Source organism: Paraburkholderia bryophila (genome assembly GCF_013409255.1).
In the GTDB taxonomy this organism is placed as follows: domain Bacteria; phylum Pseudomonadota; class Gammaproteobacteria; order Burkholderiales; family Burkholderiaceae; genus Paraburkholderia.
Map to the genome: position 1 here is coordinate 2127995 of NZ_JACCAS010000001.1, position 56298 is coordinate 2184292.

At 61.0% G+C, this 56298-nt stretch carries 56 protein-coding genes, 1 tRNA gene, 1 pseudogene and 1 riboswitch (2 of these 59 only partly in view); of the genes and pseudogenes, 36 read left to right on the forward strand and 22 right to left on the reverse strand.

The features are described 5' to 3' along the window. From GGD40_RS09430 to aspT (GGD40_RS09445), 4 genes are all read right to left on the reverse strand, one after another. A protein-coding gene (locus tag GGD40_RS09430; RefSeq protein WP_179743465.1) for a pyridoxal-phosphate-dependent aminotransferase family protein crosses the window boundary here: on the reverse strand, positions 1 to 248 show its beginning. It extends 991 nt beyond the left edge of the window; the window shows 248 of its 1239 coding nt (coding positions 1-248); its start codon is at positions 246 to 248; its stop codon lies beyond the left edge, outside the window. Positions 249 to 434: 186 nt separating this feature from the next. After that, positions 435 to 2099: a bifunctional aspartate transaminase/aspartate 4-decarboxylase gene (locus GGD40_RS09435; protein WP_179706711.1), complete on the reverse strand. Its 1665-nt coding sequence runs from the start codon at positions 2097 to 2099 to the stop codon at positions 435 to 437. A gap of 107 nt (positions 2100 to 2206) precedes the next feature. Then, positions 2207 to 3892, reverse strand: a complete 1686-nt coding sequence (aspT, locus tag GGD40_RS09440) for an aspartate-alanine antiporter (protein WP_179744915.1) — start codon at positions 3890 to 3892, stop codon at positions 2207 to 2209. 123 nt (positions 3893 to 4015) lie between these two features. After that, positions 4016 to 5698, reverse strand: a complete 1683-nt coding sequence (gene aspT, locus GGD40_RS09445; RefSeq protein WP_179743466.1) for an aspartate-alanine antiporter — start codon at positions 5696 to 5698, stop codon at positions 4016 to 4018. A gap of 551 nt (positions 5699 to 6249) precedes the next feature. Between aspT (GGD40_RS09445) and GGD40_RS09450 the strand changes: the two genes are divergently transcribed. Continuing rightward, positions 6250 to 7248, forward strand: a complete 999-nt coding sequence (locus GGD40_RS09450; RefSeq protein WP_179743467.1) for a 2-hydroxyacid dehydrogenase — start codon at positions 6250 to 6252, stop codon at positions 7246 to 7248. On the opposite strand, the gene GGD40_RS09455 is transcribed toward GGD40_RS09450, so the two are convergent. After that, positions 7245 to 7886: a plasmid fertility inhibition factor family protein gene (locus tag GGD40_RS09455; protein WP_179743468.1), complete on the reverse strand. Its 642-nt coding sequence runs from the start codon at positions 7884 to 7886 to the stop codon at positions 7245 to 7247. The genes GGD40_RS09450 and GGD40_RS09455 overlap by 4 nt on opposite strands. 373 nt (positions 7887 to 8259) lie before the next feature. On the opposite strand from GGD40_RS09455, the gene GGD40_RS09460 reads away from it, so the two are divergent. Next, complete coding sequence (locus GGD40_RS09460) at positions 8260 to 9426, forward strand: MFS transporter (protein ID WP_179706716.1); 1167 nt, start codon at positions 8260 to 8262, stop codon at positions 9424 to 9426. A 119-nt stretch (positions 9427 to 9545) separates the two neighbouring features. Next, positions 9546 to 10706, forward strand: a complete 1161-nt coding sequence (locus tag GGD40_RS09465; RefSeq protein WP_179743469.1) for an MFS transporter — start codon at positions 9546 to 9548, stop codon at positions 10704 to 10706. A gap of 98 nt (positions 10707 to 10804) precedes the next feature. Here GGD40_RS09465 and fahA read toward each other — a convergent pair whose 3' ends face one another. From fahA to GGD40_RS09480, 3 genes are read right to left on the reverse strand one after another with little or no spacing between them, the layout of a single operon-like run. Next, positions 10805 to 12115, reverse strand: coding sequence for a fumarylacetoacetase (fahA, locus tag GGD40_RS09470; RefSeq protein WP_179743470.1), 1311 nt, complete (start codon positions 12113 to 12115; stop codon positions 10805 to 10807). Continuing rightward, positions 12112 to 13458, reverse strand: a complete 1347-nt coding sequence (gene hmgA, locus GGD40_RS09475) for a homogentisate 1,2-dioxygenase (RefSeq protein WP_179743471.1) — start codon at positions 13456 to 13458, stop codon at positions 12112 to 12114. The genes fahA and hmgA overlap by 4 nt, the downstream gene beginning before the upstream one ends. A 34-nt stretch (positions 13459 to 13492) precedes the next feature. After that, positions 13493 to 14857: an MFS transporter gene (locus GGD40_RS09480; RefSeq protein WP_179743472.1), complete on the reverse strand. Its 1365-nt coding sequence runs from the start codon at positions 14855 to 14857 to the stop codon at positions 13493 to 13495. A 323-nt stretch (positions 14858 to 15180) separates the two neighbouring features. Between GGD40_RS09480 and GGD40_RS09485 the strand changes: the two genes are divergently transcribed. Beyond that, complete coding sequence (locus GGD40_RS09485) at positions 15181 to 16014, forward strand: EAL domain-containing protein (RefSeq protein WP_179743473.1); 834 nt, start codon at positions 15181 to 15183, stop codon at positions 16012 to 16014. A gap of 36 nt (positions 16015 to 16050) precedes the next feature. On the opposite strand, the gene GGD40_RS09490 is transcribed toward GGD40_RS09485, so the two are convergent. Continuing rightward, complete coding sequence (locus tag GGD40_RS09490; protein ID WP_179743474.1) at positions 16051 to 16836, reverse strand: IclR family transcriptional regulator; 786 nt, start codon at positions 16834 to 16836, stop codon at positions 16051 to 16053. Between the two features lie 114 nt (positions 16837 to 16950). Here GGD40_RS09490 and GGD40_RS09495 point away from each other — a divergent pair, with 114 nt between their 5' ends. Beyond that, positions 16951 to 18141, forward strand: a complete 1191-nt coding sequence (locus GGD40_RS09495) for an acyl-CoA dehydrogenase (RefSeq protein WP_035552889.1) — start codon at positions 16951 to 16953, stop codon at positions 18139 to 18141. A gap of 133 nt (positions 18142 to 18274) precedes the next feature. On the opposite strand, the gene GGD40_RS09500 is transcribed toward GGD40_RS09495, so the two are convergent. Then, positions 18275 to 18913: a peroxiredoxin gene (locus tag GGD40_RS09500; protein WP_179706728.1), complete on the reverse strand. Its 639-nt coding sequence runs from the start codon at positions 18911 to 18913 to the stop codon at positions 18275 to 18277. A gap of 340 nt (positions 18914 to 19253) precedes the next feature. Between GGD40_RS09500 and GGD40_RS09505 the strand changes: the two genes are divergently transcribed. The 3 genes from GGD40_RS09505 (at position 19254) to GGD40_RS09515 (ending at position 20736) form a co-directional block, all read left to right on the forward strand. Then, positions 19254 to 19556: a DUF883 family protein gene (locus tag GGD40_RS09505; RefSeq protein WP_028198798.1), complete on the forward strand. Its 303-nt coding sequence runs from the start codon at positions 19254 to 19256 to the stop codon at positions 19554 to 19556. A gap of 151 nt (positions 19557 to 19707) precedes the next feature. Further along, complete coding sequence (locus GGD40_RS09510) at positions 19708 to 20094, forward strand: phage holin family protein (protein WP_179706730.1); 387 nt, start codon at positions 19708 to 19710, stop codon at positions 20092 to 20094. Between the two features lie 156 nt (positions 20095 to 20250). Then, entirely contained in the window at positions 20251 to 20736 is a 486-nt protein-coding gene (locus GGD40_RS09515) for a DUF3318 domain-containing protein (protein ID WP_179706733.1), read from the forward strand. A 92-nt stretch (positions 20737 to 20828) separates the two neighbouring features. On the opposite strand, the gene GGD40_RS09520 is transcribed toward GGD40_RS09515, so the two are convergent. From GGD40_RS09520 to glyA, 7 genes are all read right to left on the reverse strand, one after another. Then, a complete protein-coding gene (locus GGD40_RS09520; RefSeq protein WP_179743475.1) occupies positions 20829 to 21269 on the reverse strand; it encodes a type IV pilin protein in 441 nt (146 codons plus the stop codon). A gap of 10 nt (positions 21270 to 21279) precedes the next feature. After that, the gene (locus tag GGD40_RS09525; protein ID WP_257030497.1) at positions 21280 to 21798 is read right to left on the reverse strand and encodes a pilus assembly PilX family protein; all 519 of its coding nucleotides are present in this window, start codon (positions 21796 to 21798) and stop codon (positions 21280 to 21282) included. A 17-nt stretch (positions 21799 to 21815) separates the two neighbouring features. Next, positions 21816 to 22628, reverse strand: coding sequence for a PilW family protein (locus GGD40_RS09530; protein WP_179743476.1), 813 nt, complete (start codon positions 22626 to 22628; stop codon positions 21816 to 21818). Beyond that, positions 22625 to 22996, reverse strand: coding sequence for a hypothetical protein (locus tag GGD40_RS09535; protein ID WP_218901077.1), 372 nt, complete (start codon positions 22994 to 22996; stop codon positions 22625 to 22627). The genes GGD40_RS09530 and GGD40_RS09535 overlap by 4 nt, the downstream gene beginning before the upstream one ends. 71 nt (positions 22997 to 23067) lie before the next feature. Continuing rightward, a complete protein-coding gene (locus GGD40_RS09540) occupies positions 23068 to 23628 on the reverse strand; it encodes a GspH/FimT family pseudopilin (protein ID WP_179743478.1) in 561 nt (186 codons plus the stop codon). Positions 23629 to 23831: 203 nt separating this feature from the next. After that, complete coding sequence (gene nrdR / locus GGD40_RS09545; RefSeq protein ID WP_027799387.1) at positions 23832 to 24314, reverse strand: transcriptional regulator NrdR; 483 nt, start codon at positions 24312 to 24314, stop codon at positions 23832 to 23834. Positions 24315 to 24320: 6 nt separating this feature from the next. After that, entirely contained in the window at positions 24321 to 25568 is a 1248-nt protein-coding gene (gene glyA, locus GGD40_RS09550; RefSeq protein WP_179706743.1) for a serine hydroxymethyltransferase, read from the reverse strand. A 166-nt stretch (positions 25569 to 25734) separates the two neighbouring features. Continuing rightward, a riboswitch (ZMP/ZTP riboswitch) is annotated at positions 25735 to 25851 on the reverse strand. A gap of 238 nt (positions 25852 to 26089) precedes the next feature. Between glyA and ydfG the strand changes: the two genes are divergently transcribed. From ydfG to GGD40_RS09600, 10 genes are all read left to right on the forward strand, one after another. After that, positions 26090 to 26836 (forward strand): bifunctional NADP-dependent 3-hydroxy acid dehydrogenase/3-hydroxypropionate dehydrogenase YdfG, encoded by a 747-nt coding sequence (gene ydfG, locus GGD40_RS09555; protein ID WP_179706745.1) that lies wholly within the window; start codon positions 26090 to 26092, stop codon positions 26834 to 26836. A gap of 58 nt (positions 26837 to 26894) precedes the next feature. After that, on the forward strand, positions 26895 to 27374 hold the full coding sequence (gene ybgC, locus GGD40_RS09560) for a tol-pal system-associated acyl-CoA thioesterase (RefSeq protein WP_179744917.1): 480 nt from the start codon (positions 26895 to 26897) through the stop codon (positions 27372 to 27374). Positions 27375 to 27529: 155 nt separating this feature from the next. Beyond that, on the forward strand, positions 27530 to 28207 hold the full coding sequence (gene tolQ / locus GGD40_RS09565; protein ID WP_012431821.1) for a protein TolQ: 678 nt from the start codon (positions 27530 to 27532) through the stop codon (positions 28205 to 28207). A gap of 10 nt (positions 28208 to 28217) precedes the next feature. After that, positions 28218 to 28664, forward strand: coding sequence for a protein TolR (gene tolR / locus GGD40_RS09570; RefSeq protein WP_105507336.1), 447 nt, complete (start codon positions 28218 to 28220; stop codon positions 28662 to 28664). Next, positions 28661 to 29677, forward strand: a complete 1017-nt coding sequence (gene tolA / locus GGD40_RS09575; RefSeq protein WP_179743479.1) for a cell envelope integrity protein TolA — start codon at positions 28661 to 28663, stop codon at positions 29675 to 29677. Before tolR ends, tolA begins: the two co-directional genes overlap by 4 nt. A 140-nt stretch (positions 29678 to 29817) precedes the next feature. Next, on the forward strand, positions 29818 to 31110 hold the full coding sequence (tolB, locus tag GGD40_RS09580; protein WP_179706749.1) for a Tol-Pal system beta propeller repeat protein TolB: 1293 nt from the start codon (positions 29818 to 29820) through the stop codon (positions 31108 to 31110). A 32-nt stretch (positions 31111 to 31142) separates the two neighbouring features. Further along, positions 31143 to 31652, forward strand: a complete 510-nt coding sequence (gene pal, locus GGD40_RS09585) for a peptidoglycan-associated lipoprotein Pal (protein WP_179706751.1) — start codon at positions 31143 to 31145, stop codon at positions 31650 to 31652. 19 nt (positions 31653 to 31671) lie between these two features. After that, a complete protein-coding gene (gene ybgF / locus GGD40_RS09590) occupies positions 31672 to 32421 on the forward strand; it encodes a tol-pal system protein YbgF (protein WP_179706753.1) in 750 nt (249 codons plus the stop codon). A 199-nt stretch (positions 32422 to 32620) separates the two neighbouring features. Continuing rightward, positions 32621 to 32696: transfer RNA gene (locus GGD40_RS09595), tRNA-Lys, on the forward strand. A 357-nt stretch (positions 32697 to 33053) separates the two neighbouring features. Continuing rightward, positions 33054 to 34511: an Eco57I restriction-modification methylase domain-containing protein gene (locus GGD40_RS09600; RefSeq protein ID WP_179743480.1), complete on the forward strand. Its 1458-nt coding sequence runs from the start codon at positions 33054 to 33056 to the stop codon at positions 34509 to 34511. Here GGD40_RS09600 and GGD40_RS09605 read toward each other — a convergent pair. Beyond that, positions 34506 to 35516, reverse strand: a complete 1011-nt coding sequence (locus GGD40_RS09605) for a BsuBI/PstI family type II restriction endonuclease (RefSeq protein ID WP_179743481.1) — start codon at positions 35514 to 35516, stop codon at positions 34506 to 34508. The two genes, GGD40_RS09600 and GGD40_RS09605, sit on opposite strands and share 6 nt — an antisense overlap. Before the next feature lie 805 nt (positions 35517 to 36321). On the opposite strand from GGD40_RS09605, the gene GGD40_RS09610 reads away from it, so the two are divergent. The 9 genes from GGD40_RS09610 (at position 36322) to GGD40_RS09650 (ending at position 44778) form a co-directional block, all read left to right on the forward strand. After that, the gene (locus GGD40_RS09610) at positions 36322 to 37071 is read left to right on the forward strand and encodes a hypothetical protein (protein ID WP_179743482.1); all 750 of its coding nucleotides are present in this window, start codon (positions 36322 to 36324) and stop codon (positions 37069 to 37071) included. A gap of 3 nt (positions 37072 to 37074) precedes the next feature. After that, on the forward strand, positions 37075 to 37833 hold the full coding sequence (locus GGD40_RS09615; protein WP_179743483.1) for a DeoR family transcriptional regulator: 759 nt from the start codon (positions 37075 to 37077) through the stop codon (positions 37831 to 37833). A gap of 30 nt (positions 37834 to 37863) precedes the next feature. Further along, positions 37864 to 38178, forward strand: coding sequence for a hypothetical protein (locus GGD40_RS09620; RefSeq protein ID WP_179743484.1), 315 nt, complete (start codon positions 37864 to 37866; stop codon positions 38176 to 38178). Positions 38179 to 38454: 276 nt separating this feature from the next. After that, on the forward strand, positions 38455 to 38595 hold the full coding sequence (locus GGD40_RS09625) for a hypothetical protein (RefSeq protein ID WP_179743485.1): 141 nt from the start codon (positions 38455 to 38457) through the stop codon (positions 38593 to 38595). 890 nt (positions 38596 to 39485) lie between these two features. Then, positions 39486 to 40034: a hypothetical protein gene (locus tag GGD40_RS09630; protein ID WP_179743486.1), complete on the forward strand. Its 549-nt coding sequence runs from the start codon at positions 39486 to 39488 to the stop codon at positions 40032 to 40034. Positions 40035 to 40046: 12 nt separating this feature from the next. Further along, on the forward strand, positions 40047 to 40625 hold the full coding sequence (locus GGD40_RS09635) for a hypothetical protein (protein ID WP_179743487.1): 579 nt from the start codon (positions 40047 to 40049) through the stop codon (positions 40623 to 40625). A gap of 38 nt (positions 40626 to 40663) precedes the next feature. Beyond that, positions 40664 to 40855, forward strand: a complete 192-nt coding sequence (locus tag GGD40_RS09640; RefSeq protein ID WP_179743488.1) for a hypothetical protein — start codon at positions 40664 to 40666, stop codon at positions 40853 to 40855. Positions 40856 to 41488: 633 nt separating this feature from the next. Continuing rightward, complete coding sequence (locus GGD40_RS09645) at positions 41489 to 42637, forward strand: tyrosine-type recombinase/integrase (RefSeq protein ID WP_179743489.1); 1149 nt, start codon at positions 41489 to 41491, stop codon at positions 42635 to 42637. A 77-nt stretch (positions 42638 to 42714) separates the two neighbouring features. After that, a complete protein-coding gene (locus GGD40_RS09650) occupies positions 42715 to 44778 on the forward strand; it encodes a DNA primase family protein (protein WP_179743490.1) in 2064 nt (687 codons plus the stop codon). 651 nt (positions 44779 to 45429) lie between these two features. Here GGD40_RS09650 and GGD40_RS09655 read toward each other — a convergent pair. Together GGD40_RS09655 and GGD40_RS09660 are read right to left on the reverse strand one after the other, a co-directional pair. Next, a pseudogene (locus GGD40_RS09655) lies at positions 45430 to 45789 on the reverse strand (dihydroneopterin aldolase); the annotation flags it as partial. A 308-nt stretch (positions 45790 to 46097) separates the two neighbouring features. Further along, positions 46098 to 46745 (reverse strand): helix-turn-helix domain-containing protein, encoded by a 648-nt coding sequence (locus GGD40_RS09660; RefSeq protein ID WP_179706755.1) that lies wholly within the window; start codon positions 46743 to 46745, stop codon positions 46098 to 46100. 138 nt (positions 46746 to 46883) lie between these two features. Between GGD40_RS09660 and GGD40_RS09665 the strand changes: the two genes are divergently transcribed. Next, entirely contained in the window at positions 46884 to 47240 is a 357-nt protein-coding gene (locus tag GGD40_RS09665) for a RidA family protein (RefSeq protein WP_179706757.1), read from the forward strand. 18 nt (positions 47241 to 47258) lie between these two features. Beyond that, positions 47259 to 48518: an NAD(P)/FAD-dependent oxidoreductase gene (locus tag GGD40_RS09670; protein WP_179706759.1), complete on the forward strand. Its 1260-nt coding sequence runs from the start codon at positions 47259 to 47261 to the stop codon at positions 48516 to 48518. An 87-nt stretch (positions 48519 to 48605) separates the two neighbouring features. Here the strand turns inward: GGD40_RS09670 and GGD40_RS09675 are convergent, their stop codons facing one another. Beyond that, positions 48606 to 49538: a response regulator gene (locus tag GGD40_RS09675; RefSeq protein WP_306456575.1), complete on the reverse strand. Its 933-nt coding sequence runs from the start codon at positions 49536 to 49538 to the stop codon at positions 48606 to 48608. A 153-nt stretch (positions 49539 to 49691) separates the two neighbouring features. On the opposite strand from GGD40_RS09675, the gene GGD40_RS09680 reads away from it, so the two are divergent. Genes GGD40_RS09680 through GGD40_RS09710 form a run of 7 tightly spaced genes read left to right on the forward strand, consistent with a single transcriptional unit; the run spans position 49692 to position 56173 of the window. Continuing rightward, positions 49692 to 50330, forward strand: coding sequence for an energy transducer TonB (locus GGD40_RS09680; protein WP_179743491.1), 639 nt, complete (start codon positions 49692 to 49694; stop codon positions 50328 to 50330). A gap of 57 nt (positions 50331 to 50387) precedes the next feature. Continuing rightward, positions 50388 to 51176, forward strand: a complete 789-nt coding sequence (locus tag GGD40_RS09685) for a MotA/TolQ/ExbB proton channel family protein (RefSeq protein ID WP_179743492.1) — start codon at positions 50388 to 50390, stop codon at positions 51174 to 51176. A gap of 3 nt (positions 51177 to 51179) precedes the next feature. Further along, positions 51180 to 51611: an ExbD/TolR family protein gene (locus GGD40_RS09690; protein WP_179706767.1), complete on the forward strand. Its 432-nt coding sequence runs from the start codon at positions 51180 to 51182 to the stop codon at positions 51609 to 51611. Between the two features lie 28 nt (positions 51612 to 51639). Then, complete coding sequence (locus GGD40_RS09695; RefSeq protein WP_179706769.1) at positions 51640 to 52068, forward strand: ExbD/TolR family protein; 429 nt, start codon at positions 51640 to 51642, stop codon at positions 52066 to 52068. 24 nt (positions 52069 to 52092) lie between these two features. Then, complete coding sequence (locus GGD40_RS09700; protein ID WP_179706771.1) at positions 52093 to 53454, forward strand: MFS transporter; 1362 nt, start codon at positions 52093 to 52095, stop codon at positions 53452 to 53454. A gap of 28 nt (positions 53455 to 53482) precedes the next feature. After that, a complete protein-coding gene (locus tag GGD40_RS09705; protein ID WP_179743493.1) occupies positions 53483 to 54502 on the forward strand; it encodes a dipeptide epimerase in 1020 nt (339 codons plus the stop codon). Positions 54503 to 54511: 9 nt separating this feature from the next. Next, complete coding sequence (locus GGD40_RS09710) at positions 54512 to 56173, forward strand: serine hydrolase domain-containing protein (protein ID WP_179743494.1); 1662 nt, start codon at positions 54512 to 54514, stop codon at positions 56171 to 56173. Positions 56174 to 56216: 43 nt separating this feature from the next. On the opposite strand, the gene GGD40_RS09715 is transcribed toward GGD40_RS09710, so the two are convergent. After that, positions 56217 to 56298: the 3' end of a M81 family metallopeptidase gene (locus tag GGD40_RS09715; protein WP_179743495.1), read on the reverse strand. The gene runs 1385 nt beyond the window's last position; the window shows 82 of its 1467 coding nt (coding positions 1386-1467); its start codon lies off the right edge, out of view; its stop codon occupies positions 56217 to 56219.

A 56298-nucleotide genomic window follows, 5' to 3' on the forward strand; every position in this document is an offset into this window, starting at 1 on the left:
CCCAACACCCATTTCGAATTCGTCTGGAACACGTAGCGCGCCATGGTCTTCACCTGGCCGATCACCTTCACCATCGTGCCGCCCAGGTGATTGATGACGATCGTGTTGGCCTTGGCGACGGCGGCAGGAATCGGCACGGGGCCGGCGCCCATCATCAGCAGCGGTTCTTCGGGGAGGATGGCGTCGAGCGATTCGACAACCGGACAGGGCACAGCGGAAGCGACGGGTGTGATGGATGAAGTCGGCATGATCGGTACGTGAATGTCAAAACGCTAAGGAACAATCGGCCTCGCCAACAGTGATGCTGGCGAGGCCGTTCATTCGATCATTCACTGATCCGCGCGATTGCGCAAGCCATTTGGCCCTGCTTGCACGCATTAAATGCGCGTATCACGCGACCGGCTGCTAGTGCAGCAACAGCGCCGGTCCGCGTGTTATTTCACCTTCGTTTTATCGAGCTTTTTGCCGGTCGCCGCGTTGAATCGCTCGATGTACTCTTCGATCAGCTTGCGCAACGCGCGACCGATCTGCCGATAGTCCGACTCGTTCAGATTGGCGAGCGATACACGCCCCGACGGATGCTGTGTGCCGAACCCGCGACCCGGCAGCAGCACGACCCGCGCTTCGCGCGCGAGACGGAACAGCAGCTCGGAAGGCTCGGTGTTCTTCAGCAGCCAATCGACGAACTCACGCCCGAACATCTTCTCGCCGAGGAACTCGATGTCGAGAATCGTGTAGTAGTCGACCTGGTTCGGATCGTCGTCCTCGAACGAGATGCCCACCTCTTCGTAGAGCGCCTGCTTGCGCTTGCGGATCAGACGCTTCAACGCGTTCTTGTACGCGTCCGGCGTGTCCATCAGCGAGAACAGCGAGAACAGCACCATCTGCACCTGTTGCGGCGTCGACAGACCCGCCGTGTGATTCAGCGCGACGGTGCGGCTATCGGCGACCAGACGGTCGATGAACTTGAGCTTGTCCGGTTCGGTCGTGATCGACTCGTAACGCTCGTGCAACTGCTTCTTCGCGTCTTTCGGCAACTCGGCGATCAGACGGTCGAGCACGTTGTCGCGATGCGTCGCGATCGTGCCCAGACGCCAGCCGGTCGCGCCGAAATACTTCGAGTACGAGTAGACCAGGATCGTGTTCTTCGGTGCGAGCGCGAACAGCGACACGAAGTCGTCGGCGAAAGTGCCGTACACGTCATCGGTCAGCAGAATCAGATCGGGCCGTTCCTTGACGATGTCGGCAATGTACTGAAGGCTCTCGTCGTTGATCTTCACCGAAGGCGGATTGCTCGGGTTCACGAGAAAGAACGCCTTCACCTTCGGATCGCGCAGCTTGTCGAGTTCCTTCTTCGAATACTGCCAGCCGCTTTCCACGTCCGCTTCGAGATTGACGACGTTCAGCTTGTAGTCGTTCAGGCGCGGAATCTCGATGTACGGCGTGAAGATCGGCATGCCGAGCGCGATCGTATCTCCTGCCTTGATCAGGTGATTCTCGCGCATCGTGTTGAAGATGTATGTCATCGCCGCCGTGCCGCCTTCCACCGCGAACACGTCGAACTCGCCCACGAACGGATGGTTGCCGATCATCTCGCGGCGCAGATACTGACCGACGATCAGCTCGGACATCTTGAGCATGCGGTCCGGCACCGGATAGTTCGACGCGAGAATGCCCTCGCACATTTCATACAGGAAGTCGCCGGCGGAATAGCCGAGCTGATCGCGCACGTACGACACTGCGCCGCGCAAGAAGTCGATGCCCGCCACGCCCTTGTTCTCGCGGCAAAACAGATCGAAGCGTTCTTCCAGACCGTCGCGCCGCGGGAAGCCGCCGATGCCTTCCGGCATGTACGCGAACGAGCGCTCCGATTCGCGCATCGCAAACAGGCCGAGTTGCCAGAAGCCATGACGCGGAATCGTCGCGAGAAAGTTCGGGTTGCCACGACCGGCGTTGAGCATCGCGGCGTTCGCGGCACGCTCCACGGCGCCGCCGCCGGCCGCCTTGATCAGTTCGTCCTTCAGTTCGAACGGGCTGAGCGCGGACAGACCCGGTTGCGCCATATCCGCGTGTTTCTTGTCGCCCTTCTCTTTTGCCATGATGCGTTCTCCAGTGAGCAGGTGAAAGACGCCGGCGTCGCGAGAATCGCCCGCTTACCGCCAGCGTGAAAGAGATCGATGAGAGATCGATAAAGCGCTGCGCGCGCCTAAACCAGCCCGACCACGAGCGGACCCAGCAGCGTCAGCGCGACGTTGGCGATCGCATACGTGATCGCGAACGGCACCGTCGGCACCGCGCTTTCGGCCTTGTCGAGCACGCCGCCGAAGGCCGGATTCGCGCTGCGTGAGCCCGACAGCGCACCGGCCAGAATCGCCGCGTTGTTGTACTTCAGCACGTAGCGGCCAAACAGCATGGTCAGCAGCAACGGGAACAACGTGACGAACACGCCGAGCAGGAAGATCGTCATGCCGCTCTGCTTGACCGTCACCACGGCTTGCAGGCCGGAGTTCAGACCCACCACCGCGACGAACGCCGCGAGGCCGAAGTCCTTGAGCAACTGCGAAGCCGCCGACGGCATCACGCCGTACATGGGATGCTTGCCGCGCATCCAGCCGAACAGCAAGCCGGCCAGCAGGCAGCCGCCGCCCGAGCCGAGCGTGAGCGGAATGCCGCCCACGTTGACGACGATCAGCCCGATCAGCAAGCCGAGCACGAGGCCCACGCCCATGTAGATGAAGTCGGTCTTGTTGGTGTTCGGCAATTCGTAGCCGGCGGCGTCGACGGCGCGCTTGGTGTCTTTCGGCGAGCCGTAGAACGTAATGACGTCGCCGTGCTCCAGTTTGGTTTCCGGCAGGATCGGCAGCGGCTGACCGGCGCGCGAAATGTGCTGGATGTACACGCCGTGACGCAGGTCGCGATCCACCACTTCGCGCGCGGCGGCGATCGTCGTGTGGTTCATGCCTTTGCGCGTGAACACGCCGTCGCGGCTCTGCATCACCACGCCGATATCGTCGACGTTGGCGATCTCGTTGCCGTTCGCGCCGAAGGCGACGACCGCTTCGCGGCGGCCCACCACGAGCACTTCGTCGTTGAGCTGCAAGGTCAGATCGGGCGTCGGTTCGAGGCTCTTGCCGTCGCGTTTGATCTTTTCGACCGTCAACATGTCCTGATGCAAGGTCTCGACCGCCTTGACCGTCTTGCCGGCGCTGACGTCGATCCGGTACGCGCGTCCTACCAGTTCAGGCAACGCACGAATCTGCCCCCCCGCGAGCGACGTCGAGGCCCCCGCCGACAACTCGCGCTCCGCGTCGATCGACGCCTCGCGCAAGCCCTGCCCCATGAACTTCGGCAGTATGTTCACGCAGACGATGATCGCCCCCAGCGAGCCGAACACGTAGGTCACCGCGTACGCGATCGCCACGTCCGACTGCAGCGATTTCACCTGATCGGCCGGCAAGCCGAGCCGCGCGATCGCATCGCCCGCCGTGCCGATAATCGCCGACTGCGTCAGCGCGCCGCCCGCGAGCCCGGCCGCGAGGCCCTTGTTCAGATGGAACAGCTTCGCGCACACCACCACGGTGATCAGCGCGGAAACGGCGAGGAACACCGCCATCGCGATTTCACGCAGCGTCTTGCGGTTCAGCGAATTGAAGAAGCCCGGGCCGGAGTCGTAACCGACCGCGTAGATGAACACGGCGAACATGACCGACTTCACGCCATTGTCGATCGTCACGCCGAACTGGCTGATCACGACCGCCGCGAGCAGCGAACCGCCCACGCCGCCCAACTGGAACTTGCCGAAGTTGATCTGCCCGATGAAGTAACCGGCCGCTAGCGATAGAAACAGTGCAATCTCGGGGGATTTCTGAAAAATGTGATGTAGCCAGTCCATCATGCCCTCGCTGGATAGTGTGAGATATTGAGTACTGGGTGCCGTCTGCCGGGGTGCTGCGGGCGGCAATGCCGCCTGTCGATGCGCGAAGCGGATCGTGTCGTGCCGCTCATGTCGTGTTACCTAACCGAGCTTGCCGGCGAGACCGACCACCACCGGTCCCATCAACGGCAACAGAATGTTCGAGAGTGCATAGGTGATCGTGTAGCCGATCACCGGCGTCGAGTTGCCGGTCACGCCCACCAGCGCGCTAATCGCGGGCGTGCTGCATTGCTGGCCGGCAATCGCGCCGAGCAGCATGGGCGCTTCGAGCTTGAGAAACACACGGCCGATCCACAGCGACAACAGCCCCGGCACCAGCACCATCAGAATGCCGGCCACCGGCAACGCGAGGCCGTATTCGCGCACCAGCTTGATGGCGTCCGGTCCGGCCGACAAACCGACCGCGGCAATGAAAGTGGCGAGGCCGAAGTCCTTCAGAATCTGCGCGGCCGCCGACGGCAACGAGCCGATCAACGGATAGCGCGAGCGGATCCAGCCGAACAGCAAGCCGGACAGCAGGCAACCGCCGCCCGTGCCGAGCGCGATCGACACGCCGCCGATCCGGCCGCCGAGATGGCCGATCGCCATCCCCACCAGCACGCCCAGCGCGAGGTAGACGAAGTCGGTTTTCTGCGTGGCGGCCAATACGTAACCCAAGCGCCGCGCGCCGCGTTCGACGTCGGCCTTGGCGCCGACCAGCGTCAACACGTCGCCGCGATTCAACTCCGTGCCGGGCAGCGCAGGCACCGTGGTTTCGAGCCGCGTGACCGCCGCGATGTAGACGCCGCGCGCCTGCTCCGGATCGGCCCGTTCCCGCACCTGCGCGACCGTCAGACCTTCCGCTTCGCGGCGCGTCAGCACCACGTCGAGCTTTTCGGCGACGATCTGGTCGAAACCGCCACCGTCGATTTCTTCGCCCAGACTGGCCGACGCCGTCACGATCGCTTCACGACGCCCGCCGATCAGGATCAGGTCGTCGGCCATCAAGACCCGTTTCGGTTCCACCGGCACGACCGCACCATCGCGCCGTAGCTGCTCGATAGTCAGGTTGTAGCCGTGCTGCTGCTCGAACGCCACGACCGTCGTGCCGGCCGCCGCGCCGACGCGAAACGCGCGGCCCACCAGCGCCGGCGCCGCCGCCCGCTGCCCTTCGCCGAACGCGCCGTCGCCGCCAAGCTTGCGCCACACGCGCTCGGCTTCGTCGCGCAAATTGACGCGCAGCAGCAGCGGCGCAAACTGGCTCGTGAACAGCACGATGGTGATCAGGCCGAACAGGTAGCTCACGCTATACGCGGTCACGATATTGGCCTGCAGACGGAGCGTCTCCGCGTCGCCGAAGCCGAGCTTGGCAATCGCCTCCGACGCCGTGCCGATCACCGCCGATTCGGTCGCCGCGCCGGCCAGCAGTCCGGCTGCCGTGCCCGCGTCGAGCCGCATCACGACCACCGCGATCAGGATCAGCACCAGCACCGAGACGATCTCGACCACCGACAACAACCCATAGCGCCAGCCGCGTCCGATGTTGGCAAAGAACTGCGGCCCGCCGGTAAAGCCCAGCGCAAAGATGAACAACGCAAACGCGATGTTCTTCAGATCGGGGGCCAGTCGCGCGCCCGTCTGCCCTAACAGCAAGGCAACGATCAACGTGCCGCAGACGCCGCCAAGCTGAATTGGCCCAACGCGAAATGAGCCAATGAAATATCCGATTGCCAGGCTTGCGAACAGCGCGATCTCCGGTTGAGACCTCAGCAATTCACTGATCATGTAGGCTCGCCGATTTACAGGTTTATTAGTAGGAGACTGAGAAACAATGGCTCAAAAAAAGTGCAAATAATTCGCTCAGACCTGGTACGGCTCAGCAATTACTCAACCGGCATAGCTGGCTGAATGACACTATTTATGGCAATGGGATGACGCGACATGCGTCCGGGAAGATTGCGGCGCTGCGGCGATGTTATGGAAAAACGTTTGTGATAGTTCAACGGTCACACTGTCCTCGCGAAATCGCTCGATGCCTTAAAAAAGACACCGAATTCTGATGGCCGATTTTTTCTACTTTACTGCATGAATGAACATGCTTTTGTCAGACTGCTTTTTTAATAAATATTGTAATTCTTCAAACCTGTCAATATTATTTTCAATCTTGACCGGATTGCCTTCGCAAAAAATGATCTTTAGCAAAGACTGAATGGCAATAGGTACCGTGTGCCGTGACCGGCAGCCGGGCCTTTATACTGGCTCATCCACGTGACGCGCGGTGAGTCCGCCACGCTTGAATCCCCCCTGCCGCCGGCACGCATTCCTCGGAGCACGACATGCGCATGATCCTGTTCAGCAGCCGTCAGTACGACAGCGACACGTTCATCGAAGCCAACGGCCGGCACTGCTACGAACTGCACTTTCAGGAGTCGCACCTCGACAGCGAAACCGCGATCCTCGCGCAGGGTTACGAGGTGGTGTGCCCGTTCGTCAACGACCGAGTCGACGCGGCCGCGCTGGAACGGCTTCATGCCGGCGGTACGCGCTTGATCGCGCTGCGCTCGGCGGGCTTCAATCATGTCGACCTGGCCACGGCGGAACGTCTCGGCATCACGGTCGCGCGCGTGCCGGCGTATTCGCCGCACGCGGTGGCCGAGCATGCGGTCGGTCTGATTCTGGCGTTGAACCGGCGTCTGCCGCGCGCCGTCGCGCGGACTCGCGAGGGCGATTTTTCGCTGCACGGGCTGCTCGGTTTCGATCTGCACGGCAAGACGGTGGGCGTGATCGGCACCGGCATGATCGGCCGCGTGTTCGCACGGATCATGGCGGGCTTCGGCATGCAGGTGCTCGCGCACGATCCCGGCACGCCCGCCGCCGACCTGCTCGGGCTCGGGGCGCGCTATGTTCCGCTCGATACATTGCTGGCGGAATCCGACGTGGTCAGCCTGCACTGTCCGTTAGTGCCGGACACCTACCATCTGATCGACGGCCACGCGCTCGCCAAGATGAAACGCGGCGCGATGCTGATCAACACCGGCCGTGGCGGCCTGGTCGAAAGCAATGCGCTGATCGGCGCGTTGAAGGACGGCCAGCTAGGCCATCTCGGACTCGACGTGTATGAGGAAGAAGGCGGCCTGTTCTTCGAGGATCACTCGAATCTGCCGCTGCAGGACGACGTGCTCGCGCGCCTGCTGATGTTCCCGAACGTGATCGTCACCGCGCACCAGGCGTTCTTCACGCGTGAAGCGATGAGCGAGATCGCCCAGACCACGCTCGACAACGTCGCGGCCTGGGAGAGCGGCACGCCACGCAACGTGGTGCGGGCGGCGGGTTAGGGCTGACTGGCGGGCGGGGGAACGACCTGGGGCGGCCCGCCTAGCGTCGTTGCACGAATCGCGGTGCGGGCGTCGTCCGGTGCGCCGCACAGTTCGCGCAGCATGACCGCCTCGCGCTCGTGCACTTCCACCGGAAACCAGCGCGCGCCGGCATCGGCCAGATAGCGCGCGCGATGCTGGCCGTTGCGAAACGACACCACGCCTTCCCGCTCAAATCCTACCCAACCGAGCAATCCCGGCGCGCGACGCGTCGTGATCGTCACGTAGGGCATCTGCGGAATGCGCGGATTGTCCGGATCGAGAAACTCACGAATGCCGCGCACCTTGCCGGCATGCCATTCGGCAACCGGCTTCAGCACGTAGTCGGTATTGTCGCGATCCGCGCAGGCGAGCAGCTTGCGCACGTCGATCAGCACCACTTGGTGCCGCGTGCCGTCTGTGACGAACACGCGTTTCAGGCGCACATGGTCGAACCACGAATGCTCGAGGAGCGGCACGATCCACACGGTTTCGGCGCAAGCCGGCGAAGCGGCTGACGATGGATTGGACGAAGGCAAAGGCAGGCTCGATAAGCTAGCGAAAATCCGCCAGCGCGTTAAAAGAGCGCTAACGCTACGAGTCGACTGTGTAAGAAGCATGACAGACCACGGCATTAATCACACTGCATGCTCATGCTGCCAGGACACCTCGGCATGAACACACTTTAAAAGTACCCGCACACACGGGCAGACGCTGACCTCTATCGATGTAACGACTATAGCGACGCAAAATTTCAATAGCTATGTACGCGTCGAAGTTAAGCAGGATATCGGCGTCGCGACGCTCGTCCTTGAGCGGACCGCGCGCCGTGTGCAGAAAAAAACAACAGCCGCCTGACGGCTCAGCAAGGGTGTTTTGACTTAGGTAGAATCCCCTACTGTTTTGCCTCTTGCACGGCGCACGCGTTCTCGCCCCGAAAATGCGCGCCGGCCGCGCGACGCTCCCCGTCTCGCCGATTCACGCTCCGCCACCATGCCTTTACCCCTGCTCGCCCTTGCCGTCGCCGCTTTTGGAATCGGTACCACTGAATTCGTGATCATGGGCCTGCTGCCCGACGTGGCACGCGATCTGTCCGTCTCGATTCCGGCCGCCGGCATGCTGGTGTCGGCGTATGCGCTCGGCGTCACGATCGGCGCGCCGATCGTCGCGATCGCGGTAGCCAATATGCCGCGCAAGAAAGCGTTGATGAGCCTGATCGGCGTGTTCATCGTCGGCAATCTGCTGTGTGCGATCGCGCCGGGTTATGCGGTGCTGATGGCTGCGCGTATCGTCACGGCGTTCTGCCATGGCGCGTTCTTCGGTATCGGCTCGGTGGTGGCCGCGGGACTCGTCGCGCCGAATCGCCGCGCGCAAGCCATCGCGCTGATGTTCACCGGCCTGACGCTCGCCAACGTGCTCGGCGTGCCGCTCGGCACCGCGCTCGGCCAGGCCGTGGGCTGGCGCGCAACGTTCTGGGCGGTGACCGGTATCGGCATCGTCGCGGCGGCCGCGCTCGCCGTCTGCCTGCCCGCGAAGATCGAGATGCAGAAGGCCAGCCTCATCCACGAGTTCAGCGTGCTGAAGAATCCGCAGGTGCTGATGGTGCTCGGTATCAGCGTGCTCGCGTCGGCCAGCCTGTTTTCGACCTTCACGTATATCACCCCGATCCTCGAAGACGTGACCGGCTTCACGCCGCATGCGGTCACGCTCGTGCTGCTGCTGTTCGGCCTCGGCCTGACGGTGGGCAGCACGCTCGGCGGCAAGCTCGCCGACTGGCGGCTGTTGCCGTCGCTGGTGGCGTTCCTGCTGGCGATCGTCGTGATTCTGACGATTTTCGCCGGCACGATGCACCAGCAGATTCCGGCGATGATCACGATCTTCGTCTGGGGCATTCTGGCCTTCGCGATCGTGCCGCCGTTGCAAATGCTGATCGTCGACCGCGCGAGCCATGCGCCGAATCTGGCGTCGACCCTGAATCAAGGCGCGTTCAACCTCGGCAATGCCACGGGCGCGTGGCTCGGCGGCATGGCGATCGGCGCGGGCGCGCCGCTCACCACGCTGCCGTGGGTCGGCGTGGCGACCTCGATCGGCGCGCTGGTGCTGACGCTGTGGTCGGTGTCGATCGACCGTCGCGCACAGCGGATGATGGCCGCGGGATAGTCGCTGCGTTGCTTCGCCGCGCGTGATGACGCAACCGCGAACGTGGCCTCCTCACTTTGCGCGTTGAGCAATGCCCTCAAGCGTGCGAATGACCAGCAGCCGTAGTAGCATCTCGGCCGATGAAAGTCATCTTCACTCGCGATTTCCTCGCTCTCATTCTTAGCGTTGCCGTGGTTGGGCTCGGCAGCGGCGCGACCCTTCCGCTCACCGCGCTCGCGCTGACGCAAGCCGGCTATGGCACCGACGTGGTCGGCCTGCTGACCGCCGCGCAAGCGGGTGGCGGCCTCGTCATCGTGCCGTTCGCCGGCTGGGTCGCGGCGCGCTTCGGCGGCCGTCAGGTGATCGTCGGCGCGGTGCTGGTGGTGGCGATCGCCACCGCGCTGATGCAACTCACCGCGAACCTGTGGCTCTGGGCGCTGTTGCGCGTGCTCTGCGGCGCCGCGCTGATGCTGCTCTTCACGATCGGCGAAGCCTGGGTCAACCAGCTCGCCGACGACGCCACCCGCGGCCGCGTCGTCGCGATCTACGCCACCAACTTCACGCTGTTCCAGATGTCGGGGCCGGTGCTGGTGAGCCAGATCGCCGACCTCATGCACTCGCGCTTTCTGATCTGCGGCGCGCTGTTCCTGCTGGCGCTGCCGATGCTCGCCACCCTCCGCACTGCGCCACACGCCACCGACGACGACCACGCCGCGCACGGCAGTTGGCGTCACGTTTTGCCGCAGATGCCCGCGCTCGTGGTCGGCACCGGCTTTTTCGCGCTGTTCGACACGATCGCGCTGTCGCTGCTGCCGCTCTTCGCGATGTCGCACGGCATGACGAGCGAGGTCGCCGTGTTGTCCGCATCGGCTTTGCTGCTCGGCGACACGACGATGCAGTTTCCGATCGGCTGGCTCGCGGACCGGCTGGGCCGTGAGCGGGTGCATATCGGTTGCGGTGTGATCGTCGTGCTGCTGTTGCCGCTGCTGCCGTGGGCGATCACGTCGCCGTGGCTATGCTGGCCGTTGTTGTATGTGCTCGGCGCGGCGGCGGGCGCGATTTACACGTTGTCGCTGGTAGCTTGCGGCGAACGCTTTCGCGGCGTCGCGCTGGTGTCGGCGAGTTCGCTGGTGGGCGCGTCGTGGAGCGCGGCCAGTTTCGGCGGTCCGCTCGTGGCCGGTGCGTTGATGAAGGGCGTCGGTAACGATGCGATGGTCGGCGTGCTGCTCGTGGCGGCACTCGCGTTTCTGGCGGCTGTCTGGTGGGAACGGCGACGCTCGCCGATGCGGGCGGTGGGGTAACGTGCGCCGCGCGGCGGGCGACGTCGTGACGCGCTTGCGCACGTTAGAAACAAAAAAGCCGGCGTAATCCGCCGGCCTTTGCAGCCTGTCTCGTGGCGTTACGAACGCGCCGGCAAAATCTCCCCGGCGCACACGCCAAACCCCACCCGATAACCGTCACCCTGGCACCAGCCTGCCAACGTCAGTTCATCGCCGTCTTCGATAAAACTGCGCGTGCCGCCCTGCTGCAGCTCCACCGGCTTCTTGCCATTCCACGTCAGTTCCAGCAGGCTGCCGAACGAATCCTCGCTCGGCCCGCTGATCGTGCCCGAACCCATCAGATCGCCCACCCGCGTATTGCAGCCCGACACCGTGTGATGCGCGAGTTGCTGCGCCATCGTCCAGTACATGTGCTTGAAATTGGTCCGCGTGATCGTGCTTGCCTGCGTGGCCTGTTGCGGACGCAACGTCACTTCCAGATGAATATCGAAAGCGTGCGCGCCGTCGTGACGCAGATAGGCCAGCGGCTGCGGCTCCTGCACCGGTTGCGCGACGCGGAACGGTTCGAGCGCGTCGAGCGTGACGATCCACGGCGAGATCGTGGTCGCGAAGGTCTTCGCGTTGAACGGGCCGAGCGGCACGTATTCCCATTGCTGAATGTCGCGCGCGCTCCAGTCGTTCAGCAACACCATGCCGAAGATATTCGCTTCGGCATCCGCGCAGGCCACCGGCTCGCCCAGCGCATTGCCCGCGCCGATCACGAAACCCGTTTCCAGTTCGATGTCCAGTTTGCGGCACGCACCGAACACCGGACGCTCCTGATCCGGCAACTTCAATTGACCGTTCGGCCGACGCACCGGCGTCCCGCTCACCACCACCGACGACGCGCGTCCGTTGTAGCCGATCGGCATTTCCGACCAGTTCGGCAGCAGCGCATTCTTCGGATCGCGGAACATCGAGCCGACATTCGTCGCGTGTTCTTTCGACGAATAGAAATCGGTGTAGCCCGGAATCTGCACCGGCAGATGCAATTGCGCGTCGGCCTGACGCACGAGCGCCTTCGCACGCAGCGCGCTGTCGTCGCGCAAGGCGGCGGTGTCGCGCGCCAACAATTGGCTTAGCTGGACGCGGACACTGCGCCATGCATCGCGGCCTAGCGCGATGAAGTCGTTCAACGTATCGCGTGCAAACACGTCTGCTTTCGACGACACCTTAAGCAAGCCCGCCGCCTGCAAAGCAGCCAGATCGACGATCTCGTCGCCGATCGCCACGCCCACTCGACGCACCGCGTTCAGCCCGTCACGCTTATCGCTAAACACGCCAAACGGCAGATTCTGAATCGAAAAATCGCTGGTCGAATCGTTGGCCGATTCGACCCAGCTCTTGCGCGACGGATCGAGCGTCGCCTGAAGATCGCTCAATGCGCTCATCGTTGCTCCGGGTTGAAATGTTTTTTGAGGCCTTGCCAGCACTCGTAGTAATGCGCCTGCAATTGCGAGGTTTCGAGCGCGAAGCGGGTCGGCTTGAGCAGCGTGCGCGTTTCGAACATGAAGGCCATCGTGTCGCCCACTTTGTGCGGCTTCGACGTATCGCCATGCGAGGCTTTTTCGAACGTATCCGCGTCCGGGCCGTGACCCGTCATGCAGTTGTGCAGACTCCCGCCGCCGGGCACGAAGCCCTCGGCCTTGGCGTCGTACACGCCATGCACGAGACCCATGAATTCGCTCGCCACGTTGCGATGGAACCAGGGCGGCCGGAACGTATCTTCCGCGGCGAGCCAGCGCGGCGGGAAAATCACGAAGTCGATCGTATCGACGCCCGGCGTGTCGCTTTGCGATTGCAACACCAGGAAAATCGACGGGTCCGGATGGTCGAAGCTGATCGAGCCGATCGTGTTGAAGCGGCGCAAATCGTACTTGTATGGCGCGTAATTGCCGTGCCATGCCACCACGTCGAGCGGCGAATGGCCGATGTCCGCGCGCCACAGATTGCCGTTCATCTTGGCGACGAGTTCGAAGTCGCCTTCGCGGTCTTCGTAGGCCGCGTGCGGCGTGAGGAAATCGCGCGGATTCGCGAGACCGTTCGAGCCGATCGGGCCGAGATCCGGCAAGCGCAGCAGCGCGCCGAAGTTCTCGCAGATATAGCCGCGCGCCGTGCCGTCCGGCAGGCTCACCGCGAAGCGCACGCCACGCGGAATCACCGCGATTTCGAACGGCTCGACGTCGAGCCGGCCCATTTCGGTCGCGATGTGGAGACGCCCTTCCTGCGGCACGATCAGCAATTCGCCGTCGGCGCTGTAGAAGAAGCGGTCCTGCATCGAGCGGTTCGCGGCGTACAGATGAATCGCGCAACCGCTCATCGATTCCGCCGCGCCGCTGCCCGCCATCGTCACCCAACCGTCGATGAAATCGGTCGGCTCCGTCGGCATCGGCAAAGCGTCCCAACGCAACTGGTTCGGCGGCGTCGGCGGGACTTCGGCGAAGTTGGCCACCAGCCGTTCCGAAGGCAGCAACGTGAACGGCATATGCACGGCCGCCGGCCGGATCCGGTACGTCCACGTGCGACGGTTGTGGCCGCGCGGCGCGGTAAACGCGGTGCCCGACAGTTGCTCGGCGTACAAGCCGTAGGCCGCGCGCTGCGGCGAATTGCGGCCTTCGGGCAACGCGCCCGGCAGTGCCTCGGTAGCGAATTCATTGCCGAAACCCGACTGATAACCCGGCTCGATCTCAAGCCGCGAAAGCGCGGTATTCGGCTGACGTGTTGCGGTGTCCATGCAAGGTTCTCCGTTGATACTCGTTCGTTTCATCTCACGCGGTCTGCGGCTCGGACGGGCGGCCGCGTTGGCGGGTCGCCGCGGCGAGCGCGATCACCAGCAGCGCGGAACACAGCACCGGCACGGCCGCCGCATGGAACAGCGACGCGTTCGACCAGTTCATCGCGATCAGTTGGCCGCCGACCAGCGGCCCGATCACCGAGCCGATCCGGCCGATGCCGAGACTCCAGCCGATGCCCGTCGAGCGCAGCGTGGTCGGATAGAAATGGCCGGCCAGCGCGTTGACCGCCGGTTGTCCGCCGACCACGCAGAAGCCGCCCGCGAACACCACGATCAGCAGCCACGGCAAAGCATGCGCGACCGTGCCGATGGTGCCGACCGCGAGCGCCGCGCCGGCAAAACACACGAACAGCACGCGCACGAAACCGAACCGTTCGATAAACCAGCCGAGCAGCAAGGTGCCGACCACGCCGCCCGTCTGCAGCACCGTGCCGACGATCACCGCGGTGGACGGCGAATAACCGGCGTCGCGCATCACGGTGGGCAGCCAGTTCGACAGGAAGTACAAGTCGATCAGGTTCATGAAGCTGATCGCCCACAGAATCAGCGTGACCGGCATGCGGCCCGCGCGGAACAGTTCCGCGACCGGCGCGCCGCCAGTGCCCTTCTCACGCACGACCACGCGGGTGTTCGCATCGATCGTCAGCGTCGGATCGAATTTCGCGAGCCAGCGCAGCGCGCGTTCGCTGTGTCCCTTGATGACGAGGAATTGCAGCGATTCCGGCAACGCGGCGAGCATCGCGAACCCGAGCAGCAGCGGCACCGTGCCGCCGACCCAGAACACCGCGCGCCAACCGTAAGCCGGAATCAGCGCGGCGCTGACGAAGCCGCCAAGCGCCGCGCCGAGCGTGAAGCCGCACGACACCAGCATCATGCGCTTGACGCGGTGCGCGGGCGACGCGAACTCGCCGACCAGCGCCATCGCGTTCGGCATGATGCAGCCGAGCCCGAGGCCGGTGATGAAGCGCAGCGCGATCAACGCGGGAATCGTCGAGACGAACGGCGTGGCCAGCATGGACAGCGCGAAGAAAAACGTCGCGCCGATCAGCACCGGCCGACGGCCGATCCGGTCCGCCAGCACCGACAAACCCAGTGCGCCGAGCAGCATGCCGAACAGGCTGGCGCTAAATACCGGGCCGAGCGCAGCCTTCGACACATGCCATTCGCCGATCACGCTAGGCGCGACATAGCCCATGGCCTGCGCGTCGAAGCCGTCGATCACGAGACACAGCCCGCACAACGCGAGCAGCATCCACTGGAAGGCCGGGTGATGCGTTTCGCCGAGCACGCGCTCGACTTCGATCACGTTGGCGGCGGCCGGAGCCGGGTTGGAACTCATGCGGGTGTCCCCTCATCCTGATGGATTGTTTGGTGGCCGCGTGAATGGCAACGGCGACAGATGATCTGTGCAGGCACGATCGTCGTCACTGCTCACACGGCAATTTACGTATAGTAAAACGAATTACGCATGGTGAAATTAACGTATACCCTGAAGCTCAATTCGAATACGCCCGGCAGCCCCGGCAGATAAGCGTTCGGCGGATAACGTTATGAGCATTTTGTTCATGTGAGCGCTGGCCGGACTGCTACCATCATTGGATGCGGCAACCGCGTCGCGTTGCCTGGCGCCGAGCGCGCCTTTTTTGCCATCCATTCGCCTACATGATTCCGCCGACCATCCCCACCCTCATCGCCCGCGCCGCCGAACATCCGTTTCTCGGCGAATACCTGGCGATGGGACACGGCGAGCACAGCGACATCGCGCTGGCCCGGTTCGACGGGCACGAGCTGGCGAGCAGTTACGAGCCGATCTTCGACATCAGCGTGCATTCGCTGGCGCAGTCGCTCACGTCCGGCGCCGAGGGCGCGGACCGGTTCGGCGACGAACTCGGTTTTCAGGCCGTCACGCAGCGCCTCGACGCGCCGCCGTTCGACGTGTTCGACCCGTTCGACCGGATCGCCGACGACCAGCAGCTAGTCGTGCTCGACCGTATGTCACGGGCGCTGCACGCGATCAATTTCTTTGGCGCGCAGCGGCACGGATTGCTGTTTCTGCGCGTGCACGAGCGTCTGCTGAAGAGCGTGAAGTACGACCACGGCCGCCATTTTTCGACGGTGCTGGTGTCATTCGGGCTAAACCCGTCGCGGGTGGTGATCGAGTTGCCGGCGGCAGCCGTCGCGCACAAGACGTTTCTCGGCTATCTGACCACGAGCTATCAGCGCTACGGCTTCAAGGTGGCGGGCAATCTGTCGAACGCAGGGCAGATTCTGTCGGTGTCGGAAACCGCGCGGCTCGACTTCATCAAGATGGATGCCGGCATCGCGTTGCGCGATGCGACGGTGAAACCGCTAGTGGGTTATGCGAGCCGATTGCGGATTCCGCTGATCTTCAACCGCGTGGTGGATGAAGCGCAGTTCGTGGCGCTGCAGCAGTACGACGTGCGCTTCGTGCAAGGGCCGTTGTTCAATGCGCACTATCACGATCGGGCCGTTTGAGCGGGGTGGCTGGCGCTTCAACCCGCTTTAACCGCTTCAACCCGTATCGCCCAGACGCCGCGCGAGCGCTTTCAACCGCGGCCCGACGTTCTCACGAAACACCTCCTCTCCCATCGACGACGCCGGCCCGCTGCAACTGAGCACCAGCCAGCGCCCTTCACGCGGCTCGCGAAACGGCACCGCGACTGCGTTCACGTCGTCGTGCCACGCGCGGAACGAATAGCAGCAGCGTTCCGCGGCGAACGCAGCAATTTCCGTTTCGGCGTCGGCGACTAAAACCGGCCCGTCCTTCCCGGCGGCCTTCTTGAGTTCGGCCAGCAGCGCGGCGCGCATGTCGGCCGGTTGCACGGCGAGATACGCGCGACCCATCGAGCTCGTCAGCATCGACAGTTTCGAGCCGGAGGCCAGCCCGAGCGTCAACGCGGTTTCGCTGCGGATCGTCTCCAGATAAATCATGTCCAGCCCGTCACGGCAACCGAGCGACACCGCCGCGCCGACTTCGCGAGCGAAGGTGCGCATATGCGGACGCGCGAGCTCCAGCGTGTCGGTGCCCGAGAGCAGCGCGAAACCGAGCGACAACACGCCGGCGTCGAGCGCATATTTACCCAGCGTTTCGTCAAGCCGCAGATAACCGAGCACCGTCAGCGTGTAGGCGAGACGGTTGACCGTCGCCTTCGGCAAACCCGTGCGTTCGACGAAATCGCGATTGCCGAGCATGGTTTCGCCCGGTTTGAACGCGCGCAGCAAATCCAGCCCGCGTGCGAGGGCGACGACGAATTTACGCTCGTCGAGCGGATCGGACAGAGTAGATGTGGGCGGCATGGGGTGATACACTCGGTCGTGGTTTGCAAAACATTGTTTCGCATAGCGGAACTTAAGTCAAGCCCAAGGATGTAGCTCAGACATTTCAGTCCAGAAGGAATCAGGAGATAAATCATGGCCGAGGCCGCGCAGTTTCACTGGGAAGACCCGTTGCTGCTGGATCAGCAGCTCACCGAAGACGAACGCATGGTGCGCGACGCCGCCGCGGCTTACGCGCAGGACAAGCTGCAACCGCGCGTGCTCGAGGCCTTCCGCCATGAGAAGACCGACATCGAGATTTTTCGCGAAATGGGCGAACTCGGCCTGCTCGGTCCGACGATTCCTGAGCAATACGGCGGCCCCGGGCTGAACTACGTGGCATACGGCTTGATTGCGCGTGAGGTGGAGCGCGTCGATTCCGGCTATCGGTCGATGATGTCGGTGCAGTCGTCGTTGGTCATTGTGCCGATCTATGAATTCGGCTCGGAAGCGCAAAAGCAGAAGTACCTGCCGAAGCTCGTTACCGGCGAATGGATCGGCTGCTTCGGCTTGACCGAGCCGAATCACGGCTCCGATCCGGGCAGCATGATCACGCGCGCGAAGAAGGTGGACGGCGGCTACTCGCTGTCGGGCGCGAAGATGTGGATCACCAATTCGCCGATCGCCGACGTGTTCGTCGTGTGGGCGAAGCTGGAGGAGAACGGCAAGGATTCGATCCGCGGCTTCGTTCTCGAGAAGGGCTGGAAGGGGCTGTCGACCCCGACTATTCACAGCAAGGTCGGCTTGCGGGCGTCGATCACCGGCGAAATCGTGATGGACGAAGTGTTCGTGCCGGAAGAGAACCGCTTCCCGGAAGTCAGCGGCTTGCGCGGTCCGTTCACGTGCCTGAACTCAGCGCGCTACGGCATTGCGTGGGGCGCGCTCGGCGCGGCGGAAGCCTGCTGGCACACCGCGCGTCAGTATGTGCTGGACCGCAAGCAGTTCGGCCGGCCGCTCGCCGCGAATCAACTGATCCAGAAGAAGCTCGCCGACATGCAGACTGAAATCACGCTCGGCCTGCAGGGCGTGCTACGCCTCGGCCGCATGAAGGACGAAGGCACCGCGGCGGTCGAGATCACGTCGATCATGAAGCGCAATTCGTGCGGCAAGGCGCTGGATATCGCGCGGCTTGCGCGTGACATGCTCGGCGGCAACGGTATTTCGGACGAGTTCGGGATTGCGCGGCATCTGGTGAATCTGGAGGTGGTAAATACCTATGAAGGAACGCACGATATCCACGCGCTGATTCTGGGCCGTGCGCAAACGGGGATTCAGGCGTTTTTCTAATGGGTTGGTGAAGCGCTGACTCGACAAATACACAAGGCCGGTTCTCTCGCGAGAACCGGCCTTGTGCTTTGTGGTGCTTGCTGCGTCGCGCAGCGGGCCCGCTTCGCCGTGCTGTGTTGCGTAACTCAGTCGCTTACTTGTTCGGCTGCGGCGTCATGCGCAAATACGGACGCAGCGCCGTGTAGCCCTTCGGGAATTTCTGCTTGATGACTTCTTCGTCCTTCAACGACGGCACGATCACCACGTCGTCGCCCTGCTTCCAGTTGCCCGGCGTTGCCACCGAATGGCTGTCAGTGAGCTGCAGCGAGTCGATCACCCGCAGCACTTCGTCGAAGTTCCGACCGGTGCTGGCCGGATAGGTGATGGTGAGACGCACCTTCTTCTTCGGATCGATCACGAACAGCGAACGGACCGTCAGGGTCTCGCTGGCGTTCGGGTGAATCATGTCGTACAGCTCAGCAACCTTGCGATCGCCGTCCGCGAGAATCGGAAAGCCGACGTTGGCCGCCTGCGTTTCGTTGATGTCTTTGATCCATTCCTTGTGCGACTCCGCCGTGTCGACCGACAGCGCGATCGTCTTCACGTTGCGCTTCTCGAACTCGCCGGCCAGCTTGGCAGTCAGACCGAGCTCGGTCGTGCAGACCGGCGTGAAGTCCGCCGGATGCGAAAACAGCACGCCCCAGCTGTCGCCCAGCCAATCATGAAACTTGATACGACCCACGCTCGATTCCTGCTCGAAATCCGGTGCGATATCGCCAAGACGTAGACTCATGATGTATCTCCTATAGATGTTCGGACAGTCCGCGCGAGCTTCTGCCCGCGACCCCGCAAAGATAAAGCATACCGGACAGGCGATGCACCGCTAACGAACATCGCGTCACTACTTTATGCGTTTTTGTAATTTTCGCCGTTTTAATGGAAACTTTGCGGGACAGATCAACTCCATCTTAAGCAAACTTTCCTGCATGATGCTGTGGGTGGTAGCGTTGTCAAAGCTTTCCTCAACCAGGAACGGTTCGTGCGTTTCCTTCGAACAATCGGGCACTGCGCTCGCCAGCGGCCGTTTCTTTGGTTACGATTCACGCGTGGCGTGAGCCGAAGGGGAGCTGTCTATGTCGGAAGTCAACAAGGAGAGATTGATGTCGGATATCAAAACCGTCCTCGCGGACGCGGAAGATCTGCTGAAACAGGCCGCGAGCGCCACGGGCGAGCGCGCTTCGGAACTGCGTGAAACGGCGCTGACGCGCCTGAAGCAGGCTAAGGAAAAAGCGGCTGACGTGCAGGTCGTGGTAGTCGAAAAAGGCAAGAAAGCTGCCCGCGCCACCGACGACTACGTGCATGAGCATCCGTGGGCATCCATCGGCATCGCCGCGGGCGCTGGCGTGCTGCTGGGTTTGCTGATCAACCGCAAGTAAGCAGGCACCACCTGATGCACCGGGCGGCGAGCGTCTCGGCCCCCGTCCCGGCCCATCAGCGAATCGAGGTTGACCGGCGCCTGTCTGGCCGGTCCGCTTCTCCTGGCGCGCGCACGCGCCGGTTAGGCCTTTACGCGCAACGCCCACAGATATGACGATCGAAACACAATCGCAGCGCGGAGAACACAGCCCGTTGCGCCGCATTATCGGATCCGTGTTTGCCATTCTGCAGACACGGCTGGAACTGGTCGGCATTGAACTCGCCGAAGAAAAAGACCGTCTGCTCGCCGTGCTGTTTCTCGGCCTTGCCGCGATGATGCTCGCCACCATGGCGCTGATCGCGTTGACGGCGCTGATCGCGATCGCGTTTTGGGACACTTACCGGTGGCAGGCGCTGGCCAGCATCACCGCGGTTTATGCGATTGCGGGGTTGGTCTGTGCGCTGAAAGCTCGCAGTGGTCTGCGCAATGCGCCGATGGTCTTTGAAGCGACTATCGCTGAATTCGAAAAGGACCGCGACGTGTTTCGCAAACCGTGAGGCGGAGTGCGCTGCGTACTTTGCCTGCGGCAGCGCTGCACCATTTGCAGCACCGCTCGCCGCTTTTTTGCAGCCATTTTTTGCAGTCGATTCGTAGCTGATTTGCGATTGTCTGTAATTGTCTGATTGCTCCACCTCCACTGCCGCCGACACGCCATGAGCCAGATCCATTCCGATACCGCCTTCCGTAACAAACGCCACCAGGCAAAAGATCTGAGCGCGCCGCACCTGCGAGCACTGCGCAAGGAACTGCTGATGGTGCGCGCGGATGTCGAGCGGATGGAGCTCGCTCAGGCAACCATCGAACTGCGCCAGGCGGTCACCCATTTCAGTTGGCTCAAGTTCCTTGTGCCTGGGTTTAGCAACTTGCGCCCGGGCCGCGGATCGGGATCGAAGTCGAATTTCCTCAACGCGGGGAATATCGGTGCCTTGCTGAAGGAGTATCCGCTGATCAGCTCCATCGCTTCGATGGTGCTCGCCAAGCCGTTGCGCGCGACGCTTGCCGCTGGCGCCAAACCAGCGCTCAAGTGGGGCGGCCTTGCGCTTGCCGGGTGGGAAGCGTATCGGATCTGGCAGCAGATGAAGCGCGACTCGGCCGCGTCTTCGCGCGAGAAGGTTGAATCGACGGATGGCGGATATTGAGGGGCTGGGGGCGCCTGCCTCCTGCCCTCCGCCTCCTGCCCGCCGCTTCCTGCTTTTCCGCTTACCGCCTCGCTAGTGCCGCCAGTCGCCCGCTAACCGGTCTTCCAGCACTCACCGCTTGACGGTGTTAAACCGCTGCTCCCACTGTTCCCGCTTCTATTACTTCGCTGTCCCGTCGCATCCAGCGTAAAGATGCCGCATGCGTCCTCGCGCATGGGTCCGGACTCGGCCGGCGCGGCCTCTATCGAATAGCCGCCGTTGGTGTCGTCCGCAGGCAGAACATGCAGGCTGTAGATCGGCGCACCGAATTGCGGCGCCTGGTCCAGACCGGGAGGCAAGGCCGTCAGGTTGTCGCTTGCCGCGCGCTCGACGAATTGTGCCGCCCGATACAGCGCCGATGCCGCGTCGATTCGATGCGCGCGCTCGACGTGACTCCGATACGAAGGCACAGCGAATATGGCAAGCGTGGCAACGATCGCGAGCGTGATCATCAGTTCGAGCAACGTGAATGCGGATGTATGCCGTCCTGTCATGAACCTTCCGTCAAAATGGCTTTACGGCGATACGGCGCCAATGGCGCTCGACTTTCTCGCCCTCGATAACCAGTTCCATCTGTAGCCAGACCTGCGACTCTTTAGTCCGCCCGAAGCCACGCGAAGTCAGCAGGAATGCTTGCGCATCGGCGCGCGTGGCCAGACGCCATGCTTCGATCAAACATTGCGGCGGCCGCAGCGATCCGGGCCACTGCGAAACAGGTGCGACAGCGCCAGCTTCGAATGCGGATTCGAGCTTCCATTGCATCGGCTCACCGGAAGCAGCCGGAGGCGTCGCTGCGGCACCGTCACCTGCCGCCGTGACGACAGCTCGGGAACACAGCGTCAGCACCGAATCGGCCGCATGGAACGCCTGCAGATAATCGCGGACGTTGCTGGCGGCGCGCGCCGACGCAAGCGAGCTTTCGAACCACGCTGCGGACGTGGCCAACGTCATTGCGGCAAGCAGAAGCACGATGGGGAGCACGGTGCCGTGGTGACGAACGCGCGACACTTCACGCAGGCCCATCTTCTTTCGATGCGCAGTCACAGAGAAACCCCCGCCGCCGAATTGCGTATCGCCACGCGCCGCCAGAACGCCTGCCGCGCGCGCGAGTCGGCGCTCATGGCACGAACGCCGTCGCAATCGACATAGCTCCCGCGCTGCGCTCGCGGCGCGCCTCGAACGAGCACGCAGAGATCGACGGCAACAATCTTCGCCCATTGATCAGCCGTTAACGCTGATGCCTCGATTGCGTCCAATCGGTCAGCTAGCCAGTACTTGATTCGCACGCGCTCGACACCTTCAACCAGTGGTTGCGCGGACCCCGCCTTGCCATTGCCCTCGCAATAGAGCTCCGGCTCCCCGGTCGAACCACTGACTCGCGCGAAATACCGGTTCACGACCGCGACACCGCGGTCACTGAGCGCCGCGTTGGAGGCGGTCACGGCTTGTCCGAGGCAGTCGGTGGTTTGCCCGCCCGCCGATGGCCATGTCGAGACGTTGTCTCCAACATACCGGACCACGACGCCGTCCGAGCGACTGGACAGCGTCTCGCAGACGGGGCTGTCGTCCGTGCCCGTCGGCCGGCCGCCCGAGCATCCGAATAGCGGTGGAGGATTGGCGTAGCGCACGACGTCCGCGGGCACGAAGCCGGCCATTTGCAGTTGCTGCCCGATCAGGGTCAACGCGGTCAACCCAGCTTCGCGAATCCGTGTCGCGTCGCTGGCCTGTTCGAATGCCGCTCGCTGCGCTGTGTAAAGCGAAACGGCGCCTGCGGTCACCAGCAGACCCAATGCGATGGCGATCACGAATTCCACCAGCGTGTGGCCGCGAGCAGGAGACGAACGCGTCATCATTTCGCGAACGCCAATGCGACGCATGAGAGACCGGCGGGAGCATCCGCTCCGCCACAAGACTCGGGTTTGTCGATGATATTGTCGGCAGGCGGCATGTCGCGCGGGGCCACCCACGTCACACGCGCAGCGGACAACCCACCGCTGCCTTCCACCGACGCCTGGCCATGCGGCAACAGCGCCGCCGCTCGCGCGTTCCATTGCCGGATCGCGGCATCGCTCGTGGCAGGCGCGCACGTGGCCTCCGCGACCGAATCGGCTATCCACGCCGCGTGCTCACGGAGGGCCGTCGCATGCGCTTCGCGAGCGGTCCACAATTGACCGGCGATCAACCCGAGCGCCGTCACCGCCATCAACGCGACCGCCAGCATGACTTCGATTAGCGAGCTGCCGTCGCACGTGAATGCACAATAACGCGGCTTGGGCCTCCGTGAAAGTCGCCTCACGACACGGCTCCGCAAGCACCCTGGACAATCCGCACGCGTCCCCCGGCGGCGATATGGATACAGCGTCGCCACGCGTTCCCCTGAGTTGCTCTTGAAGGTGTGCGCGGTGCGATTTCGAAACTGCGAAACGTGCCGATCAATTGCCCCGCCGGCGGCGTGAACGTGAGATTCGTCTGCGTCCCGCTGATGCTCACCGCGCTTAACGAAGGATGCGCACGCAAAAGCGAAAGCGTGCCGCTGCGCTCCGCCATGACGGCCCAGCCGCAAGACCAGTCAGCAATGCCGTTGGCGCAAGCCTGCCCCGCGGCAAGACACCGGCGTGCGGCGTCGACCCGGCAGACGGTAATACGTGTCCCGCGACGCAGCGCTTCACTGCGCGCATAGGCGAAGGTCGAGGCAAGCGCTTTTGCGCGGGCGTCGATCTGATCCCGCACCTGCCAGGCGACGAACGACGGCGTCGTCAGCACGGCGACTACGGCGAGTAGCGCAATCACGGCCAGCGTTTCGACGAGCGTAAAGCCGGCGGATGGCGATCGACAGACAGCGTCCTGTTTCATCTGCATCCCTGATCGTTGCAAAGAATGCAGCCAATCTAGCGGTTCGCAAAGGCCTCAACAATCGGCCGAATGGCCAGGTGGTACTCAGACGCTATCCCGCGCAAAAATGCACGCGTCGAACCATAACGGAGCGGGAGCTACCAATGCGCGAATCAATGCGGAGAAAAACGGATACTCGAACGCAGCACGCGGCGCGGCCGCGATCAGCGCTTGCGGGAAGGCTTGGGAGGAGAAGAGGCGCGGCGAAATTCTTCAATTACGTCTTCGAATTCAGAGACGTCTTCAAAGCGCCGGTAAACGGAGGCAAAACGAACGTAGGCAATCGTATCGAGCGCGCGCAACTCGTTCATGACGAGTTCGCCGAGGCGCTCACTGCGCACCTCACGCTCGCCGCTACCGAGCAACTGATACTCGATGCGGGCGACGGCCGCGTCGATCGCGTCCGCTGCGACCGGGCGCTTGCGCAGCGCCAGTTGCATGCTCGCGACGATCTTGCGGCGATCGAATTCCGTGCGGCTGCCGTCCTTCTTGACGACCGACGGCAACGCCAGCTCGACCCGCTCATACGTCGTGAAACGTTTGTCGCAGGCCGGGCAGCGGCGGCGCCGGCGAATCGTTGCGCCGTCTTCGGATACGCGCGAGTCGACAACCTGCGTATCGGCGTGACGGCAGAAGGGGCAGTGCATAACGGCTTAACGGTAGACCGGGAAACGCTGGGTCAGCTCGGCAACCTGACCGCGCACACGTTCGATCGTGGCGGTGTCTTCCGGGTTGTCCAGCACGTCGGCGATCAGATGACCCACCTGCTCCGCTTCCTTGACACCGAAGCCGCGCGTGGTCATGGCCGGCGAGCCGAGACGCACACCGCTCGTCACGAACGGCTTTTCCGGGTCGTTCGGGATCGCGTTCTTGTTGACGGTGATGTGAGCGGCGCCCAGCGCAGCTTCCGCAGCCTTGCCGGTGATCTTCTTGGCGCGCAGATCGACCAGCATGACGTGGCTTTCGGTACGGCCCGACACGATACGCAGACCGCGCTTGACCAGCGTTTCAGCCAGCACGCGCGCGTTGTCGACCACTTGCTGCTGGTACACCTTGAATTCCGGCGACAGCGCTTCCTTGAACGCAACAGCCTTACCGGCGATCACGTGCATCAGCGGACCACCCTGAATGCCCGGGAAGATGGCCGAGTTGATCTGCTTCTCGAACTCGGCCTTCATCAGGATCACACCACCGCGCGGGCCGCGCAGGCTCTTGTGCGTGGTCGTGGTGACGAAATCGGAGAACGGCACCGGGTTCGGGTAGACGCCCGCGGCGACCAGACCGGCGTAGTGCGCCATGTCGACCATGAAGTACGCGCCGACCGACTTGGCGATCTTCGACAGACGTTCGAAATCGATACGCAGCGCGAATGCCGAAGCACCCGCCACGATCAGCTTCGGCTTGTGTTCCTGAGCGAGTTTCTCAGCGGCTTCGTAGTCGATGTCTTCCGCTTCGTTCAGGCCGTAGCTGACGACGTTGAACCACTTGCCCGACATGTTGACCGGCGAACCGTGCGTCAGGTGACCGCCGTGCGCGAGGCTCATGCCCATGATCGTATCGCCCGGCTTCAGCATGGCGAAGAACACGCCCTGGTTGGCCTGCGAGCCCGAGTTCGGCTGCACGTTGGCCGCTTCGGCGCCAAACAGTTGCTTCACGCGGTCGATCGCCAGTTGCTCGGCGATGTCGACGAATTCGCAGCCGCCGTAGTAGCGCTTGCCCGGATACCCTTCGGCGTATTTGTTGGTGAGCTGCGAGCCTTGCGCGGCCATCACGGCCGGGCTCGTGTAGTTTTCCGAAGCGATCAGTTCGATGTGTTCTTCCTGACGGCGGTTTTCCTGCTCGATCACTTTCCAGAGTTCAGGATCGACGTTGGCGATGGTGCTTTGGGCTCTGTCAAACATACGGATTCCGTTGAGTGTGTTCAGGTTGACCGGATCGTGCGCCGAATCTTGCGTAGAGGGTACGCAGCACTGCTGGCGGCTGGGCCAGCCCTGACGTGGCGGATAGAGAGACGCCGCACACGCGAGGCAGGACAGCCACCGTCAGCGCAGATCAATGCGCGCGGATCACGGCTGCCCAGGCGAACGGCAAAACGGCAAAACGGCACCCTGCGCTTCACGGTGGGTTGTTCCACCTTGAACCCGATTGCTTGAACCGGTTCTATCGCCAGTCACGCAGGGATGAGCGCGTTAGTTTATTGGAAGAGGATCGAATAGGCAACCGGCTTCCCGTCGATGCTGGGCGCGCTCGCGAGGCCGGCCCAGCGGCCTTCGGGTGCGACGTGCAAAGGTCTGATGAAAACGCGCTGCAAAGCCGCTGCGCGTCCCTGCCACAGCCGCTCATGCGGCTGGTTCAGCCTTGCCGCAGCGCCGCATTGGAAGTAGGCTTGGGACCTTTCTCCTTTACCGACCAGGAAAATGCAATGATCGTGTTCGTCACCGGAGCGTCCGCGGGATTCGGCGCTGCTATCGCTCGCGCCTTCGTCAAGGGCGGCCATCGTGTCGTCGCCACCGCGCGCCGGAAGGACCGCCTTCAGGCGCTCGCCGACGAACTCGGCGACGCGCTTCTGCCCTACGAACTCGACGTGCGCGACCGCGCGGCCGTCGAGGCGGTGCCCGCCGGGTTGCCGGCGGATTTCGCCGAAATCGACGTGCTCGTCAACAACGCCGGCCTCGCGCTTGGCACCGAGCCGGCGCAAAAAGCGAGTCTGGACGCGTGGAACACCATGATCGAAACCAACTGCACGGGTCTCGTGCAGGTTACGCACGCCTTGCTGCCCGGCATGGTGGAGCGCAATCGCGGTCACGTCTTTAACCTTGGCTCGGCGGCCGGTAGCTGGCCGTACGCAGGTGGCAACGTTTACGGCGCCACCAAGGCCTTCGTGCGCCAGTTCAGCCTGAACCTGCGCGCCGATCTGGCCGGCACCGCGTTGCGCGTGACCGACATCGAGCCGGGCCTGTGCGGCGGCACCGAGTTCTCGAACGTGCGTTTTCGCGGCGACGACGACAAGGCCGCGAAAATGTACGAAAACGTGCAACCGCTGACGCCCGAAGACATCGCCGACTCGATCTACTGGATCGCCACCCGGCCGGCCCACGTCAACATCAACACAATCGAACTGATGCCGGTGGCCCAATCGTTCTCCGCTTTGAGCGTTCATCGCGGCTGAGGCCCGCCGGGTAAGGCGCACACTTTGAAACAGACCTCAAGGTATGCGTTCCGGTAAAATGCGCCGCATGAATGAGTCGACCAGCCTGCCCGGCACCGAAATCGGCGGCACGTGGTCTATCCGCGTGTACTACGAAGATACCGACGCCGGCGGCATCGTGTTTTACGCGAACTACCTGAAGTTTTTTGAACGGGCGCGCACCGAATGGCTGCGCGCGTGCGGCGTCGACCAGCGCCGGCTCGCGGATGAAACAGGCACGATGTTTATCGTGAGCAGCACCGCGGTCGACTATCGGGCGCCGGCACGGCTCGACGATATTGTCAACGTCGTGAGCCGGATCGAACGGCTAGGCAGGGCATCGGTCGACTTCGTGCAGGAGGCTTGGCGCGACGGCACGCTGCTTGCTACCGGTTCCATCCGGATCGGCTGCGTCGATCGCATTGCGCTGCGGCCGGCCGCGATTCCTTCGCCGGTTCTGGCCGCTTTGCGGCGCGGGCCGGCCGCGAGCAGCGGCGGCGTGTCAACGGACAACGACTGAACCCCGTTGTTACGGGGCCAGTGAACTCATATCGATCTAGCAACACAAAGCATGGTTCGGCTTGCAATCTCGCCGATGCTTCCGTTTTGCTCACGGCAAGCTTCGACTGACCTTGCAGCCGGACGCCCCCTTCCGGGACGTTAAAACGAACCTTTATGAACACTACACAAGATCTGTCGATCGTTTCACTCGTACTCAATGCGAGCCTGCTAGCGCAGGCCGTGATGGCGCTGCTGCTGTTGCTGTCGCTGTTGTCGTGGACTTTCATCTTCCGCAAGTGGTTTGCGATCCGCCGGGCGCGCGCGCAAACTGAACGCTTCGAACGCGATTTCTGGTCGGGCGGCGACCTGCAGGCGCTGTATCAAAGCGCGGCCAACAACCGCCATACGATCGGCGCGCTGGAACGCATTTTCGAGTCCGGCATGCGCGAATTCCTGAAGGGCAAGGAAAAACGTCTGAATGACTCGGGCGCGATTCTTGACGGCGCACGGCGCGCCATGCGCGCCGCGTTCCAGCGTGAAATGGACGTGCTCGAGGCCAATCTCGCGTTTCTCGCGTCGGTCGGCTCGGTCAGCCCATATATCGGTCTGTTCGGCACGGTGTGGGGGATCATGAACGCGTTCCGCGGCCTCGCCAACGTGCAGCAGGCCACGCTGGCGAACGTCGCGCCGGGTATCGCCGAAGCGCTGACCGCCACCGCGATCGGCCTGTTCGCCGCGATTCCGGCCGTGGTGGCCTATAACCGCTACGCGCACGACATCGATCGTCTGGCGATCCGCTTCGAGACCTTCATCGAAGAGTTCTCGAACATTCTGCAGCGCCAGGCACAGTAAGGAGTCCACGATGGCAGGCTCTCGTTCCTCCAGCATGCGCGGCAGCCGTCAGCGCCGCGCCATGGCCGACATCAACGTCGTGCCGTATATCGACGTGATGCTCGTGCTGCTCGTGATCTTCATGGTGACCGCGCCGCTGGTCGCTCCGTCGATCGTCAATCTGCCCACTGTCGGCGGCGCCGCGCCGCAACAGCAAACGCCGCCCGTGATCGTGAACATCCGCGCGGACGGCAACATGAGCGTCAAATACAAGGACGATTCCGGCGCGCAGCAGCAGGAAGACATGACGAAGGCTGATCTGAAAGGCTTCATCGCCGATCGTGCGCAAGCGCATCCCGATCAGCCGGTCGTGATCGCCGCCGACAAAACCGTGAAGTACGAAGTTGTAATGAACGTGATGTCCGAGCTGAAAGGCGAAGGCGTCAAACGCGTTGGATTGCTCGTCAAATCGCAATGATCCGCAAGAATCCCGACTACCCGCTCCAGCCACCGCGCGAACGCGGCACCTGGCGAGCCTTTGTGTTCGCGCTGGTGATGCACGCGTTGCTCGGGTTCTTCCTGTATCACGGCATTCAGTGGCAAAACAGTACGCCGGAAGGCGCGGAAGCCGAGTTGTGGACCGAGGTGCCGGATACGGCCATTCCGCGTCCGGTTCCGCCACCGCCGCCCGTGCCGGTCGCCCCTGCCCCGCCGCTGCCGGACGAACAGGCCGACATCGCGTTGCAGGAAAAGAAACGCCAGCAACAGGAAGCGGCTCGTCAGGCGCAACTGGCTGAGCTGTTGCGTCAGCAAAAGTTGCAGGCCCAGCAAGAAGCCGAGGCGAAACGTCAGCAGCAACTGGCGGCCGACCAGGCTGCGCAACTCGCCGCACAAAAGGCTACGGCAGCCAAACAGAAGCAGCAGCAACAGCAGCAGGCCGACAAGCTCAAGCAACAGCAACTGGCCGATCAGCAAAAGCAACAGCTGAAAGAACAGCAGCAGGAACAGCAGAAGCAAGCCGATGCTGAAGCGGCGCAGAAGAAGGCCGATGCGCAGAAAGCGGCGAAGGCCAAAGCTCAAGCCGACGCTACGGCCCAAGCCAAGAAGGTGGATTCGGAACGCCGCGCGCGTCTCGCGCAGATGATGCAAGGTTCGGCCGGCGGAACAGGCTCGACCGATGGGCTTGGCAAGAGCGGCACGGGCACCGGCTCGGGTGGCACGGCGACATCGCCGGGTTACTCGGACAAGGTCCGCCGTGCAGTGCGCCCGCACATTTCGTGGGGGGGTGAAACGGCCGGTCTGGAAACCGTTGTTTCCGTGCGTTGCTCGCCGACCGGCACCCTGCTCGACGCAACGATCCAGCGCGGCAGCGGAAACTCGGCGTGGGACGACGCTGCTTTGCGCGCCGTCCAGCGTACCGACCCGATGCCTCAGGATATCAACGGCAAGACGCCGACGAGCTTCCTGATTACCTTGAAGCCGGCAGGTTGATTTCAGCAGCATGACAGTCAGTTGACAGCAGACCTGGCGCCTCGCCCAGCGTGGCGCCACTCGGGAACGAATTAGTGCTTTCCGGGTCTGTCTGCTGTCGTGAAGTGTTAGTAAAACCGTTTTTGGGGAAACCATACAGCATGAGTTTGATGACCAAGCTAGGCCTGCGGACACTGGTAGCGTCGTGCCTGATCGCCGTCGGCGGTGCCGCCAACGCACAACTCAACGTCCTCGTGACGGGCGTCGGGTCAACCCAGTTTCCGATCGCAACGGCGAATTTCGCCAATGAAGCGAACTCGCCGCAACAGGTCAGCACGATCGTGCGTCAGGATCTGCAACGCAGCGGCAAGTTCACGAACATCGACGCGGGCGCCACGCCTGTCGCCGAAACCGATTCCGTCGACCTCGGCAGCTGGAAGGCCAAGGGCGCCAACGCGTTCGTCTCAGGCAGCGTGAACCGTCTGCCGAACGGTCAGTACGAAGTGCGTTTCAAACTGTACGACACGGTCAAGGGCGAAAGCCTCGGCGGCCTCGTACTCGTGAGCCCGGAAAGCGGGTTGCGCATGAGCGCGCATAAAGTTGCCGACTACATTTACGCCAAGCTGATGGGTGGCCGCGGTGTGTTCGCTACGCGTCTGTCGTACGTGATCAAGACCGGTGGCCGTTACCAGTTGCAGATTTCCGATTCGGACGGCCAGGACGCGCACATCGCGCTGTCGAGCCCCGAGCCGATCATCTCGCCGGCCTGGTCGCCTGACGGCACCAAGGTCGCTTATGTGTCGTTCGAAAAGAAGAAGCCGATCGTCTACATTCACGACCTGCCTACGGGCCGCCGTGTAGTCATCTCGGATCAGAAGGGCAACAACAGTGCGCCGGCGTGGTCGCCGGACGGCCGCACGCTGGCCGTCGCGCTCTCGCGCACCGGCAATACGCAGATTTTCGCTGTCAATGCAGATGGCAGCGGCCTGCGCCGTCTCACGCAAGGCAGCTCGATCGACACCGAACCGGCCTACTCGCCCGACGGCCAGTCGATCTATTTCACGAGCGACCGCGGCGGCCAGCCGCAAATCTACAAGATGTCGGCTCAAGGCGAAAACGCCGGCGCCGCGCAACGCGTCACGTTCACGGGCAGCTACAACACCAGCCCGCGCGTCAGCCCGGACGGCAAACAGCTCGCTTATATCTCGCGCGTCGGCGGCGGGTTCAAGCTTTATATCCAGGACCTGCAAGGCAATACCGCCACAGGCCTGACGGACACGACACATGACGAATCGCCGAGCTTCGCGGCGAACGGTCAGTACATTCTTTACGCCACACAGGTGAACGGCCGTGGCGTGTTGGCCGCAGTATCGACCGACGGTCGCACTCGGCAGGTCCTGTCCGTTCAGGGTGGCAGCGTACGCGAGCCATCCTGGGGCCCGTTTATGCAATAACGTTGATGCAATAACACAAGGAGAGTAACCAAATGATGACCAAACTTCGTTTCGCCTTTGCCGTATTGATGCTCGGCGCACTGGCAGCATGCCACTCGGGCGTCAAGCTCGACGAAAACGCTAACAAGGGTGGTGCAGTCTCGACGCAACCGAACCCGACCGATGTCGCACAGGTCAACGTCGATCCGCTGAACGATCCGAACAGCCCGCTGGCCAAGCGCAGCATTTACTTCGACTTCGACAGCTACTCGGTCAAAGACGACTACCAGTCGCTGCTGCAACAACACGCGCAATACCTGAAGAGCCACCCGCAACGTCACGTCCTGATCCAGGGTAACACCGACGAACGCGGCACCAGCGAGTACAACCTGGCACTCGGCCAGAAGCGTGCTGAAGCTGTGCGTCGCTCGCTGTCGCTGATGGGCGTGGCAGACTCGCAAATGGAAGCCGTGAGCCTGGGCAAGGAAAAGCCGCAAGCTGACGGTCATGACGAATCGTCGTGGGCACAAAACCGCCGCGCCGACCTCGTGTACCAACAGTAAGTAACGGGTGATGAGCCGAATGACGCATCGTTTCTCCTGGCTGCGGTTTGCCGCAGCGGCCTGTGTCGCAGGCACCGCCTTCGTGACGGTGCCCGCGCATGCGGGCATCTTCGACGACGATCAGGCCCGCCAGGCCATCCTGGATCTGCGTTCGAAGACCGATAGCCTGTCGAGCCAGTTGTCGGCCGCACAGCGTACGATCCTCGATCAGTCCAACCGTCTCGACCAGCTCAACCAGCAGGTCGCTACGCTGCGTGGACAGAACGAGGACATGGGCAACCAGCTCACCACGCTGCAAAAACAGCAGAAGGACTACTACACCGATCTGGACACGCGGCTGAAGAAATTCGAGCCGCAGCAACAGACAGTGGACGGCGTCCAGGGTGAGGTTCAGCCCGGTGAAACCGATTCGTTCAACGCGGCTTCGCAGCAGTTCCGCAGTGGCGATTTCAAGAATGCGGCCGCGTCGTTCCGCACTTTCATCTCCAAGTTTCCGAACAGTCCTTACCAGCCGACCGCGCAGTACTGGCTCGGCAACGCGCTGTATGCACTGCGCGACTACAAGGGCTCAACGGCGACCTGGCAAGGTGTGGTGAAGAACTACCCGCAGCATCCGCGTGCGCCCGATTCACTGATGGCGATTGCGAACAATCAGCTCGAGCAAGGTCAGAAGGCTGCGGCCAAGAAGACGCTCGAGCAGATCGTGGCGCAATACAGTGGCTCGGACGTCGCGCAGTCGGCTCAGAGCAAGCTGTCGCAGATCAAGTAGTTCTGATGGTTGAGTATTGAGTAGCACGCAGTTGCAGGCAGTAACGCGCAGTGCCCGACGTCATAGTCACGCGCGCCTCTCGCTGAAAAGCCCGGGTAGCGATACCCGGGCTTTTCACTATATGAAGTAGTGGTAGCTCGATGGGTCGCTATGGGTTGACATCCCGCCGAGGCTATCGCTATAATCTCGCTTCTCTTTTGGGTCGTTAGCTCAGCTGGTAGAGCAGCGGACTTTTAATCCGTTGGTCACAGGTTCGAATCCCGTACGGCCTACCAAAGACATGAAGGCCGGTTAGCGAAAGCTGACCGGCCTTTTTCTTTTCTCCGGGTCATTTCCAGGTGAAAGATCCGCTCCCCCTCCTCCCCCTGCCAAACTACGAAGCAGCCCAGTTAGCAAAAGTTGCGCCGCCTCGCCCCTCATTTTGATGCGAGCAAAGACTGCTGCGTACTTTAATATAGGCACACTTCGGAAGCGGCGCGCTGTCGCGCAGCGCAGAGTAAAGCGAGCACCACGCGTCTTCGCCAGCGCGTCGCAAACGTCGCAAATAGACTTAGCTAGAGATTTTTTCGATGACCCTACTAGAAATTCCTACCTCACCTACTGCGGGCCTCGACGCAGCGGATCGGCAACGAATGGACATCATCGAAGGTGCTGCGACGTCCCTGCGGAGCGAGCTCGGTCAATTCATGACTCCAGCCCGGATCGCATCCTTCATGGCCGGAATGTTTGATGAGCTTCCTTCGGAAGTCCGGCTTCTCGACGCAGGAGCGGGCTTAGGCGCTCTGTCAGCCGCTTTCGTGCGCCATGCATGCAAGACTAGCCCCCGTACTCGGAGCATCAGAATAACGGCGGTAGAAGTCGACGAAACGTTGACAGCCCGCCTGGAAAAGACACTCGAAGCGTGTGCGGAAGAGTGTGTCCAAGCCGGAATTTTATTCCAGTACGAAATACTCAACGTTGATTTTATCCAGCATTCCGCCGAACAAGTGCATGGATTTAAGGACGCTCAATTCAACTGCTCGATCCTGAATCCACCCTACTTGAAAATCAACGCTGGATCAGCGGCACGCAGCGCACTTCGCTCAATGCGAATCGAGACGACGAATCTGTATGCAGCTTTCGTGGCCGTCGCAATCAAGCAAATTGAGCCGGAGGGGCAACTAGTCGCCATCACTCCTCGTAGCTTCTGCAATGGAGCATATTTTGAGCCGTTTCGTCGGCTCCTGCTGGCGGAAACGTCGGTACGCAAAGTCCACCTGTTCGATTCGCGAAGCAAAGCGTTCAAGGACGATTCCGTCCTGCAGGAAAACATCATCTTCCAACTATCTGTTTCTGCATCGAGCCAAGAAGCCGTGCAGGTCTCGTTTGGCGATGACCCTGATAGAGATCGCACACCGTCACGCGATCTCGCATTTAACGAAATGGTGCTTCCCGAGGACCCGCACAAGTTCTTCCGGCTACCTGTTACAACTGAAGATGAAGCGCTCGCAATCCGCGTCCGAATGCTCCCTAACACTCTGAAGGCACTCGGAGTAACGGTGTCAACCGGTCGAGTTGTTGACTTCCGAACCGCCGAAAATTTGCGATCAGATCCTAGCGACGGCACGGTACCGCTGCTTTACCCGATGCATTTGAAGGATGGCGTCATATGCTGGCCAGTCGAAGGTAGCAAAAAACCCAACGCCCTCGCATACAACGCTGAAACTCGCAATTTGACTGTGCCGTCAGGCTACTATGCCCTTGTAAAAAGGTTTTCATCGAAGGAAGAAAAGCGACGTGTCGTCGCCGCGCTTTTTGATCCGAACAGGCTGAACGCTAGTCACATTGGCTTCGAAAACAAACTGAACTATATGCACTTTGCTGGCGCGGGCCTTCCTGAAGATCTTGCAAAAGGGCTAGTGATTTTCCTTAACTCGACCGCCGTAGACCAATACTTCCGGCAATTCAGCGGTCATACGCAAGTCAACGCCACTGACTTGCGCAACCTACACTATCCGACGATCAAAGCACTCCAGAAGCTCGGCGCAAGTTTCGGCGAACGGATCCCCTCGCAAGAAGAGATCGACCGACTCATCGAACCCCTGCTATAGCCCTGTCGGGAATGACTCGACGAGGAGATGCCTCGCCGGGTCTTCCTGGATCCAAATGTAACTGTCAACGGCCACGTTTCCGTGAGCCGCCTGCCGAGCACCAGCTTCACGCCATGTGCGATAAGTGGTCGTGAAACCGATTCCGGCCTTACCGCACCGATTGGCCATGCCGATCAGTTGCGTCATCTTGTGCATGTCAACCTCGCCATCACTTGTAACAGCCTCGATTACCCAAAGCCAATCCAACTCGGGGTTGTGCAAAAGGACATCCGGCATTGCATCCCCGAGTAGCAAGTGGACACCCGCACGTGCGAAATTCGCCCGATCTTCTTCGGTGATGCGGTCGCCATCACCATCGTCAACATAGATCACGTTGTATCCCGGCAGGAAGCGCGCAGCATAATACGAGATGCTGGCCTGAATGAGTTCGCTGTGACCGCGATCTACAAGGAGACGAGATGCCTCGACCATCGAAGCCTGAAACTCTCTTCGGACTCTGGCTGCATCCAGACTTGTCCATGCGCTTAACAGCCCTTCCCATTGACCATCGGGCGCTCGCAAAATCGCTTTAAACTCTTCCGATAGGCGGTACGAAGAATTCGGCGACTTGGCTTTTACATGCCCAAATATGAAACGTTGTTCATGCAACAACACTGGCTCAATGCCTCCGAGTTCTCGGAGCGGTTTGATCCAGTAATCTCGCCCTTCTCGATCAAGCTTTCCACCACCGCGCTGCAAAATGCCAATATGGCAGGCTAGATGGGCAGTTGTCGCGCCATGGGAAAAGCGAGTCGCCGGCGGGACATTGGAAAACCAACTGTTTGTCTGATCGTCCAGAAGCGCGTACACCCCGTCAACCAGATCGACATTCGTTCCAAGATGCAGACGGGTTAATACTTGCCGGACCTTCTCCTTTGTAACTCCTTGAAAAGAGGAAGGAACCGCTTGCGGTGCTGTTTGCAGTCTCTCTGCGCGCATCCGCGCTACTTGATCGTGAAGGGCCATTGGTCTGTCAGTTATTGATATTGCACCAATGTTACCCCGTCCCACATTGCTCAGTCCAGCGAACACACCCGACCAGATTTCATACGCGCTAGCTGAGTGGGGCATACGCCCAACAATTCGAAAACACCAACGCGAATGCATACCATTGGCAAGGGTTTGAGGCTTTGACCTACTAGCTTGCCCCTGGTAGTCAATCGGAAAGCGCAACACTAATAGCCCCGTCGAATTGACGTCGATTTTGCCCCACCCCTCCCTCGACTGCCCTGCGCAGTGTAGTCTTCAACATGGGCTCCAATTTGAGTAATTGACGACGTTTAAACAGATGCGGGGAGGATACCTTGCGCCCTGCTCCCTTCACAGCCGATCAGGTAAGGTATCGTCGGCGTGTATCTTAGGCGTTTTCAGTTGCGCTGCCTTGTACCTCGGCTCCAAACGGCATGCACCGCGCGGCGCTAGTCCGTGCTACGCGAGTTCTCGCACAAAACGACCTACCCTCCCTCCACTCCCCCACTCCCGATCTGCTCCGAAGGCTGACAAAAGTGAGGGGAGGGGGTGCGAAAAAGTCCCATTCGGCAATTACGAGATCGCTGTGGACACGCCATGTCCACAATGCCGATTCCTTCTTCTGCAGCGACCTAATGCCCATATGATTTTTAGACCCGAAACCCCGCATTCACGGGGGTTAAGAACATGAGCGGAGTTTCTCCAAAACTCTTACGAAATTTAATTGCCGGCTTTGAAGATGGACAACGGGCGTCCAGCGCGGTGCCTAAGATCGGTGTCGCCTTCACCTCCACAACAGACGATGAATGCCCGCATACCCCTGATTACGCCCGATACCGGCCTGCTCCCTCTTCTGTCCACCGCAGACAAGGCCGACCTGGCGATACTGGTCCAACTGCTGAATAGAAGCAGCGACATCGACCTGAATCTGTACATCACAGACGGGCAGGACGTGGCACGCGAAGAGAGCCCGCTATCGGCGCACGACGTTGCCGCCGAAATCCAGCGCTCGGGCGGCAACTCCTTCGCGAATGCTCTTCGTGGGGGAAAGGGGGTGAAGTACATCGAAGTGGCTCGCGATGTCGCTAACCGGGTCGGCGTACCGCTTCCTGTCCATTCACCCGTGGACAGAATCGAACAGGCCATCGTTCGCAAACTCTTCCTCCAGGCCTACGAGCCCTTGTCCCTCGGAGATCGTCAAAGCGTTCTCGTTTCTGCTGGCATTGACGCGGATCGGCTACCTCCGGGCGTGACGCCGATGGTAGCCATACAGGCTGCATTTAGCATGGGCAATTTTGCCTCTTACCAGCTAACGCTCATCGTGACGCAGGCGGTCACCCGGCATGTGCTGGGGACGCACGTCAGCGCTTCCGCGAGGACACCGCTCGCCAGAGCGCTCGCCCTCTTCTCTGATTCGATCGGTCGCATCCTGACCTGTATCCTGACCGCGTGGGACATAGCGGGACCAGCATGGCGCGTCACGCTGCCCTGCGTGGTGTATGTGGCTCACTTGCGCCAGAAAACCGACCTTAAACCCCGCTACCGTCGATAACCCATGCGTCGCGCCCATCCCGACCGGATCAGACCGGGCAGTCGTATCGAGACGATACTCAAAAGCTTCATTACGTCAGGCCAGGTCAACGTCGCCGAACTGGCGCTGCTCTTCCACGTCAGTACGAAGACAATCAGGCGAGACATCAAGGGCACGCTGGGGTTCCTTCACCCTGAGCCAACACACGATGGCGGCTACCGGATCGACGCACGTCACCTCAATATCCTGACGAGTCGCGATCTTGAATTCTTCGTGGAGCAGGCTGGCATCGCGGGGCTCTTTCCAGTCGGCGGCATGAGTCTGTTCCGGCGACTGCACGACGGGACCTTGAAGCGGGCCTACGCCATTCAAGGCATACGCTTCGAAGATATGGCACAAAAGCGGCCCTTTTTCGCGGCTCTGGAACGGGCTATAGAAAAGCGCTTCATCGTAGACGTACGCCACGCAAATACCGCTTTTCAGGGCTTTTCGCCCTACAAGCTGGTCAATCATGTCGGCACGTGGTTTGTCGTCGGCGTACACGGGGCACGCCTCAAGGCGTTGTCCATGGCGACGATCGAATCGATATCCGCTACCGCCCAGTCTTACGAGTACGACGACGCCATTTCGTCGCAGATCTTGCATGACCCTACGCTATACGAAAGCACAGGCAATGTGTCTGTCGAACTACGGATATCCAGTACCATGGCCGAAGCTTTGGCCGGAACATCCCCCGATAAATCAGGTGAATGGATACCGGCACATGTCAGGGTAAAAAAGTAGCTATTTATCTCTTTAAATTAGGATCACTACATGAGCTACCTAAAGAATCTTCTCAACGCAATCATTGGCAAAACTACGGGAGAACCGGACCAACCATCCGCCTCGTCTGCGGCTCACTCGCACCCGATAGCAGAAGTGAAAACAGCAGCAAAGCCGGTACGGACAGACATTCCCGAACACGTTACAGCGCCATCGACAGGCGATCCGATCGCAAACGCCGTAAAGATCATCCGCAACATTAACGCCGAGAAGCCGGATAGCGACTACATTGGCTATGGTCCGAGACGAACCAATCTCTACCGCTCAAGAACCCGCAACCGGCAGCGCATGATGGCCGACAAGTAGGGAATACTGAAGTGGCGCACCGCAATAAACGATTACCGTCGGCGGGACAAACCCTTTACCGGCACCGCGTATAACACTTCACTAATCGGGAAGGCGTATGCTGGCACGGTCACCGGATACTTCGTGCCGTCTCGTGATGCTTGAGACAGGTTATACATTGTCATCATCCGCCTTCTTCTCTTGTCAGCGATGCATAAAGACATTACGTGTCGATGCTGGAAATGCACTCGGAAGCGATACGCCTTAGTACGTATGCGTGTCGCGACCGATCGTCTGATGCTCGCCAACTCGGAAATCGAGAAGACTCTTGCTACGCGCTGGGTGAACGCCTGGGCAAGTGCAATTGGCGATCTTTACTTTTCCGCGCTCACAGAAGAACGCCTGAACTCCACCGCCATCACCAGTAAGCCCACATAGACACGACACGTCATTAGAGGCATCGACTACGCACGGCGCGCCATGCAGAGAATGCCTCGGCTGGGACGCGTATATTTTGCTGTTTCGTGTATCCGATTATTAAACATAACTATAGACAGGCTCGACTCATGCAGAGCATCGCGCCTCCCCCGTTATTGTTTATTTAGTCAGGATATCCCATGTACCTCCATCGCTATCACCTAGTCGATTCACGCGCCCGATCCCAGATTGACCTTCAGAACCATCAGGCAGAAATACTGAGAGCATTTCGCTATGTCAGCTTCCTCGCCGGACGTATTACGGTCCTTGCGGACCGGTTCGAGTTCTGCACATCCCTACCGCTTACCCCCGCCGACGCCCGCAGTATGGGTCGCCAGATCGCAAGGTCAGCGACCACTCTCGCCTCACAGGCCGTCAAGGTCTACGTATCACATTCGGGTACCGCGCCGAAATCGACACAGTTGTTCAAGCGCCGACCGTAACAAACGGCATTTCAGGCAGACATTCTTCTTTTGAGGCTTACCGTGAGCCGCCCCCTAACCTGCCATGGTTAGGCGTAATTTCCTCAATCGAAGGATTCTCATGATCCACATCTCAGGCAATCGCAGCAGACCCCAACGTTCACGTTCGCGCTCCCGTTCCTCGAACGGACGCATCATCAACATCGACAGCGGTCCCATCGCCAACACTGTTCGGCGTGCCGTATTTCCCAAGGAACTGAGCTTTGGGGTCTTTTTCAGTTACCAGCGTTAATCCCCGTTAATCCCGCTTCTCCACGCAGCACAGCGCGTCGATCCCCGGTCGAACGCCTCTCTCTCCCTTATATCCCTGATGGCCCAAGCGGCCATCAGGGTCACCTTTTTGCCATTCCATCTGCATAGGAAATTGCCATGACCCAACCGTCCGAATCGAACCTGCTTCTCTTACGTAGCGCCAGTGCCCGTAAGGTCGGCACACGATCGACAGGCAGCATCCAGTATGTCCTGCTCTGCGATTCGGCTCACGAAAGCCTTTACATCAGGATCGCCTGCAACGAGGGAGGCGGCTATTTCTCTAAAGAAATAGTGCCGTTTACCCGGGCGAAGGAATGCGTCTCCGGCTTTAGTCCCGACAGGGCCATCCCGTCGAAGGTGTTCGCGCCAGCTTTCATTGGCCGCTCCAGTAACAACGCCGGGTTTCTTGCGGCCATCCTGCGTGCCGAGGAATTGCTCGCCGCCGCGCCGGGTACCGATTTTCAGCACGTTGTAACCGGTGACTGGAACGAATGGGAAGCAACCGCCCTGAAACTCGACGGCACACCGATACCCGCCGTTGAGGCTCCGATCGGGTCAGACGATGGCGCGCAATCCGAAAACGCATCGAACGATCGTCCGGAACATACGGAACATACAAAGCCCGAAAAAGGGCGAAAAGCACCTCGAAGCGGTGGCAGTCGATGAATGGAGGCAAGCATGCATCAAGGCCTCAAAGTGATCGAAAACAGCGTGAATCGGCACCTGCTACCGCGCATCAGCAGCGCCGACGCTTTCTCGCCCATGTTCCGGGACGCGCTCATGTCCGCTCAGCCTCACGCGGACAGCAATATTCCTCTTGCCGCACTACTTAGGGACTACTGCGCCGAGTACGAAATATGGCCCGACAACATTGCCGCCTGTCTGGCATTGCTGCGCACAGGCTGGTGCATGTTGCACACCGGAAGCCCAGTTTTCATGATGGGCTATTCCGTGACAAGGCAACGCTTTATCGCCAGTGCGGACACAGAGACGCCCGATGGCTGGACCGGGCTTACTGAATCCATCGCCACTCTCCTCCTCCTTCTGCTGGCCTCAGAAGAGCACGACCTTCCCGAGCATGTTGACGCCTGGGGCGTAATCCGGTTCAGGGACTTAGCGCTATTCGAGTTTCAGGCGCAGGACGAAACAACAGCCGCCCGCTACCGCAACTACCTCATCGGCAATCGTAGCGACCTGGACGAGTACGAACAGCGGTGCGCCCGCTCGTTCGCCCGCATCCGGGATTACATGCGTTAGCCCCGCTTTCTGGGTTCTTACTAACATTGGAGGTACGCATGACTTCACAGCAAACATTGACGGATGGGGAACGCAAGGTAGTCGCATCGTTAGACAGCAACCAGCGTGAGTTTTTCGAGGAGCGGGCAGCCATCATCGAAGAAGGCGATGGTGTGCCTCGAATCGAAGCAGAGCGTCAGGCGCTACTGCTCACCTGTCGCTGGTTCGACTTGCGGCCGCCAGCCGCATAGATAGCGCGTCGCAATGCGGGGAGTGGAGGGAGTGGACGCACAAAACTCGCCACCGGGCACGTGCCGACCGGAATTTACCCGGACAGCAGCGCAGCAGCACTTCCCGCCAGCAGTCCACCAATTCCCATCCCGCCGCATTTGTAACAAGTTGTAACTAATTCTGGCACTTGAAGGCGTTTTGAGACCCACGTTTTTCAGAATCGGGAGGCTGGTCAAACAGGCAGGTTCCGGTGGAGTTCCACCGGAAAAACTTGATAAGTAATGCGATTTAATTTTAAAAAAGCCACCTATATACCGGAGATATTGCGCAAAAAACCGGGGCTTGAATATTTTTACTGTGTACGTAGAATCCGTCCCGTCGATGCAGCAAACCGCGTTGAACACAACAGAAATCCCGCAATGGCGGAGGTCACAGGACGACGGGTAGTTCTTCGTCAGTTCCTGTGACCGCTCTTTAACAATTCGTACGCAGATTGAACCTGTAGGGCGCACCGGTCAGACGGCGGCGATTACCGGTTTCGTGGTAGCTCTTCCCATATGGTAATCGTCACTATCCTCTAATCCATCCAGATACCGGATCGGACCTTACGAGAGGTTCAATCAACGTATAATGTATATAGGACTCCTATAACAATGTCTAAAAAACTCGCGTTTACCAAACGCATCGTATCTGCGCTCGTCCACGATGGCCCCGGAAAATCAACCGAGTTCTCAGATTCGACCACTATTGGCCTGAAGCTCGAGGTGTACCCTTCCAGTAGAAAGATCTGGTTCTTTCGCTATACATTCGAAGGCCGAAAACGGGCCGTGCGGATCGGCGAATACCCGGCGATTGATCTGGACGAAGCACGATCAACCGCTTACCAGCATCGTGCAGACGTGGATCGGGGAATCAATCCGGCCGACGAAAAGCGGGCCAGACGTGAGGAGTTGACATTCCGTCAGTACGCTGACGACGTCTATATCCCTCACGCACAGGTCCACAAGAAGTCAGCCAAAGACGATATCGCCAAGCTTCACCTTCACATCTACAAGGTGTTTGGAGATCGGAAGCTATCGGCCGTGACCAAACAGGAGATTTCCACTTACCACGGGCAGGTCAAGCAGTCGCATAGTCCGGCATACGCCAATCGGCATCTCGCACTCATCAAGCGGATGCTGGGGCTGGCCGTGGAGTGGGGCTACCTGACTGCCAACGCGGCGCATGGAATCAAGCTCTTCAGGGAAGAGAACTGTCGTGAGACGTTTCTCTCCAAAGACGAAGCCAAGCGCCTTGTCGATGCCATGGCGAGCGATTCGAACCCGATCGCCTGTGCGGCATTGAAGATCATGTTACTGACGGGTGTACGCCGTCAGGAAGCCCTGTCGGCACGCTGGGTCAACGTCGATCTGGACGCCGGGATCTGGCTGCTTCCGAATACCAAAGCCCGAAAGCCCCGTCAGGTTGTACTCAGCGATGCGGCGCAGCAGGTACTTCATCATCTCCAGGCCAGCGCGATCAATTCTCCGTATGTATTCCCGGGCCGAGACCCGACGAAGCCGCTCTGTGACCCGAAGAAAACACTTCGGCGCTTACTGGCCGCAGCAGGTATCACCAAGCCGTTCCGCATTCACGACACACGGCATTCATTTGCGTCCCTGCTGATCGCGGACGGCACACCCCTGTACACCGTACAGAAGCTTTTGGGCCATGCTCAATCAAGTACCACCGAGCGTTACGCGCATCTGTCGCAGGGCAACCTGCGTGCAGGTGTCGAAGCCATTGGCCAGATGCTTGGCTAATGCCATTTCCCTGCCCCTCTTCCGGGGCATTTTTTCAGCAACTTTATGTTTTTTAAAAACCAAAGGATCATCACATCATGCCAACAGCAGAATCCGAACTACAGACAGAACCCGAGCTAAATACAGATTCAAAACTGGAAGACGCACTGACGGATGAGGGCGAAGACGACACAGACGAAGGACGCTACCCGTTCTCGTTCTTCACTGGATATCAGCAAACACAAGGCTTCCAAACGGGGTATCTGTCGCTAGAGGAAATCTTTTCTTACTTTGCGGACAAACACAATCGCGAAGAGCGCCAGGAGAAGGATGGCGCGTCATTCAATTTGAATCTCTATCGTGATAAGCGAGAGAGAAAAACGATAAACATCGTGGAAACCGGCGGAATCATCATCGACATTGACGAGCTTGATCCAGATGCGTTGGCTGGCTTACTTGAAAAAGTTGGCCAGTACAAATCGATCTGCTACACGACGTATAGCCACACGCCGAAAGCGCCGCGTTTGCGTTTGATCTTTCCACTAGCGACAGCAATCTCGCCTGAAAGCTACAGGGAGCAAGCGTTAAGGGTAGTACATCATCTCGGCGTCGAGTGCGACATCTGTTCGTCTGCCGTGAACCAGATTTACCATACGCCGTCGAATCCGCCGGGAACGCTGGACGATCACTTCGTCTGCACGTACCCCGATTCGGATTTTCTCGATCCAGCGACTTTACCACCCGCACCGCCAAAACGGACCCAGCGTAAGGGCTCCAAAACCGATCGTGAAGAAAAACAGTTAAACCTGTTCAAGCTCGCGGATGACATCATCGAAGGCCATTTTGACGGTCATATCCAGTCCGTTGCTCAGGAACTGTTCGAATACGGCGACGGATACTGGCAATGTGCCGAGCCGAACGTTCTCGCGAAACGGCTTTCCGAACTGCCCGAGGTCGATGGCGTTCTCACGTCTGCCGCACAACTGGATGGCCTGCTGCGGGCGTTAAAGGTGCGAGCAGCGGTGGCCGAGTTTCCTGAGGCGACGCCGATGACGGTCAATGTCCGCAACGGCGTGCTCGATCTAAATACGGGTACGCTAGAACCACATGCGCCAAATCATTTTCACCGGAACCAGCTTGCCGTCGATTTCGACCCTAGTAGCGAATGTCCTCGCTGGATGCAGGTACTGGACGAGGTTTTCGCGCACGATACAGATCGTGACGCGAAGGTCCGCTTCCTGCAGGAATGGCTCGGCTATCTGTTGATGCCCTCCGCCATTTACCAGAAGATGCTCTGGATGGTCGGCTCCGGCGCGAACGGCAAAAACGTTGTTCTGGATGTCATGGCGAACGTACTCGGCGAAGCGAACTGCACGTCGATGGCGCTCAACGAGATCAGTACTGAATTTCTTCGATGCGGTCTGCACGGCAAACTGGCTAACTTCTCCAGCGAAGTAGAAGCTGGAAAACGGCTCAACGATGCCTTCATCAAGGCGGTTGTATCGGGCGACAGCATCACCGCGAACAGAAAGGGGCTCACTGCCATCACGTTCCGGCCCTATGCCCGACTCGTCTCTGCCATGAACGATCTGCCGCCGCTCAAAGACATTTCGCACGGGTTCTTTCGCCGACTGATCGTCTTGCAGTTCAACCGGACCTTTGCGCCCGAGGAAATGGACCGTACGTTGCCTGAGAAGCTGCGGGCTGAAACACCCGGCATCCTTGCGTGGGCAACCGAGGGCCTGCTACGCTTACGTCAGACGGGAGCCTTCACCCCAGTACCTTCCAGCGAAACGCTGTGCAACCAGTACCGATTCGAATCGGATCCTGTTGCGATGTTCATGACCGCATCGTTGGTTCCAAGCGTGACCGATAAGGCCTTGAAGCATGAGGTCTATAGCCAATACAAAAAGTTCTGCGAAACTAACGGGTACCAAGCGCTTTCGAACTCGCAGTTCGGCAAAGCCATGAAAGAGAAGGGGGTTGTGTCCAAGGATAGCAACGGCAAAAGCTACTACTGCGTCACGCTAGACCTACTACCTGAAGATGTGCCCGCATATCCCCCCAATTTCCAGAAGCGGCTACGTGACAAGCCGAAAAAATCTACTATATGTCTGTCCGAAGTATGCGACGCAGATCGAGACGAAGAAGCTGTCGTATAGTCATCGCATGACAGCGTCCGGGCGCTATCTGGGTCGGACCTGTCGAAAAGCTGACCGGCTTCGTCAATTGAAAAGCGGAATTCGGGTGGATTTCGTTCGGCAAACGATCGTGCCGCCCGTCGTGTGTCCGGTCTTTACCCGGTTCCGACGTATCCATTCGGCGCATCTGCGCCCGATCAACAACAGTCGGCGTCGCTGGTTTGTCCACGATGTCCAGGAGTTTTATGGACACGCACTTTTCATCAGGAAACGAAGGGCCCGTCGATGTCGGAACCGTTCAGACCTGTATTTCCTTCATCTGACATGTCCCTTATTTTCGCCTAGCGTTCTTTTAATCCGTTGGTCACAGGTTCGAATCCCGTACGGCCTACCAAAAGATTCAAGGGCTTGCACGCGTCAGCGTGCAAGCCCTTTTTCTATTGTGTAGCCCATGTAGGCACGGTGTAGGCATTTCGGGACAGCACAAATCAACCTCAATCTATGTTCTCGGCTCAATGCTCTACCACCGCTACCGCCCCTCTCCTCGTCCTCAACAATTGCTCAGATCTGCAATTGTGCGTAGCGGAGCCGTGCCGCAAACTATCCTGTAGGTAGGCACCGAAGGACGCCTAGGCGAGTCTCGCTAGGCTCGACAAGCAAAGCTTCCATCCTCTTGATACGGCATACCTCAACACCCACACTCTCGCAATCCGTATGGGTATCTGGCTTCTCAGTCGAAACCCGCACGGCAATCACCTCCAGATGTGCAAGCGTCGCTTTGACGAGATCGTCACACAGGGTTTCCTGCAAGTGGATGCATCCTTGCGCGAGACATCGAGCAATAGCCGATCGCATGAAGTCATAGTCGACCACTTCGCGCAGTTTGTCGTCGGACGACGTGGACAGGGCAAGCGTGGCGAACCGTTCAACGTTGATCACGACGCGTTGTTCGCAACGCTTTTCGAAATCATAGAAACCGATATTGATGTCCACCCTATAGTTGCGCAGAATAAGCCGTCGAGAAGCGGAAATACGAAAGGGGCGGCAGCAGTTTCATTTCGGTGCGATGCTCAAGCCGTCAGCGTATCAGGACGTTCGTGGCCGCAGCAGAGCGCGCCCATCTAAACCAGTCCGCGCTGTCGCACCAGGTCCGTGACATGGAAATGCTTTCAGCCATTTCGGAACCGTGTAGTGAGCCAGAATCTCGCGCGGGCGATCCTTCAGTGTCGACGTCAGCGCATCTCGCGGCGCTATCGCCGCAGCGATACCCACCTTTCCATTGACGTCGATAAGGAATGCCGCGGCCCCGTAGACACCCGACCCTGACTTCGCCTCGTCATTTAGATTGCGCCACTCGGCCGATTTTCATCGGTATCGACACAGCACACCAGCACCTCTGCATCCTCCTTGCTGAGGCTCACATAGACATGCCCGACCGAACTGTCGAAGTACAGACTGTCACCGGGCATCAATTTGAACGCCTTGCCGCTTTCGAAGCGCAATTCCAGCTTGCCGCCCAACAGAAAGACGAACTCTTCGCCCGAGTGCCGGATGTACTCGGGAAAGTCCGACACGGCGCGGGCGTGGATGCGCGCGCGCATCGGCACCATCTGCTTGCCGGTCAGGTTGTTCGCGAGCATGCCGTACTCATAGTTCGGCGTGTCGTAGATATGTTGCTTGCCGGCAGCGGTAAACGACGGCTTCATCGGACCGCCCGCTGGTTTGCGACGCCGCCCGAAGATCGCGTCGAACTCCAGTTCCAGCGAGTGCGCGAGCGCCGCAAACTTGTCGTAGGTCAGCGCGATATCGCCGCGCTCGGCCTTGGAGATCGTCGACACCGCAATTCCTGAGCGCTCCGACAATTCCGCCAGCGTCAGTCCGCGTGCCTTGCGCGCCTGCCGCAAATGGCCACCGACCAGCTTGTGGTCGAGCGCGGGTGGTGCTTCATGCGTATCCACGCCCGATTCTTCCAGAACAGCTTTGACCATCTCATTCACTTCCAGCAGAGAAATTTTTATCGGATATGAGAATTTCTATTTTTCTCGTATATGATAACTCACGTCGCTTAGCTGTTTCTTTCAACGAGTCCGGCCCGACCGGCGCCGGCATTTCAACGGTCTAAAACCATGTCGAACGAAATCAAACGTCTGCAAACGAATGCGCGCATGAGCCAGGTGGTAATCGCTAACGGGGTTGTTCATCTGGCCGGCCAGGTGCCCGACACGGCAAACGCATCCGTGACCGAACAGACCAGCGAAGTACTGGCCCGCATCGACACGTTGCTCGAATTGGCCGGCGTCGACCGCACGCGCCTCCTGTCCGCGAATATCTGGCTGAGCGATCCTAGCCACTTCGCCGAGTTCAACGCCGTGTGGGATGCCTGGGTGCCGACAGGTCACGCGCCCACCCGCGCATGCGTGCAAGCCTTGCTGATGAAGCCGGGTTGCGATGTCGAAGTCGCAGTAACAGCGCTGTTGGCGTAGCCAGCCACAGGTGAGATCATGAGCAGCACGAAATTCGATACCATTGTGCTCGGCGCGGGCATTGTCGGCGTGTCCGTTGCCGTACATCTTCAGAAGCGCGGCCGCCAGGTCGCCCTGATCGACCGCAAGCAGCCCGGCAACGAAACTTCGTTCGGTAACGCCGGGTTGATCCAGCGCGAAGGTGTCTATCCCTACGCGTTTCCACGCCACCTCGGCACCTTGCTCCGCTATGCGCGCAACCAGTCGCCGCACGTTCGTTATCATGCGGACGCCATGCTCAAGACGGCGCCGTTCCTGTGGCAATACTGGCGCAACTCTCATCCGGCGAAGCATGCCGCCATCGCGAAGTCGTACTCGACGCTGATCGGGCATTGCGTGGACGAGCACCGCGCGCTGGCCGCCGACGCCGGCGTGAGTACATTGCTGCGCCACACCGGCTGGATAAAGGTGTTTCGCACCGAAGCAGTACGGGACGCGGAAAACCGGCTCGCTGAACAGTGGCAGCGGGAATATGGCGTCGAGTTCGAATCGCTCGACGCCGGCCGCCTGCAACAGCAGGAGCCCGATCTCGACAAGGCCCTGGCAGGCGGATTACGCTATACGGCGTCCGATTCCGTAAGCGATCCCAACGCGCTCGTCACCGCCTACGCGAAGTATTTCGAAGCGCTGGGCGGACGGTTTTTCATCGGCGATGCGGACTCGTTTAGCGAAGGCTGGACTGTCGATACGGAAGCCGGAACGATTGTGGCGTCATCGGCGGTCGTCGCGTTGGGGCCGTGGTCGGATCGCATGAGTTCACGACTCGGCTACCGCTTGCCGCTTGCCGTCAAACGCGGGTACCACATGCACTATGCGCCCCAGGCAGCGGCCCGGCTAAATCATCCGGTTCTGGACGTTGAGAAAGGCTATCTGATCGCTCCCATGGCGAGAGGTATCCGCTTGACCACCGGGGCAGAAATCGCGCACTGCGATGCGCCCAAAACGCCCACGCAACTCGCCGCGGTCGAGCCGATTGCACGCACCCTGTTTCCTTTGGGTGAGCGTCTCGACAACGAAGCGTGGATGGGACGGCGCCCCTGCACGCCCGACATGATGCCGATCATCGGTCCCGCGAGACATCACAAAGACTTATGGTTCGCGTTTGGCCATGCACACCACGGGCTCACGCTAGGCCCGATCACGGGCCGGTTGATCGCGGAGATGATGACCCATGAGGAAACGCTCGTGGACACGCGGCCGTTCAGGGTCGAACGCTTCCAGAACCAAACCGCGCAATGAACTCGACCCGGTAAACACGGGGAAGACTGACGGATCGAGCGCCGAAGCGTGCGCACATGCAGTCACGGCAAAGCGTGGCGCGAGCGCCTAACGATGATTGACATCGAGCATGTAGCCTTCTCCGCGAATCGTGCGAATCAGCCGCGGCTCCTTGATGTCCTCGCGCAACTTCTGACGCAAGCGTGAGATCTGGACGTCGATGCTGCGGTCGAACGCGTCGATCGACTTGCCGCGAGCGGTATCCATCAGGTATTCGCGGCTCAGCACACGCCCCGGTGCGGCAAGGAACGCGTTGAGCAAACGGAATTCCGCGTTCGACAGGGGAATGACGGTGTTGTCGGTGGCAATCAGGTGGCGGCCGGTCTGATGAAGCCGCCATCCGGCGAACCGGCTTTCTTCCTGAGCTCTCGTTCGGCCCTGCGTTTGCGCACGCACGCGGCGCAGGATCGTCTGAATGCGGGCGACCAGCTCACGCGGTTCAAATGGCTTGACGACATAGTCGTCGGCACCTAATTCCAGCCCGACAATCCGGTCGGTCATCTCGCCGCGCGCGGTCAGGATGATCAGTGGAATCTCCGAAGTCGCACGAATCTCGCGGCACAGATTGAGGCCGTCGTCGTCCGGCAGCATCAGATCGAGCACCACGAGATCGAAGCCCCCTTCCCCGAGTGCGAGATGCATTTCCGCGCCTGTGGCAGCTTGCGCGGTGGTCATGCCGAAGTCTGCAAGGCAGTCGCACAGCAGGCTGCGAATCTGCGAGTCGTCGTCGACGACGAGAATACGGATCGCTTTGTTCACGGCGTCTTTTCTCCGATGTTGCGACGGTGAGGTGTGTCCCTCACGCTCATTATTGCCTCTCAATATAAGTGCTTTTTGCACGAATTGTTGCGAGCTTGAAATAATCGACCCGCGCCTTGCCCCACAGGGCCGTCCGGAGAAGCCACCGCGCGTGGCGAGCGTCCGCATCATGGATAACCCGCTCCGGATTTTCCCGAAGTCACGCCTCTTCGCATCGTCCATCTGGACCGTCCAGTCTGGCTTTGCGCGTCGTGCCACACCATTTCCAAATCAGAAAGCGTTTGTGTCAACGCAGATACAAAGCCGAGATGAACCAGAAATGCCCGGGTTTTAACGTGGCTCCCAAGTCATATCGAGGCAGGAGACACGCGGGACATGAACTACGCACAACCCAAGCCGCCCGCCAGGCGCATTGGCGGCATCGCCTTCGTCGTCGGATTACACGCCGTGATCGTTTACGCATTGCTCTCCGGTCTCGCGACGAAAGTCGTGGACGTGATTCGTCAGCCGATCGAGACACGCATCATTGAAGAGATCAAGCCACCGCCCCCCCCTCCACCGCCGCCGAAGCGGCTCGCGCCACCACCGCCGAAACACGTCGCGCCACCGCCGCCGTTCGTGCCGCCCCCCGAAGTGCAGGTCGCGGCGCCCCCATCGCCGAACGCGATCACCACGCAGTCGACCGCGCCTGCGCCATCCGCGCCCATTGCGCCGCCAACGCCCCCTGCGCCCGCGGCGCCGGTGTCGAAGAGCGTCGGCGTCGTGTGTCCGAACTCGACGCAGGTACGCGCGGCCATTCGCTATCCGCGTGAAGCGCTCAAGGACAACCTGACTGGCGATGTCGTCGTGATGTTCACCGTCGGCACCGACGGCAACGTCAAGGACCTCAGCGTGACCCAATCGGCCGCGCCCGTTCTCGACCGGGCCGCCGAAAACGCCGTGCGGCAGTTCCACTGCGTCGCGCAGGGCGAGGAAGTCCGCGTGCAGGTGCCCTTCTCTTTCAAGCTCGATTGAGGCTGCCTACGACAGCCGTTCCTTTTTATATTTGCCAACGCATTTCAGGAGACGTTCATGATCAACCGTACCCGCACGGCCGTTTTACTGACGGCTCTGTTGCTCGCGGCCAGCGCCGCCCATGCCGCCACCGATACGGTGGCCAATCCCTACGGCCTCGATGCGCTCTGGAAGGGCGGCGATGTCATCGCGCGAGGCACATTGCTCATTCTGGTCATCATGTCCATGGGCAGCTGGTACATCATCGTTGCGAAGCTGCTCGAACAGGCGCGTGTACTGCGCCGCGCGAAAGCGGCGGAGAAGGGTTTCTGGAAAGCGGCCAGTCTCAGCGAAGGCACTCGCCAACTGGACGCCGGCAGTCCGTTCCGCTTCATTGCCGAGCGAGGCCTCGCTGCCTACGACCATCACGAAGGTGCGCTGCTCGAACAGGTCGACCTCAACAACTGGGTCGCGGCCGCCATCGAACGCGCGACCAATGCAGTCTCGAGCCGCCTGCAGGACGGTCTCGCGTTTCTCGGCACCGTCGGCTCGACCGCGCCGTTCATCGGCCTGTTCGGCACGGTGTGGGGCATTTATCACGCACTGACGGCCATCGGCATCGCGGGTCAGGCATCCATCGATAAGGTCGCCGGGCCGGTCGGCGAAGCGCTGATCATGACCGCGATTGGTCTTGCCGTCGCCGTGCCCGCCGTCCTCGGCTACAACTGGCTCGTACGTCGCAACAAGGCCGTGATGGAGCGCGTGCGTGGATTTTCGACCGAATTGCACATCGTCATCCTGACCGGCAAGACCACGGCCGGGGCCGCCGCCGCGACCAGGGCCGCCGCTCTCTCACGCGTGGGGTGAGCCATGGCCATGAGCGTGGGAACCCGTGACGGCGACGATCACAACGAGGTCATGGCGTCCATCAACACGACGCCGCTGGTCGACGTGATGCTGGTGCTGTTGATCATCTTCCTCATCACGATTCCGGTGGTATCGCATACCGTGCCGGTTTCACTGCCCAAGGAAGCCGTGCAGCCGCTGCAGACGACGCCGCAGAACGTGATTCTCGCCGTCACAAAAGAGGGCGACGTGTTCTGGGACGAACGGCGCGTGCCCGATGCGGCAACGCTCGTCGAGAAGCTCAAGGCGGTCGCGGTGCAATCGCCGCAGCCTGAAGTTCACATTCGCGGCGATCTCGACGCACGCTACGCCGCCATCGGCCGGGTGGTGTTCGCCTGCCAGCGGGCTGGCATCGTCAAGGTCGACTTCATCACCGAACCGCCGCCGCGCCAGTGACCCATCCATACCGACAAGGAGAACCGAGATGGCGATGACGATGCCCACCGGCGACGCAGACGACGCCGAAGTGATGGTCGAGATCAACACCACGCCGTTAATCGACGTGATGCTTGTGCTGCTGATCATGCTGATCCTCACCATTCCAATTCAGACCAACGCGGTCAAGCTCGACATGCCGACCGGCGCGCCGCCGTCGCAGCCGCAAACACCACCCGTGGTGCAGATCGATATCTCAGCCGACGGCGCCATTGCATGGAATGGCGAGACGCTGAGTTCGCGCGAGCAACTGGAAACGCGATTGCGCGACGTAGCGGCCAACCCCGCGCCGACGGAACTGCATTTACGGCCCGACAAGGCCGCGCCTTACCGCGCCGTCGCAATGGTCATGGCGTCTGCGCAGCGGCTCGGCGCGACTCACATCGGGCTCGTCGGTAACGAGCAGTTCATGCAGTAACCGTTCTCTCATCACAAAGCACCCATGTTCGATTCCAACCTCGACTTGCCCGCCCCCGTAGCGGGTCAAAGCCCACCATCGGATTCACGTGCCGGACCGCTTGCGTGGTTCGGTCTGGCGATTCTCGTGATCGTGGCGTTCTTCGCGTTCGTCGACCGTCAGATGCTGATCTTGCTGACGGAACCCATCCGCCACGATTTCGGGCTGACCGACACGCAAATCGGCCTGATGCAAGGTGCCGGCATCGCCCTCTTCGCAGGCGTGGCTTCCCTGCCGATCGGTTGGGTCGCCGATCGCGTGGATCGCCGCGTGGTGCTGGCGGCGTGCGTACTCGTCTGGAGCGCCGCCACGGCAATCTGCGGCATGACCACCCACTTCTGGCAGTTGTTCATCGCCACCGTCGGCCTGGGAATCGGCGAAGCGGGGCTGGTGCCGGTCATCTACGGCCTGATTCCCGATCTCTTCCCGGCGCGTCAACGCGTGCTCGCCAATGCGATCTTTGCCCTCGCCAATCTGTTGGGCGCGGGTGCGGGAATGGCGCTTGGCGGTGCGCTGATGCACGGCATCGCGGCGGTGCACAGCGCGTTGCCAGCCGGATTCGCCAATCTCGCACCATGGCGGCTGGTGTTCTTTGCGGTTGCGTTGCCCGCCCCCGTGCTGGTCGTGCTGATTCTGCTCATCCGTCCCGGAGGGCGCCGAGACACGGACCCGTCCGCGTCTCGCGGGCGCTCTTCCACACCGCTGCCGTCCGCACCGGTCTACTTCCGGCGCGAAGCCACCATGATGCTCAGGTTCTTCGGTGCAATCGGACTGGTCAACCTGGCGTTCGGCGGCGTGGCGACGTGGATGCCGGTCGTGGCGGTGCGAACTTTCGGCGCTACGCCGGCCGAAGCGGGCGGCGGCATGGGCGTGGCGGCAATGGCCGGCGCTATTGCCGGTTGCGTGCTCAGCGGGCTCGTTGCCGGCCGCATGCGGGCACGCTTCGGCGTGCTTGCGCCCCTGCGTGTCTGCGAATGCGGCGCGCTGGTGGCAGGCGCTCTGTCGTTCCTCTATCTGGCGGTTGGCTCGCTCACGCCGGTCTATGCGCTGTTCGGCGTGCAGCTCGCCTGCATGGTCGCAGGCATGGTGTTGTTTCCCACCATCATGCAAAACATCTGCCCTGCGCATTTGCGCTCGCGCGTCGCGGCTATCGGCGCGCTCACGTCGATCGTCGTGCAATCCGGCAGCCCTGTGTTTATCGGCTTCATGTCGGACCGCCTGCACGCGCTCAACCAAGGTCTGCTGTGGTCGATTGTCGGTGTGGCCGCGTTTGGCTTCTTCGCCGCGTGCATTCTGATGCGCGCCGCCGGCCGCGGTGTACGCGCGGCAATCGAACGCTATGCATGACGTCCCTCCCTCTCGCGCTTTCTTTTCCATGTCCCCCTGCATACTCTCTCTCTCACTGCGTATCGAACGGTGGCCATTGGCCGTGCCGTTCCACATCACCGGCCACGTTATCGATGCCGCTCGCGTCGTCAGTGTGACCCTCGACGATGGACACGTTGCCGGCAATGGCGAAGCATCCGGTGTCTTCTACCTCGGCGAAACACCTGAATCGATCGCCGCGCAAATCGAGAGCGTGCGAGCGCTGATCGAAGCCGGCATCACGCGCGCGCAACTCCTCGGTGTGCTGCCGCCCGGCGGTGCGCGCAACGCGGTCGATGCCGCCTTGTGGGCACTCGAGTCACAACGGCAAGCCGTGCCAGCCTGGCGCGTGGCGGGCCTGCCGGTTCCGCGTGCATTGCTGACCACGATGACGATCGGCGTGGACACGCCGCAGGCGATGGCGGAGGCCGCCCGGGCGTTGACCCATGCCCGGGCGCTGAAGATCAAGCTGGACGGCGCCGCTACCGACGCCGCGCGCCTCGCGGCAATTCGTGACATACGCCCGGAAGTGTCGCTCGCTGTCGACGCGAATCAGGGTTGGTCGCGTGCGCACTTCGACGCGATGATCCCAGTGCTGCAACGGCTAGATGTCGACATGCTCGAGCAGCCGTTCGCGATCGGTGCGGATGCCTGCCTCGATAGCATCGCCTGCCCGATTCCGCTTGCGGCCGACGAATCGTTTCAGGATCTCGACAACCTGGCTGCCGTCGCGCGTCGCTACGACGTCGTCAATCTCAAACTCGATAAATGCGGTGGCCTGACGCGCGCGCTCGATCTTGCCGCGCGCGTGCGCGAGGCCGGTTTGTCGGTGATGGTCGGTTGCATGGCGGGCACCTCGTTAGCGATCGCGCCCGCCTTTCTACTCGGACAATTGTGCGACCACGTCGATCTCGACGGACCGATTTTCCTCGCGCGTGATCGCGAACCAGGCGTCACCTACATCGACGGCCTGCTGCATTGTTCGCCCCAGACCTGGGGCCACACGGGCGTCACCGTTTCCTCGCACTGAGATATCGACATGGCACCCAATGTATCCGTCACGACAACGCGGCTCGACGCGCTATTCGCTACTTACCAACGCGCCGACTCACCTGGGGTGGTAGCCGGCATCGTACATCGAGGGCGAGTGCTGTATCGGCGCGGCTTCGGCATGGCCAGCCTCGAACACGGTATCGCCAACACGCCGGCCACACGCATGCGCATCGGCTCCGTCAGCAAGCAGTTCGCTTGCCTCGCTGTGCTTCTCCTGGGCGAGAACGGCGCTCTCGACGCCGACGCACCTATCGGGACGTACCTGCCGGACTTATCGCCGGCCGCGGGCGCACCGACGTTGCGGCAATTGATGTCGCATCGCGGTGGGCAGCGCTGCGCACTCGATCTGGCCTTGCTGACACAGGGTCTGGCGATCTCGCCGCGTGGCGCGCTGCTGGCATCGCAGCAACGTCAGCGCGAAGAGAACTTTCCGCCGGGCGAACGCATGATGTATTCGAACGGCGGCTATCACCTGCTGTCGCTCGCCATCGAGCGCGCGAGCGGAATGCCGTTCGATGCGTTTCTGGCAACGCATATCTTCAAGCCCATGCACATGCGCGACACGGCGTGCGCGCCCAACGACATGACGATCGGACGCGGCATTGCAACGATGCATGTGCCCGATGGCCGGCGCGGATTCCGGCGCGGCATCTTTCCGTCGTGGGACTTGCTGGGTGAAGGCTCCATCGTCTCGACAATCGACGACATGCTGCGCTGGACCGCGCACTTGCACAGCCCCGTGAAGGTCGTTGGCAGCGCCGATACCTGGGCCCAGATGCTGGCATTGCCGTTGTTCTCCAGCGGCCAGCGCAGTCAATATTCGCTCGGTCTCAAACAGAGCGTCTATCGAGGCGTCGCGCTGATACACCATTCCGGCGGCGTCGTCGGCGGAACCTGTCAGATGCTGCTGTCGGCGGAACACGGACTCGAGGTGGTCCTGCTCAGCAACGGCGCAGTCGATGCACCGTTTGAACTTGCGAAGCGTGTCGTCGACGTCGTGCTCGCGTGCGAGTTGAGCGGCGACGGGCCACCGGCCGCGGCACGCGCCGCTGATCATGCGGCGCGCCTCGGCAGCTACCGGTCGTCAAGCGGCGGCGCAGTGTATGCATTAGAAGATCGCGACGGCGCGTTGGTATTGACGGGACTGCTTTGCCCCAAACCGTCGATGACGCTCCACGACAGTGCAGATGACCTGAACGACGTGGAGATCGAAGCAAGCGCCGACGGACCCCTCGCGTTGCGCTGGGGATCGCCGGTTGCGCCGCACGATCTATCGTGCATGCGTATCGTTCATTGTGGCCACGCCGAGATGTTCACACGACTCGGCGAAGCGCCCGCGATGACGCCGTGCCTGATCGAAGGAATGTGCGGCACGTTCGAAAGCCACGACGCGAACGCGCGTGCAACAATCGGCCTCGACGGTGAAGCACTCGTACTTCGTATGCACGGTGCGGTGGGCAGCTGCGACTATCACCTGACACCACTGGCGAGCGACGTCTTCGGACTGACGCCGGTCGACCCGATGGATATCATGACCGGGATCGTTACATTAACGCGCGACGCAGCGGGCGCACACGTCACGAGTTTCCGTGTCGATACGCCGCGCACGCGGCATCTCGCCTTCACGCCGGTGCGGATCGACGCCTGACACCTGACACTCTGCGGCGCGCGTACCGTGCGCCGCAGAGTGCTCACATGGCCGGGGCAAAAGGGTTCGACACGCGCGGCCAATAGTTCAGGTCGCGATGCCGATAGTCCAGTTCGGCGAAAGCT

Excerpts from the sequence above, each read along its gene's own strand:
- GGD40_RS09435 (WP_179706711.1), bottom strand. The coding sequence starts at position 2,099 with ATGGCAAAAGAGAAGGGCGACAAGAAACACGCGGATATGGCGCAACCG.
- aspT (WP_179744915.1), bottom strand. The coding sequence starts at position 3,892 with ATGGACTGGCTACATCACATTTTTCAGAAATCCCCCGAGATTGCACTG.
- aspT (WP_179743466.1), bottom strand. The coding sequence starts at position 5,698 with ATGATCAGTGAATTGCTGAGGTCTCAACCGGAGATCGCGCTGTTCGCA.
- GGD40_RS09450 (WP_179743467.1), top strand. The coding sequence starts at position 6,250 with ATGCGCATGATCCTGTTCAGCAGCCGTCAGTACGACAGCGACACGTTC.
- GGD40_RS09455 (WP_179743468.1), bottom strand. The coding sequence starts at position 7,886 with ATGCTTCTTACACAGTCGACTCGTAGCGTTAGCGCTCTTTTAACGCGC.
- GGD40_RS09460 (WP_179706716.1), top strand. The coding sequence starts at position 8,260 with ATGCCTTTACCCCTGCTCGCCCTTGCCGTCGCCGCTTTTGGAATCGGT.
- GGD40_RS09465 (WP_179743469.1), top strand. The coding sequence starts at position 9,546 with ATGAAAGTCATCTTCACTCGCGATTTCCTCGCTCTCATTCTTAGCGTT.
- fahA (WP_179743470.1), bottom strand. The coding sequence starts at position 12,115 with ATGAGCGCATTGAGCGATCTTCAGGCGACGCTCGATCCGTCGCGCAAG.
- hmgA (WP_179743471.1), bottom strand. The coding sequence starts at position 13,458 with ATGGACACCGCAACACGTCAGCCGAATACCGCGCTTTCGCGGCTTGAG.
- GGD40_RS09480 (WP_179743472.1), bottom strand. The coding sequence starts at position 14,857 with ATGAGTTCCAACCCGGCTCCGGCCGCCGCCAACGTGATCGAAGTCGAG.
- GGD40_RS09485 (WP_179743473.1), top strand. The coding sequence starts at position 15,181 with ATGATTCCGCCGACCATCCCCACCCTCATCGCCCGCGCCGCCGAACAT.
- GGD40_RS09490 (WP_179743474.1), bottom strand. The coding sequence starts at position 16,836 with ATGCCGCCCACATCTACTCTGTCCGATCCGCTCGACGAGCGTAAATTC.
- GGD40_RS09495 (WP_035552889.1), top strand. The coding sequence starts at position 16,951 with ATGGCCGAGGCCGCGCAGTTTCACTGGGAAGACCCGTTGCTGCTGGAT.
- GGD40_RS09500 (WP_179706728.1), bottom strand. The coding sequence starts at position 18,913 with ATGAGTCTACGTCTTGGCGATATCGCACCGGATTTCGAGCAGGAATCG.
- GGD40_RS09505 (WP_028198798.1), top strand. The coding sequence starts at position 19,254 with ATGTCGGAAGTCAACAAGGAGAGATTGATGTCGGATATCAAAACCGTC.
- GGD40_RS09510 (WP_179706730.1), top strand. The coding sequence starts at position 19,708 with ATGACGATCGAAACACAATCGCAGCGCGGAGAACACAGCCCGTTGCGC.
- GGD40_RS09515 (WP_179706733.1), top strand. The coding sequence starts at position 20,251 with ATGAGCCAGATCCATTCCGATACCGCCTTCCGTAACAAACGCCACCAG.
- GGD40_RS09520 (WP_179743475.1), bottom strand. The coding sequence starts at position 21,269 with ATGACAGGACGGCATACATCCGCATTCACGTTGCTCGAACTGATGATC.
- GGD40_RS09525 (WP_257030497.1), bottom strand. The coding sequence starts at position 21,798 with ATGGGCCTGCGTGAAGTGTCGCGCGTTCGTCACCACGGCACCGTGCTC.
- GGD40_RS09530 (WP_179743476.1), bottom strand. The coding sequence starts at position 22,628 with ATGATGACGCGTTCGTCTCCTGCTCGCGGCCACACGCTGGTGGAATTC.
- GGD40_RS09535 (WP_218901077.1), bottom strand. The coding sequence starts at position 22,996 with ATGCTGGCGGTCGCGTTGATGGCGGTGACGGCGCTCGGGTTGATCGCC.
- GGD40_RS09540 (WP_179743478.1), bottom strand. The coding sequence starts at position 23,628 with ATGAAACAGGACGCTGTCTGTCGATCGCCATCCGCCGGCTTTACGCTC.
- nrdR (WP_027799387.1), bottom strand. The coding sequence starts at position 24,314 with ATGCACTGCCCCTTCTGCCGTCACGCCGATACGCAGGTTGTCGACTCG.
- glyA (WP_179706743.1), bottom strand. The coding sequence starts at position 25,568 with ATGTTTGACAGAGCCCAAAGCACCATCGCCAACGTCGATCCTGAACTC.
- ydfG (WP_179706745.1), top strand. The coding sequence starts at position 26,090 with ATGATCGTGTTCGTCACCGGAGCGTCCGCGGGATTCGGCGCTGCTATC.
- ybgC (WP_179744917.1), top strand. The coding sequence starts at position 26,895 with ATGCGCCGCATGAATGAGTCGACCAGCCTGCCCGGCACCGAAATCGGC.
- tolQ (WP_012431821.1), top strand. The coding sequence starts at position 27,530 with ATGAACACTACACAAGATCTGTCGATCGTTTCACTCGTACTCAATGCG.
- tolR (WP_105507336.1), top strand. The coding sequence starts at position 28,218 with ATGGCAGGCTCTCGTTCCTCCAGCATGCGCGGCAGCCGTCAGCGCCGC.
- tolA (WP_179743479.1), top strand. The coding sequence starts at position 28,661 with ATGATCCGCAAGAATCCCGACTACCCGCTCCAGCCACCGCGCGAACGC.
- tolB (WP_179706749.1), top strand. The coding sequence starts at position 29,818 with ATGAGTTTGATGACCAAGCTAGGCCTGCGGACACTGGTAGCGTCGTGC.
- pal (WP_179706751.1), top strand. The coding sequence starts at position 31,143 with ATGATGACCAAACTTCGTTTCGCCTTTGCCGTATTGATGCTCGGCGCA.
- ybgF (WP_179706753.1), top strand. The coding sequence starts at position 31,672 with ATGACGCATCGTTTCTCCTGGCTGCGGTTTGCCGCAGCGGCCTGTGTC.
- GGD40_RS09600 (WP_179743480.1), top strand. The coding sequence starts at position 33,054 with ATGGACATCATCGAAGGTGCTGCGACGTCCCTGCGGAGCGAGCTCGGT.
- GGD40_RS09605 (WP_179743481.1), bottom strand. The coding sequence starts at position 35,516 with ATGGCCCTTCACGATCAAGTAGCGCGGATGCGCGCAGAGAGACTGCAA.
- GGD40_RS09610 (WP_179743482.1), top strand. The coding sequence starts at position 36,322 with ATGAATGCCCGCATACCCCTGATTACGCCCGATACCGGCCTGCTCCCT.
- GGD40_RS09615 (WP_179743483.1), top strand. The coding sequence starts at position 37,075 with ATGCGTCGCGCCCATCCCGACCGGATCAGACCGGGCAGTCGTATCGAG.
- GGD40_RS09620 (WP_179743484.1), top strand. The coding sequence starts at position 37,864 with ATGAGCTACCTAAAGAATCTTCTCAACGCAATCATTGGCAAAACTACG.
- GGD40_RS09625 (WP_179743485.1), top strand. The coding sequence starts at position 38,455 with ATGCTCGCCAACTCGGAAATCGAGAAGACTCTTGCTACGCGCTGGGTG.
- GGD40_RS09630 (WP_179743486.1), top strand. The coding sequence starts at position 39,486 with ATGACCCAACCGTCCGAATCGAACCTGCTTCTCTTACGTAGCGCCAGT.
- GGD40_RS09635 (WP_179743487.1), top strand. The coding sequence starts at position 40,047 with ATGCATCAAGGCCTCAAAGTGATCGAAAACAGCGTGAATCGGCACCTG.
- GGD40_RS09640 (WP_179743488.1), top strand. The coding sequence starts at position 40,664 with ATGACTTCACAGCAAACATTGACGGATGGGGAACGCAAGGTAGTCGCA.
- GGD40_RS09645 (WP_179743489.1), top strand. The coding sequence starts at position 41,489 with ATGTCTAAAAAACTCGCGTTTACCAAACGCATCGTATCTGCGCTCGTC.
- GGD40_RS09650 (WP_179743490.1), top strand. The coding sequence starts at position 42,715 with ATGCCAACAGCAGAATCCGAACTACAGACAGAACCCGAGCTAAATACA.
- GGD40_RS09660 (WP_179706755.1), bottom strand. The coding sequence starts at position 46,745 with ATGGTCAAAGCTGTTCTGGAAGAATCGGGCGTGGATACGCATGAAGCA.
- GGD40_RS09665 (WP_179706757.1), top strand. The coding sequence starts at position 46,884 with ATGTCGAACGAAATCAAACGTCTGCAAACGAATGCGCGCATGAGCCAG.
- GGD40_RS09670 (WP_179706759.1), top strand. The coding sequence starts at position 47,259 with ATGAGCAGCACGAAATTCGATACCATTGTGCTCGGCGCGGGCATTGTC.
- GGD40_RS09675 (WP_306456575.1), bottom strand. The coding sequence starts at position 49,538 with ATGGACGATGCGAAGAGGCGTGACTTCGGGAAAATCCGGAGCGGGTTA.
- GGD40_RS09680 (WP_179743491.1), top strand. The coding sequence starts at position 49,692 with ATGAACTACGCACAACCCAAGCCGCCCGCCAGGCGCATTGGCGGCATC.
- GGD40_RS09685 (WP_179743492.1), top strand. The coding sequence starts at position 50,388 with ATGATCAACCGTACCCGCACGGCCGTTTTACTGACGGCTCTGTTGCTC.
- GGD40_RS09690 (WP_179706767.1), top strand. The coding sequence starts at position 51,180 with ATGGCCATGAGCGTGGGAACCCGTGACGGCGACGATCACAACGAGGTC.
- GGD40_RS09695 (WP_179706769.1), top strand. The coding sequence starts at position 51,640 with ATGGCGATGACGATGCCCACCGGCGACGCAGACGACGCCGAAGTGATG.
- GGD40_RS09700 (WP_179706771.1), top strand. The coding sequence starts at position 52,093 with ATGTTCGATTCCAACCTCGACTTGCCCGCCCCCGTAGCGGGTCAAAGC.
- GGD40_RS09705 (WP_179743493.1), top strand. The coding sequence starts at position 53,483 with ATGTCCCCCTGCATACTCTCTCTCTCACTGCGTATCGAACGGTGGCCA.
- GGD40_RS09710 (WP_179743494.1), top strand. The coding sequence starts at position 54,512 with ATGGCACCCAATGTATCCGTCACGACAACGCGGCTCGACGCGCTATTC.